Below are 52,683 nucleotides of genomic sequence, written 5' to 3'. Positions count from 1 at the left end.
GTCCAAGCTTGTGCGCTCTGAAGACGGCTGCGGCGCCAACTGTTTCATGAAGGGCCTCTTCTCATCGCCATGGATGAGTAGAGGATACCTCAAGAGCCTTGATTTATGTTAGCGCTAATGGGCCTGCGCCGGGATGACGGGCCTTTCTGTCACCAATCGGCGCCTCGCGGCGTCTATGCCTGCAACCGATCCCGGTTGCAGCAAGGACCCCACGATGCGCCCACGTCATCCGCGGCGACGCCTGTCGCGCGCGCTCACCCCGCTCGTCCTCGGCCTCGGTGGCCTGCTCCTTTCCGCCTGCGGCGGCTCGGACGGCACCACCGCACCCACGCTCGACCCCGCGCTCGTCGCGCAGGGGCGGGAGATCTTCCGGCAGGACACCTTCGGCGACGAAGTGCAGTGGACCGACACGCTGCGCATGCACGAAGTCATCGAGCAGAACGTCACGCCCAAGGTCGCGCTGGCGGTCGGCCTGAAGGTCGACTCGGAGGCCTTGCCGGCGGCCGTGGTCGAGGGCATCCAGAAGGGCACCATCTCCCTCGACGACACCAAGACCACCCTCGCGCTGATCCAGCTGGGCGCGGTGGTCGGCGTCAAGGGCACGGTCGAAACCGTGGCCGGCGTCGAGCGCCTGACCCGCGTCGGCATCACCTGCGCGCTGTGCCATTCCACGGTGGACGACTCGTTCGCACCCGGCATCGGCAAGCGCCTGGACGGCTGGGCCAACCGCGACCTCGATCCCGGCGCCATCATCTCGCTGTCGCCGGCGCTGACTGCGGCCCAGAAGGCGGTCTACGCCTCCTGGGGCAAGGGCAAGTTCGACCCGCGCTTCAATGTCGACGGCAAGAGCAAGCCGGTGGTGATCCCGCCCGCCTTCGGGCTGCTGGGCGTGACCAAGGTCACCTACACCGGCGACGGCGACGAGATCGCCTACTGGAACCGCTACGTGTCGGTGGTGGAGATGGGCGGGCAGGGTTCCTTCTCCGAGCCGCGCCTGAACCTGGATGTGGTGCACGGCACGCAGGACCTGGTCTCCGCCAAGCTGCCCGCGCTGCAGGCCTACCAGCTGTCGCTGGCAGCCCCGGCCGCCCCGGCGGGCTCTTTCGACGCGGCGGCCGCCGAGCGCGGGCGCGTGCTGTTCTTCGGCACGGCCCAGTGCTTCACCTGCCACTCCGGCACGACCTTCACCGACTCGCGGCTGCATCCGCCCTCGGCTTCGATGGCCGAACCCGAAACGCCCAGCTACGCCAGCCGCTCGGCGACCGGGATGTACCGGGCCACCCCGCTGCGCGGCAACTGGCAGCACCCGCCGTACTTCCACGACGGCTCGGCGGCCGACCAGGAAGCGGTGGTCGACACCTACAACCGCCGCCTGGGCCTGGGCTTGTCGGCGCAGGAGGTGCAGGACGTGGCGCAGTACCTGCGGTCGCTGTAGGCGGATCGCGGCCCGCGGCTGCCGCGGATGCAAGGGCGGGTGGATCCCGCTTCGCTGCGAGCCCCGGCACCCGGGCCGGGGCACGGTCGAGCGCCGCACAAGCGCTCCTGCAGCATCGACGTATTGCCGTTTCAGCAATAAAGCCTGGATCGCGCGCCAGTAGAGTTTGCCGGTCTCCCTCAACTGGAAAGCGAATCCATCCATGGCAAAGGTTCTTGTCCTGTATCACAGTTTCTATGGGCACATCGAGGCGATGGCCCACGCCGTCGCCGAAGGCGCGCGCGCCGTGCCCGGCGTGACCGTCGATCTCAAGCGGGTTCCGGAAACCGTTCCCGCCGACGTGTTCAAGTCCGCCGGCGGCAAGTCCGACCAGGCGGCTGCCGTCGCGCAGCCGGCCGAACTCGCCGACTACGACGCGATCATCTTCGGCTCGCCGACGCGGTTCGGCAACGTGACGGCGCAGATGCGCAACTTCATCGACCAGACCGGCGGCCTCTGGGCCCAGGGCAAGCTGGTCGGCAAGGTGGGCTCGGTGTTCACCTCCTCGGCCACCCAGCACGGCGGCCAGGAGAGCACCATCCTCAGCTTCATTCCGACGCTGCTGCACCACGGCATGGTCGTCGTCGGCCTGCCCTATGCCGAGCAGCGCCAGATGGGCCTGGACGAGATCAAGGGCGGCAGCCCCTACGGCGCGTCCACCATCGCCGGCGGCCAGGGCGAGCGCATGCCCAGCGGCCAGGAACTCGGCATGGCCCAGTACCAGGGCCGGCACGTGGCCACGATCGCCGCCCGGCTGTTCGGCTGATCCTCAATCGACCAGCTGCGTCCGCACCTCGAAGCTGCCGGCCAGCGCCTTGTGCACCGGACAGGCGTTGGCCACGCGCAGGAGGTCCTTGCGCTGGTCGGCCGTCAGCGGCCCGGCCAGTTCCAGCCGGCGATGCAGGCGGTACACCGTTCCGCTCTGCTCCCGGGTGACCTGGGCCTGCACGCCTTCCAGCGGGACGTTCTTTCGTTTCGCGTACATCTTCACCGTGAGGACGGTACAGGAGGCGAGGGCGGAATCCAGCAGGTCGTGCGGCGTCGGGTGCAGGCCGCTGCCGCCATCCGGCGGCGAGAGGTCGGCCCACCAGCGGGCCGCGCCCGAGGCGATTTCAACGAGCGACGAGTTGCTGCAGGTGCGTGCGGCGATGGCCATGTCTTGTCCTTCGAGGGTCTGCCGCCGACTGTAGGCGCCCGCGCCTGCGGGCGAAACCGCATCGGTGGCATCTGTCCGTTGCCGATCCCGCAACAAAACGACGCTGCGATGCAGGACTACGGCAGGTCGACGCCGAGGTCCTGGATCTCCTTGCGGCAGTGCTCGATCAGGTGGTCCATAAAGGCGCGGGTGCGTGCCGGCATGTACTGGCGGCTGGGCAGGGCCGCCACCAGGCTCAGGCGGGCCGTGATCCAGGGGGCCAGGACGCGCTGGACGCGGCCCGCCTTCAGCAGGGGCGCCAGCAGGTCGATGGGCTGGCTGCTGATGCCGCCACCGTCGACCGTGGCGCGCAGCAGGGTGTCGGTGTGGTTGGCGGTCATCGCCGCCGGCAGGTCCAGTTCCAGCATCCGGTCCTGGTGGGTCGGATCCAGCAGCCGCATCGGACCGAGCCGCACGCTGGGCGTGCGCAGCCGCAGGCAGCGGTGCCGCAGCAGGTCCTGCGGCTGGCTGGGCACCCCGTACCGCTTCAGGTAATCGGGCGAGGCGCAGAACACGGCGTGGCTGAGGATGATGGGGCGGGCGATCACGTTCGAATCGAGGTTCGCCGTGCCGTTCAAAACGGCCAGGTCGTACTCGTGCACGGCCGGGTCGGGGGAGTCCTCCACGTGGATGTCGACCCGCACGCCCGGATGCGCCCGCTGGAAGCCGACCAGCGCCGGTGCCAGCATGTGGGTCGCCGCGACGGGAGGGGCCAGGATGCGGACCGTGCCGCTCATCTCCCTGGTCTGCGACTGCACCATCGCATCGGCTTCATCGATTTCCGCCAGGATGGCCCGCAGGCGTTCGAGGTACGCCTCGCCCGCCTGCGTCAGCGACAGGCGGCGGGTCGTGCGCTGCATCAGCCGCACCCCGAGGTGCTTTTCCAGGTCGCCCACCAGCCGCGTGACCACGGCCGGCGCGAGATCCAGCTTGCGCGCCGCGGCCGCGAAGCCGCCTTCCTCGACCACCTGCTGGAACACGCGCATGGACTGAAGTCGATCCATTCTTCCTCCGCGGTGAAGCGGCCGGATTATCGCTGTCGATGCGTCGCCGGCCGGTCCGCAGGTCCATGCGTCAGCCGCGCGGTCGCGCCGGCTTCAATCCCGCCACGCGATCCAGCACGGCGTCGGCCTGCGTGCCATCCTGCCCGCGCCATGCGACGATCTGGTCGGGCCGGACCAGGACCAGCGGCGCTTCATACAGCCCGCGCAGGGACGGCGATGCATGGCGGACCACCTGCAGGTCCATGCCGCGCCTGGACGCGGCCCGCTCGAATCCGGCGGTGTCCGGCACGTCGGTGCCCAGCACCAGCAGCGTCCATTCGAAATGGAAGGTGTCGTACAGCGAGCGGCCGTCCTCCAGCCAGGCGTGCGGCGCGCGTCCGCCGGGACACGCCGTCGGCGTGTAGCTGTTCGGCTCGTCCGGCGGCGGCGAACTGCCGTCCCGCACGATGGCGGGGGAGCCGTCGTAGCGGGTGCCGAACGTCACGCCCGGGATGTTGAACTCCAGCCGGGCATGGGCGTCCAGGTGCACGGCCGCCGCGGCCCGCGCCGCATCGCCGCGCGGGCCCGGGTCCTCCAGCTCGGGCGAGGCGGCGAACAGGCCGACCGAATCGGCGAATCGCCGGGCATAGCCGGTGTTGCGAACGGCCGCGGGCCGGCGTTCGGGTTCATAGCTGTCGAGCAGGCCCTCGCCGGCCCGGCCCTGCAGCACGTGCGCCAGCTTCCAGCCCAGGTTCACCGCGTCCTCGACCGCCGTGTTGTAGCCCAGGCCGCCGGTGGGCGTGAACAGGTGCGCCGCGTCGCCGCCGATGAACACGCGGCCCTGGCGGAATCGCCCGGCCACCAGCGAGTGCCCGGCGACCCAGGTGCCGACCGACAGCACCTCGATCGGGATCTCCCGGCCGAACGCCTGCGCGAACACGCGCCTCGCGTCGGCTTCGGTCCAGTCGTCGGCGTCCTCACCCGGGTGCACGGCGGCATGGAAGGCGTACTCGGACACGCCGTCGACCGCCGCCATGAAGGCGCGCCGCTCGTGGTTCACCGTCACGTGCATCCACGCCGGCGGGTGCGGCATGTGCTGCTGCAGGCCGGGCGCGCGCAGGTACACGGCAAACATCTTGCCGCCCATGAAGTCGCGCTGCACGCCGGTGACGCCGGTCCATCCGATGCCGAGCTGGCGGCGGACGGCGCTGCGCGCGCCATCGGCGCCCACCAGGTAGCGGGCGCGCACCGCCACGCTGCCGCCGTCGCCTTCCACCGGGCGGATCGTGGCCTGCACGCGGTCGCCGGCTTCGCCGAACGCCTCCAGCCGCCACCGGTAGCGGATGTCGCACGAGGGCAGGGCCCGGGCGTGGCGCAGCAGCACGGCCTCGACGTATTTCTGCGAGATGCGGTGCGGCAGTTCGGCCGCGCTCCAGGAGCCCGCCATCGAGCGGATCCGGCTGACCGCCTCGCGCGCCGTGGGCAGGGCGAGGCGCGCCAGTTCGTAGCCGGCGTACCGCGTGAAGTAGGCGATGTCGGTCGGGTGGTCCGGCGGCAGGCCGAGGAAGCGGATCTCGTGCGCGAAGCCCAGCCGGCGGAAGTGCTCCATGGTGCGCGCCTGCGTCGCGTTGGCCTGCGGGTTGAAGGCGGTGCCGGGCTTGGGGTCCACCAGCAGGCAGCGCACGCCGCGGCGCCCCAGCTCGTTGGCCAGCATCAGGCCGCAGGGGCCGCCGCCGGCGACCAGGACATCGGTGGTGATTTCGTGCGGCATCGGGGGCGGGGAATACACTGGGCCGGGCCAGTTTATCGCCCGCGTCCCATGCGAAACATCGACGAGCACACCATCACTCCCGCCGTCCTCGCCGCCATGGCCGGCTGCCCCGACCCGCGCCTGAAGGCAATCATGGATTCGCTGGTGCGCCACCTGCACGACTTCGCGCGCGAGGTGAAACTGACCGAGGCCGAGTGGGAGGCCGGCATCCGCTTCCTCACCGAAGCCGGCCACATCACCGACGACAGCCGCCAGGAGTTCATCCTGCTGTCCGACGTGCTGGGGCTGTCGATGCTGGTCACCGCCCAGAACAACGCCAAGCCGGCCGGCTGCACCGAAGCCACGGTGTTCGGGCCCTTCTTCGTCGAGGGCGCGCCGCGCGTGGACTGCGGCGCCGACATCGCCAACGGCGCGCGGGGCACGCCCTGCTACGTGAGCGGCCAGGTGCGCGGCATCGGCGGCGAGCCCGTGCCCGGTGCGGCGATCGACGTCTGGCAGTCGGACGAGGAGGGCTTCTACGACGTGCAGCAGCCGGACGCGGCGGGCGGCCACGCGCACCGCGCCCGCGCGCAACTGCGCAGCGACGCGCAGGGCCGCTTCCATTTCCGCTCGATCCTGGCGCACTGCTACCCGATCCCGCACGACGGGCCGGTCGGCCGGATGCTGCAGGCACTGGGCCGCCATCCCTGGCGGCCGGCGCACCTGCACTTCATGATCGCGGCGCCCGGCTACGAGCGGCTCATCACGCACGTGTTCCGCGCCGGCGATCGCTACCTCGATTCCGACGCCGTGTTCGGCGTGCGCCAGAGCCTGGTGGCCGACTGGCAGCGGCACGAGCCCGATGCCCGGCACCCGCACGAGGGCGGCTACTACACGCTGGCCTACGACTTCGTGCTCAACCCCGCACCGGGCGCCGCGTGATGCGCGACGAGCTTGCCTTCACCTGGGAGGGCCGGCCCGGCCGGGTCGTGTTCGGCGCGGGCAGCCTGCAGCACCTGGAGCGCGAAGTGCAGGCGCTGGGCGCCCGGCGGGCGCTGGTGCTGTGCGGGCCCCGGCAGCGCACGGCCGCCGCCGCCATCGCGGCGCGCCTGGGCTCGCGCGCCGTCGGCGTGTTCGACCGGGCGGCAATGCACGTCCCGATCGAAGTGGCGCGCCAGGCACGCGCGCTGGCGGCGCAGTCCGGCGCGGATTGTGCGGTCGCCCTCGGCGGCGGCTCCACCATCGGCCTGGGCAAGGCGATCGCGCTGGAGTCGGGGCTCCCGATCCTGGCCATCCCGACCACCTGCGCCGGCAGCGAGATGACGCCGATCCACGGCATCACCGAAGCCGGGCGCAAGACCACCGGTCGCGATGCACGGGTGCTGCCGCGCTGCGTGATCTACGACCCCGACCTGCTCGAGTCCCTGCCGGCGCCGCTGGCCGTCACCAGCGGCATGAACGCGATCGCGCACGCGGCGGAAGGGCTGTATGCCGAAGACGGCAATCCGGTGCTGGACCTGATGGCCGAGGAGGGCATCCGCGCGGTGGCGGCGGCCCTGCCGCAACTGGCCAGGGGCACCGGACCCGGGCAGGCCGGTGCCCGTGCCGGCGCGCTGTACGGTGCCTGGCTGTGCGGCACGGTGCTCGGTTCGGCCGCGATGGGCCTGCACCACAAGCTGTGCCACACGCTGGGCGGCAGCTTCGACCTGCCGCATGCCGGGACGCACACCGTCATGCTGCCGCACACGCTGGCGTACAACGCCTCGCACGCGCCGCGCGCCATGGCGCGCATCGCACGCGCGCTGGGCGCGCCAGCCGCGCCGCAAGCCCTCTTCGAACTCCAGCGCGCGACCGGCGCCCCCACCGCGCTGCGCGACCTCGGCATGCCCGAACCCGGGCTCGACCGGGTGGCCGAGCTGGCCGTGCAGGCGCCCTATCCCAATCCGCGGCCGCTGGACCGCGCGGCGCTGCGGGCGCTGCTGCAGCGGGCGTACGAAGGCGCGCCGCCGCAGCCGGACGCTTGAGCCGGGCCAGGCCGGCGAGGCTGGTGCGCCTGCGCAGCCCGGTCAGCAGCCGCAGTCCGCCTGCCGGGCGATCGCCCGCCGCAGCCGTTCGAAGCGCTGGTCGACCACGCCCGCGGACAGGGGATCCGAAGCGGGCGCGTGGATGGCCGCGATCGCCTGCCAGTCGTCCTCGTCCAGGTACTTGTCGGCCTTCGGGAACAGCACGAGTTCCTCGAGCGCGATGTTGTGGCGCAGGCGCTCGGCGTACAGCCGGCTGTTCAGGGCGACCAGTTCGAGCGGCACCGTCTCCCTGCGCATGGCGCCTTCCATGTCGCGCAGCAGGGCGGGCCCTTGCTGCTCCAGCCGGGGATGCTGCGCCTGCAGCTCCCGGCAGAGGTCGGCATCCAGCGCGCCCCGCGCCAGCAGGCGATCGGCCAGGCGGTCCTCGAGCGGGTGGTGCGACACGTCCGGGAAATGGGTCAGGTACACCATCACGTCGACGAGCAGCCCCACGTGGGGCGCATCGGGGTCGGGTTCCAGCGAGGGCTGGCGCTCGAGCAGCCCGATGAGCCGGGCCATGTCGCCGTGCTGGGCCAGCAGGGAGTCCAGGAGCGGATGCATTGGGACCAATCTATCAGCGATCCGCGCCCGCGCGGCGATGTCCCCACCGGCCCGATGCGCATCCGGCGCCCGTCGTCCGGATCGCATGCCCAGCTCGACGGGCGTTCGCGGGACAGCGCCTCGCCCTGCGTTATGCTGCCTGCGCGCGCGGCGCCCTGCGCGCTGCCGTGATCCTGCGGCCTCCGGGACCGGACTGGAAGTGCTGAACCCGAGCCCCGACGAATTGCAGTGGCGTATCCGCGAGGCCGAGGAGGCGATACGCGCCCGCGACGACTTCCTCGCGATCGCCGCCCACGAACTGCGGTCGCCCCTGAACGCGCTGGCGCTGCGGCTGGCCGCGCTCGAGCGCATGGCCGAGCGGCAGGCCGAGCCGGCGCTGCGCGCGGAGCTGCAGCGCACCCGCCGCAGCGTCGACCGGTACGTGCGCCGCGCGGTGTTCCTGCTGGACGTGAGCCGGCTCCAGTCGGGCAAGCTGCGGCCCGTCCCCGAGTGGGTCGGCAATGCCGAGATCGTCGGCGAAGTGCTGGACGCCCACCGCGACGAGGCCGCCTTCCACAAGACCACGCTGGAGGGCCACGTCGAAGAGGAAGTCCGCGGCTTCTGGGACCGCCACATGATCGAGCAGGTCCTGACCAATCTCGTGAGCAACGCGTTCAAGTACGGGGGCGGCACCCCGGTGCGCATCGAGGCCGGGCTGGCCGCCCCCGGCATCGCCGCCTTCGAGGTCTCCGACGAAGGACCCGGGATCGACGAGGTGCACCGCCGCAGGATCTTCGAGAAGTTCGAGCGCGTGGTCACTCCGGGGCGCGAGAGCGCCGGCTTCGGGCTGGGGCTGTGGATCGTCGGGCGGATGGTCGCGGCTCACCATGGCACGATCGAAGCCTGCGACCGCCCGGGCGGGGGTGCGCTGTTCCGCGTGCGCCTGCCCCTGAACCATCCCACGAACCAAGCCCAGGAAGCCCATGACTGACGCAGCCGACCTGCCGCCGCCCCTTGCCCGGATAGGCACCGGGATACCCGGCCTCGACGAGGTGACCGGCGGCGGCTTCCTGAAGTCCGGCGTGTACATCCTGCAGGGCGCCCCCGGTGCCGGCAAGACCATCCTGGCCAACCAGATCGTCCACCGGCATGCGGCCGCGGGCGGCAACGTGGTCTACGTGACGATGCTGGCCGAGTCGCACGCGCGCCTGTTGCAGCACATGGAGGCGTTCTCCTTCTTCAGCCCCTCGGTGCTGGCGGACAAGGTCTACTACATCAGTGGCTTCAACGCGCTGCGCGACCACGGGCTCAAGGGGGTGGTCGACCTGCTGCGCACCGAGATGCGGGCGCACCGGGCCGGCATCCTCGTGCTCGACGGCCTCGTGATGGCGGCGAGCGCCGCCAGCTCGGACGAGGCGCTCAAGCTCTTCGTCAGCGACATCCAGGCGCACTCCACGCTGACCGGGTGCACCACGCTGCTGCTGACGAGCGAGCATGCCGACCGCCCGGTGTCCGCGGAGCAGACGATGGTGGACGGCATCCTGCTGCTGCGCGAGCGGGCCTTCGGTCCGCGCCGCGAGCGCAGCCTGGAGATCGTGAAGTTCCGCGGCAGCAGCACCTTGCGCGGCAACCATGCCTTCGTCATCGGCAACGAGGGCATCACCGTGTACCCGCGGCTGGAAGCGGCGCGCCGCTGGGGCGCAGGCGCGACCGTCCTGCCGGTCGGCGTGGGCACCGGCATTGCCGGCCTGGACCGCATGTTCGACATCGGCGGCTACGGCAAGGGCACCGTCACGGCGATCAGCGGCGTGTCCGGCAGCGGCAAGACGACGCTGGCGCTGCAATACGCCGCCATGGCGACCGCGCAGGAGAAGACGCTGTTCTACGGTTTCTACGAGTCGCCCCAGCTGCTGGCCCGGATGATCGAGGTCGCCGGCATCCCCTTGCGCGCGCCGCTGCAGGCCGGGCACCTGCAGTTCGTCTGGAACTCCTTCGGCGAGAACGTGCTGGACGTGCTGGCTTCGCAACTGCTGGAGCGGGTGCGCCAGTCGGGGGCCACGCGGGTCGTCATCGACGGAGCGGGCGGCTTCACGGCGGCCAGCTCGTATGGCGAGCGCGGCGGCAGCTTCCTGGCCTGCCTGCTGGGCGAGTTGCGCGCGCTGGGCGCCACCACGCTGATCACGGTCGAGGAGGACGAGGGCGGCGGGGGCCGCCTGCTCGACACCCCCTCCATGTCCGCGACGGCCGACACCCTGGTGCAGCTGGAACTGCGCAGGGGCGAGAGCATCCGTCGGTTCCTGTCGATCCGCAAGAGCCGGGCCAGCCGCCACGACCTGCGCGTGCGCGAGTGCCTGCTGACGCCGCACGGAGTCGACCTGGCCGTGCAGGAGGATACCGGTGAGCGGCCCTGAGGCACCCGCGCAGGAGCCCTTGCGCGGCCCGAGCGTCCTGCTCGTGGACGACGAACTGTCCACGACCGAGGTCCTGGGCCTGATCCTGGCGGGCGAAGGCTATCGCGTGACCGTCGCCGCCGATGGCCGGCAGGCCCTGGCCCAGCTCGACGAGGCCGCGCCCGACGTCCTCGTCACCGATTTCATGATGCCGGGCATGAACGGCGCCGAGCTGGTGAAGGCCTTGCGGGCCGGCGAACGCTTTGCCGACATCCCGGTGCTGCTGATCAGCGGCGCGCCCGAGTCGGCGCTGCGCGCCTACGAGGTGCGCCACGACGCGTTCCTGCGCAAGCCCTTCAGCCTGGACGAATTCCTGCAGGCCCTGCAGCGGATCCGGGCGCGCTGAGCGCCGCGCGTGCGGTCGCTGCCGACCGCACGCGCCGGCACGGCGCACTAGCCCACGCGCACTTCGATGCGGCGCGGGCGGGCCTCCTCCGACTTCGGGATCACCAGCCGCAGCACGCCGTCCTTGAGCTGGGCCTCGATGCGGGAAGAGTCCAGTTCCCGGCTCAGTGTGAACTCGCGCCGGTAGGCCGCCAGCCGTGCCTCGCCGTAGACCATCTCGATCGCGGCGGGCGCCGGCACCTCGGCCGTGCCCTCGATGACCAGGTTGTCCCCGTCGACGCGCACGCCGAGGCGCTCGTGATTGACGCCGGGCAGGTCGGCCAGCAGCGTGATGCTGCCCTCGTCCTCGAACACGTCCACCGGCGGAACGGCGTAATGCAGGGCGGCGCGGTCGCCCGTGGCGGGGGCCTCCGGCTCGCGGGCCGGGGTGGTCTGCATGTCGTTGCTCATCGCAGTCTCCTTCAATGAACTTCGATGCGGCGCGGCCGCGACGATTCGCGCTTGGCCACGGTGATGCGCAGGATGCCTTCCCGGTACGTGGCCTCGATCTTTCCGGGGTCGGCATCCTGCGGCAGGCTGACCACGCGGCGGAAACGGCCGGCAAACCGCTCGCGTGCATGGACGCTGAGGCCTTCCTGGCCCTGCGGCAGGGCGCTCTGGCGCTCGCCCGCCAGCGTCAGCAGGCCCCGATCGACCGTGACCTGCAGCGTCCCGGGGTCCAGCCCGGGCGCGATCGCCATGACCTCCACCGTCTCGGGCGTGGTGCCCACGTTGATGACCGGGAAGGTGGCGCCTGCCGGGCCCCGGATGCTGGACCGGTCGAGCGGACGGAAAACCTGGTCGAGGAGGCCCTGTAAGCGGTTGAGCTCCCCGAAGACGTCCGCGGCAGGGCTGAATGATGCTTGCAACATCGCTGCTCTCCTTTGAAGTCTCGTCAGGTGAACGCGCGACACCAGGCCGCGCGGTGGCGAGATGGCGGTGGCCCCGCGGCTTTTCAAGGGCCGTCCGGAATGCCGGCAGGCCGGCCCGTGCGTCGCCTTCGCCGAGAATCCGGTCCTGATGCTCTCCCCCCGTGCCGGCACCGTCGCCGCCCTCGGCAGCGCCCAGACGCTGGCCTGGGCCTCCAGCTACTACCTGCCGGCGATCCTGGCGGCGCCGATGGCGCGCGACCTCGGCCTGCCGGTGCCGACCGTGTTCGCGGCGTTCTCGCTGGCGCTGGTCGTGTCGGCTTTCCTCGGGCCGCACGCGGGCCGCGCCATCGACCGCTGGGGCGGCCGGCCGGTGCTGGTGGCCACCAGCGTGGTGTTTGCGCTCGGCCTGGCGCTGCTCGGTGCCGCGCGCACGCCCTTCATGCTGTTCCTCGCCTGGGCGGTGCTGGGCGTGGGCATGGGCAGCGGCCTGTACGAGGCGGGCTTCGCCGCGCTGGTGCGGCTGTACGGCGCCTCCTCGCGCGGCGCGATCACCGGCATCACACTGGTGGCGGGCTTCGCCAGCACGGTGGGGTGGCCCCTGAGCGCGTGGCTGGAGGCGCAGCTGGGCTGGCGCGGCGCCTGCTACGCGTGGGCGGCGCTGCACCTGCTGCTCGGGCTGCCGCTCAACGCCTGCCTGCCGAAGGCGCCGCCAGCCGCGCCGAATCCGCCACCGGCAGACGCACCGGCGGCGCCGCCGCCCCTGCGTGCGATGGTGCTGCTGTCGTTCGTGTTCGCGGCCACCTGGTTCATCAGCACGGCCATGGCGGCGCACCTGCCGCGGCTGCTGGTGGCGAGCGGCACGACGCTGGCCGCGGCGGTGGCGGTCGGCGCGCTGATCGGGCCGGCGCAGGTGGCCGCGCGGCTGCTGGAGTTCGGCCTGCTGCGGCGGGTGCATCCGCTGCTGTCGGCGCGGCTGGCGGCGGCCCTGCATCCGCTGGGCGTGGCCGTGCTGGCGCTCTTCGGCCCCTCCGCGGCCGCGGTGTTCGGCATCCTGCACGGTGCCGGCAACGGCATCCTGACCATCGCCAAGGGCACGCTGCCGCTGGTGCTGTTCGGGCCGCAGGGCTACGGCCAGCGGCAGGGCCTGCTGATGATGCCGGCGCGCATTGCCCAGGCGCTGGCGCCCTGGCTGTTCGGGATCGCGCTGGACCACTGGGGCGCACGGGCGCTGGCCCTGTCGGCCGGGCTGTCGCTGCTGGCGCTGGGGGCGTTGATGGGGGTGCGTGGCGCCGCCCCGGCCGCGGCCCAGCCGGTGCGTGGCGCCGCCTGAAGGCCGACCCGATCCGTCCTACGCCGGGCTGCGGCCTGGCCTGATCCTGCCGTCGCGGCGCGACGGCCAGACTGGATGCGCCGGCGTCCGGCGCCGCCACCCCTTGTGTTGCCTGCGATGGATCGTGTCCCCGCCCTGCTGATGTCGATCGGCCTGTTGCTCGCCGCCGGGCCGCTGCACGCCGACGATGCCGACGCCAGCGAGCGCGGCGCACGCAAGCCGGCGCTCGACCGCTCCGGTCGCGCTCAGGTCGGCGAGGCTTCGTTCTACGCGCGCAAGTTCGCCGGCCGCCCCATGGCCGACGGCACGCCGATGGACCCGCACGGCGACAACGCCGCCAGCAAGACGCTGCCGCTGGGCACCACCGCCACCGTCACCAACCTGGACACCGGGCTCAGCGCCGTGGTCACCATCCAGGACCGCGGGCCGTTCGTGGAAGGCCGCATCGTCGACCTCTCGCCGGCGACGGCGCGCCGGATCGGCCTCGAGCCCGAGGAAGGCGTCACCCAGGTGGAGGTCGCGCCGATCGCGGTGCCGCAGCCCGACGGCAGCATCCGGCGTGGCGCGGGCGCGCGCCGCTGAGGGCGATGCGAACCCAGCCAGGGCCTGCGGCCGCACGCAGCTTTGTCCTACAGCCGTGACGCTCGGCCGTCCCTAGCATGGGTCGCATGCGATACAGCCGTGCCGAATACGCCAAGATGCTGGCAGCCCAGCACGAGGTCGCGCGTGCCGAGGAAGACTACGACCGCCTGCGCGCCGCCTACGTGGAAGTCGCGCACAACGAACCGGGGCACGAGGTGGCGCTGGCCATGATCGGCGCCGACATGGATCGCGCCCATGCGCACCTGCAGGCGCTGGTGGGCCTGTCGCAGATGCCCTTCACGCACGACCCCAGCAAGACACTGGCTCCCGAGGTCACCCGCGAGCCGGCCGAGAAGGAAAAGGAAAGCGCCTGATGGGTCGGCGACCGCGTGGGGCGCCCACAACCAGACTGACCCCTGCCGGATGGCATGAAGCTGCCGGCCGTCGAAACCCCTCATGAAGTCCCTCCCGGAACCCACCCGCGAGCCCAGGCCCGAGCCGCCGCCCCCGCTCGGCGACGGCTTCTCGCCGCCCCCGGGCGAGCCGCATGGGCAGCCGGGACGATCACTGGCCGACCCTGTCGAGCCCCCGCAGCCGGCCCCCTGGTCGCAGAGCGATTTCTGAAGGTGCAGGCCGTGTCCACCCACCCGGTCGAGCCGGAAGAATCGGACGAGCCCGGCCCCGGCCAGGGCACGCCCAACCCCAGCCGCCTGCCGGTGGAACCCGAATTCGGGCCGCAGGAGCCGCCGCCGGAGCCGGGCGAACCCGGCCAGCCCGGCCAGTTGCCCAAACCCTGATTCGACAGACACCCGCAAGGATTTCGCGATGAGCACCGCCAACCCCACCGGCATCCCGCGCCTGGAATGCGAGGAGCCGGAGTTCGCCACCGAAGAGGACATCCCGACGCCTTCGAACGAGGACCCGGAAGAGGCCGCGCGCAACACCGAAGTGCATCCCGAGCGCCCATGAGCGCCAGCACGCCTCCCGACCCGGGCCCGCCCGCGCCGGCCAACCCGGAGCCGCCCAAGCCGACCAACCCCGAGCCGGTGCTCCCGCCGCCCCAGGACCCGGAAAAGCAGCACCCGCCCGAGCCCGGCGACGGGCAGTCGGAGCACCCCCGGCAGTAGGCGGGGTCAGGCGAGCAGGCCTTGCGCCTCCTCGTCCAGGCCGCTGGCGGGCGTGGCCTTGGCCAGGGCCATCCACACCCCGAACGGCAGCGCGCGGCGCCGCGCCCGCGGCGCCGCGCGGGCCACCGCCAGCCGCTCGCCCTGCGCCACCAGCACGCCGCAGGTGGCGGGGATTTCGTCGGGTGCCGCGATGCAGCGCCCGTGCGCATCGCACCCCAGCACGTACCAGCACTCGCCCAGGTCCAGGTAGGCCGCGCGCTTGTCCTGCTGGCGCAGGTCGGACAGCAGGTCGGCGCGCCGCACCTTCACTTCGTGCACCACGGGCTCCACGTAGTCGGCCACCGAGGTGTTGCGGATGGAAAACACGTCGGGCCGGGCCAGGCACCAGCGCGCCGGCCCGGCATCGCCATCCGGCGCGGCCAGCTGCGCGCGCAGCGACAGACCGCGCCAGGCGATGCGGCCGGCGCGGCCCATCTCGCGTGCCACCCGTTCCACCAGCGCTTCGTGGGCCGAGAGCCGCGCCCGGTTGCCGGCCAGCGTGTCGGCCAGCACCCGCAGGCCGGCGGCCGTCACGCGCAGCGACTCGTGCCCGGTGGGCGCCAGCACCCGGTGCAGCAGGCCGGCCGCGAGCAGCTCGATCTCCAGCGTGTCCTGGCAGGGCCAGCCAGCGGAGCGGTAGACGTCGCGCAGCCGGCGCGCATGGGCTCGGCTCAACGGCAGCGATCGGAGGTCGGGCATGCGCCGATGTTAGGGGGAGCAGCCGGCGCCGTAGGCAGCTTCCGACGGCGGCTGTCGCCCTGCGCCGATGAACTGCGCCCCGGCCGTTCACAGAATGGCGCCATGGCAGAGAAAGCCACCTACGGCATCACGGCGCTTCGCTATGCGGGCACGCAGGTCGTCGAGGCCATGATGGGCCTGATCGACGCGGCCAGCGCGCGCTGGGACCTGCGTCCTTCGCCCACGCGCGTGAGCGAGGTGGTGGACCGGCTGGTCGAGGGCGACACCGTGATCAGCCTGTTCCCCGACGACGAAGGCGGGCTGCAGCCCGGCCCCGAGGTCAAGGTGGATGTGCTGCCGGGCGGCACCGAAACCCTGGTCCTGGCCGAAGAGCGCCCCGGCCGCCGGCTGGACGACCTGCCGCGGTTCTGAGGGGCCGCCGGGCGGGTACCGGGGCGATCGCGAAGTCCCGCGCCCCGCCGTCCCGCCCTGCGCGGCATGGACGAGCCTGCGCGGGGATGACCCGTACGGCAGCGATGCCGAACACTTGCTGACCCCGCGCAGCACCTGGCAGCGCCGCGCAAGGCGCCGTTACGTGCCGGTTGTGTCGAACTTCGCCGACAAGGCGATGCGCTGCTGACGACAGCAAGCGGCGTGCGGTGCCTACCCGTGGCGTATGTCCATTTTTCACACCATCACGCATCACCGGGACACGATGCGAGAGCCACCTGTGCAACACCCCCTTTCCACGCCGGATCTCCGCTGTCAAGCGGTCCGTGGCGCGGGGGCAACGGGACTCACACATGGTTTCGCGCCGCAATGCGCCGACACGCGCATTGACCTGCGCTGGCCGGCAAAAGTGTTTCGGCTCATGTCGGCCGCCGGCGGCCGCACCAACGACGGGAGACCCAGATGATCACCACGCAAGCCATTCCGGACGTCGATCCGGTCCAGTTCCTCAAGATCGCCGGGCAGGGCGCCCAGCTGCGCTCCCACGCGGACCTCTGGCGGTGGCTGCAGGGCGACGTGCAGAGCTGGCTGCCGCACGACATCCTGCTGGTGGGCTGGGGCGACTTCCGCGCCGGCGACCTGCAGTACGACATCATCTCCAGCCTGCCGGGCCTGCGCACCCACCTGTGCCCGGCCTCGCGCATCGCGCCGCTGGTCAGCTATTTCCGCGACTGCTGGGTGGCCGCGCAGTCGCAGCCCTGCGAACTCGACATCGCCGGCTGTGGCCGGCTGCTCGGCGAGGCCGGGCAGGGCTGGGCGCCGGCGCCCGGCACGCCGGGCATGCACTCGGCGCTGGTGCACGGCGTGGGCGACGCCCGGCTGGGCGGCGAGCGCATCTTCGCGGCCCTCAGCAGCGAGGCCGCGCCGGCCAGCGGCGCCGCCGCCCTGAAGCTGCTGGTGCCCTTCGTCGATTCCTCGCTGCGCCGCATGCCGCCCATGCCGATGCGCCAGCCCGGCGCCGAGCGCATCCAGGTCGAGCACCTGGTGGTGCGCCTGGGCCAGCTGTCCGAGCGCGAGCGGCAGATCATGGTCTGGGTCGCGATGGGCAAGACCAACCCCGAGATCGGCTGCATCCTGCGCATCAGCGAGTTCACGGTGAAGAACCACATGAAGAGCATCTTCAGCAAGCTGGACGTGACCAACCGCGCCCAGGCCGTGGCCCGCCTCACCCGGATGGCCGCCTATGCCTGAAGCCGAGCGCGTCCTGGGGGCCGCCACGGCTTCCGGGGCCCCGCCCGCCGCCGCGCCGCCGCCGTCGGCTCCGGCGCTGCCCGGCCCCGCCGTCTTCAGCCACAGCCGGCTGCTGAGCGCGTTCGAGGCCTTCGTCGAGCCGTTGGCCACCGTGCTGTCGCTGTGGGCGCTGGTGCTGCTGTTCGAGGGCGCGCTGGCGCCGCGCTGGCTGGGGCTGTCGATCGTGTCCTTCGCGCTGGTCTACCCGGGGCGGCCGCAGCTGCGCGCCTCGGCGACCCGCGTGGTGGCCGACACCGTGCTGGCCTGGGCCTGGACCTGCGGGCTGCTGCTGGCCACCGGCTATGCGATCGATGCGCTGGGGAACTTCTCGCGCGAGGTGGTGCTGCACTGGCTGTGGGTGGCCCCGGCCTCGCAGCTGGCCGCCCACTGGGCCCTGCGCGCGGCCGCGCCGACCCTGATCCGCCTGCAGGGGCCGCCCCTGCGCGCGGTGGTGGTGGGCATGAACGAGCAGGGCGGCTCGCTGGCCGACCGCTTGTCGATGGCGCACTACACCGGCGTCGAGCTGCTCGGCTTCTTCGACGACCGCGCGCCGGGCCGCATCCGCGGGCGCGGTCGCCACCGCATGCTCGGGCGCATCGAGGAGATCGCCGGCTACGTCAAGCAGCACAACGTGCAGCTGGTCTACCTGTCGCTGCCGATGGCCTCGCAACCGCGCATCAAGCTGCTGCTGGACGCCCTGAAGGACACCACCGCCTCGGTGTACTTCGTGCCCGACATGTTCGTGACCGACCTGGTGCAGGGCCGCACCGACTCGATCTGCGGCATGCCGGTGATCTCGGTGTGCGAGACCCCCTTCCGCGGGCCCAACGCACTGGTCAAGCGGGCCAGCGACGTGGTGCTGGCTGTTGCTATCCTGCTACTGATCTCGCCGCTGATGCTGGCGATCGCGGCGGCCATCAAGCTGACCTCGCCGGGTCCGGTGATCTTCCGCCAGCGCCGCTACGGGCTGTGGGGCCAGCAGATCATCGTCTACAAGTTCCGCTCCATGACGGTGACCGAGGACGGCGCCCGCGTCCCCCAGGCGCGCCGCGACGACGAGCGCGTCACCCCGCTGGGCCGCCTGCTGCGCCGCACTTCCATGGACGAGCTGCCCCAGTTCGTCAACGTGCTGCAGGGCCGCATGAGCATCGTCGGGCCGCGCCCGCACGCGGTGGCGCACAACGAGTTCTACCGCCCGCTGATCAAGAGCTACATGATCCGCCATAAGGTCAAACCCGGAATCACGGGCTGGGCCCAGGTCAATGGTTGCCGCGGGGAGACGGATTCACTGGAAAAGATGGAAGCGCGCATTCGCTGCGACCTCGACTATCTGCGAAACTGGTCACTGCGGCTGGACCTCTACATCATCTGGAGGACCATCCGCCTGGTGTTCAAGGATGGCGCGGCTTATTGAGCACTAGCACCAATGAGCCATTGTCCGCCCGTGAGCCTGTGCGTGACCATGCAGAGCATGAGCAAGTGTGTGCGTGCGCCGGGCGTTCTTCGTGAGAGAACACCAATGAAGAAACCTTCCATCCGGCCCGTGATGACCGCCGCCGCCGCAGCCGCCTGCCTGCTGCCGATGGCGCTGCAAGCGCAGACCACCCTGCAGGCACCGGCCTGGCGCCTGGGTGAATCCACCGCCCAGCCGGCGGGACAGTCCATGGCAGTGCCCATGGGCCAGTCCATGGCGGTGCCCATGGTCGTTCCCATGTCGCCCGCCCAGTCGATCTCGCAGCCCTACTCGCCGGTCTCGTCCAGCCCCGACCAGCGCGAGGGCCTGCAGTTCCGCGCCATGGCGGGCATCGAGCACGACGACAACATCCTGCGCACCAATGGCGGCGAGATCTCCGACACCATCACCGGTCTCGGCCTGGGCCTGCGCTACCAGAAGCGCGTGAGCCGCCAGCAGTTCGTCGTCGACGCGGAGCTCAACAACTACAACTTCGACGACATCGGCACCGACTACAACACGCTCAACTACTCGGCGGCGTGGCTGTGGCAGGCCGGCGAGCGCCTCGAGGGCATCGCCAGCGCCGATCGCCGCCAGTTCCGCGACGTCACCTCCAACGGCGCGATCGCCGGCGTCAACCGCCGCACCGAGCGCAACGAGCTGTTCGAGGCCGGCTACAAGCTGGGCGCCTCCTGGCGCGTGCTGGGCGGCCTGCAGCACAGCGCCACCCGCAGCGGCGATCCCAACTCGTGGGACGGCAGCCTGAGCCAGAACAGCGTGCGCTTCGGCGCGGCCTACGAGCCGGCCACCGGCTCCAGCGTGGCGCTGCGTTTCCGCCGCGGCGAGGGCGAGTTCGACAACGCGCCGGTTGCCAGCGACTTCGACGACAACGAGATCGAGGCCACGGTGCGCTGGATCGTCTCGCCCAAGACGCGGGTCGATGCCCGCCTGGCCCACCTCGACCGCGAGCACAGCGCCGCCCCGGCGCGCGACTTCAGCGGCGTGGTCGGCTCGCTGGGCGTCAACTGGGACATCACCGCCAAGACCTCGCTCACCGGCGGCTACGTGCGCGACCTGGGCAGCTACGTGTTCGGCACCGGCGGCCACCTGTCCAGCGACCGCTGGTACGTCGGGCCGGTGTGGCGCGCAACCGAGCTGATCACGGTCAACCTGCGCTACGAGCACGAGACCCGCCGCTGGGAGGACGTCACCGGCACCACCGATGCCGGGCGGCGCGACAAGTTCGACGTCGGCGCGCTGGGCGTCGACTGGGCGATCCGCCGTTCCATCACCCTGGGTGCGCAGTACCGCCACGAGCGCCGCTCGTCGTCGCTGCCCGCCTTCAACTACCGCGCCAACGTGATCGGATTGACGGCCAAGCTGACGATCTGACGCGGGCCGCGCGGGCGACCGCAGGCTTTTGTGAAAGGGAGAGAAAGATGAAGAGCGTGTTGCTAAACCTGGGCGGGCTGCTGCTGGCAGCCGGGATGGCGCTGGCGGCCCAGGCCGCCGGCCCGTCCGCCCGCGGGGCGGCCGCGCCGGCCGGCGCGGCCGCCGGCGGAAGCGAGGCGGGCGCCAGCAACAAGGGGGCCCCGAGCGCCGACTACCGGCTCGGCGCGGGCGACCAGATCCGGGTGCAGGTCTACCAGAACCCGGACCTGTCGATCGAGGCCCGCGTGTCCGAGCAGGGCACCATCAACTATCCGCTGGTGGGGTCCGTCAACCTGGGCGGCTCCACCATCGCCGAGGCCGAGAACAAGATCGCCTCGGCCCTTCGCAACGGCCAGTTCCTCAAGCGGCCGCAGGTCAACATCGTGCTGCTGGAGGTGCGGGGCAACCAGGTGGCGGTGCTCGGGCAGGTGCAAAAGCCCGGGCGCTTCCCGCTGGAGACCACCAACACCCGGGTGAGCGACCTGCTCGCCGCCGCCGGCGGCATCACCCCGATGGGCGACGACACGCTGATCGTCACCGGCTCCCGGGCCGGCAAGCCTTTCCGCAAGGTGATCGACATCCCGGCGCTGTTCCTCAACCAGCGCGGCCAGGACGACATCCTGGTGCACGGCGGCGACACCCTGTACGTGGCCAAGGCGCCGGTCTACTACATCTACGGCGAGGCCCAGCGGCCCGGCCCCTACCGCATCGAGCGCGGCATGACCGTGCAGCAGGCCGTGGCCCAGGGCGGCGGCCCGACCCCGCGCGGCAGCTTGAGCCGGCTGCGCCTGACCCGCACCGGCCCGGACGGCAAGCAGGTCGAGAGCGACGCCCGGCTCAGCGACCCGGTGCTGCCCAACGACGTGATCTACGTGCGCGAGAGCCTGTTCTGAAGCCGCAGCGAACGAAAAGGCCCGCCGCATGAACCTGCATCAATTCCTGTCCATCCTGCGTGCCCGCCGCACGATGGCTTTCGTGATCTTCCTGTCCACCGTCGCCCTGGCCCTGGCCTGGGTGATGCTGCGGCCGAAGAACTACACCGCGCACGCGCCCATCCTGGTCGACCTGCGCGCCAACGACCCGCTCGCGCAGCCCAACTACCAGAGCATCGTGCCGCAGGCCTACATGGCCACCCAGATGGACATCGTGCGCAGCTCGCGCGTGGCCGAGCAGGTGGTGGAGGCGCTCGGCCTCGAGAAGGACCCCAAGGCCGCCCAGGAGTGGAAGGAGGCCGGCGGGGCCGGCACGCTCAAGGCCTGGCTGGCCAGCGAACTGAAGGCCAACCTGGAGGTCAAGCCGGCGCGCGAGAGCAACATCATCAACATCTCCTACACGGCGCCCAGTTCGGCCGACGCCGCGAAGATCGCCAACGCGTTCTCGCAGGCCTACCTGGACACCGCGCTGGACATCAAGACCGACCCGGCCAAGAAGTACTCCACCTGGTTCGAGGAGCAGCTGAAGTTCGCGCGCGACCGGCTCGAGGCCGCGCAGGGCGCGCTCACCGCGTACCAGCAGCGCACCGGCGTGATCAGCGCCGACGGCGTGGACATGGAGACCCAGCGCCTGAACGAGTTGTCGTCGCAGTTGACGCTGGTGCAGGGGCAGCTGACCGACGTCGCCAACAAGCGCGCCGCCTCGGCCGCCAGCATCTCCGAGGCCATGAACAGCCCGCTGATCAACACGCTCAAGGCCGACATCGCCCGGCAGGAGGCCCGCGTCCAGGAAGCCAGCGCCAACCTGGGCGCGCGGCACCCGCAGATGATCCGCATGCAGGACGAGCTGAATGCCATGCGCGCCCGCCTGCGCTCCGAAACCGCCAGCATCGGCAGCGCCGTGGACACCGCCTACCAGGTCGGTCGCGCGCGCGAGCGCGAGCTGAAGGAGGCCGTGAACGCCCAGCGCGCCCGGGTGATGCAGTTCAACCGCCACCGCGACGAGCTCAACGTGCTGCGGCGCGACCTCGACGCCGCCCAGCGCGCCTACGAGCAGGTCAGCGAGCGCGCCTCGCAGTCCAAGCTGCAGGCGCTGACCAACCAGACCAACATCCAGCGGCTGGCCACCGCGGTGGAGCCGCTCAAGCCCACCGGGCCGGGCACGCGCCTGGCCCTGGCGCTGGCCGCCTTCGCCGGCGCGCTGCTGGCGATCGCCGGCGCGGTGCTGGTCGAACTGCTCAACCGCCGCGTGCGCTCCGTCGACGACCTGTCGATCGCCACCAACCTGCCGATCCTGGCCACGGTGCCGGCCCATGCCGGGCGCGAGTCGCTGCGTCGGCTGGCCAATGCGCCCGCCCGACCGGCACTCGGCTACAACGGGAGCCTCGCATGAACAGCCAGATCCTGCCCCTGCACCGCGAGCTCGACCTCGTCGGCCCGGCCGGGCGCGAACCGGCGCTGCCCATCGGCCACCTGCTGGTGGATGCCGGCCGGCTGACGCACGACGAGGCCGAGCGCATCCACGACTACCAGCAGAAGGTCGGCCTGCCGTTCGGCGAGGCGGGCATCTCCATGGGCCTGCTGACCGACGAGGACGTGCGCCACGCGCTCGCGCTGCAGTTCGGCCACGCCACCATCTCGCCCGATGCCGGCCTGGGCAAGGACCTGGTCGCCGCCTACGAGCCCGACAGCCCGGCGGTGGAGCACCTGCGCAGCCTGCGCGCCCAGCTCACGCTGCGCTGGTTCGACAACGAGATCCAGCACCAGTCGGCGCTGGCCATCGTCAGCCCCGGCCACGGCGAGGGCCGCAGCTACATCACGGCCAACCTGGCGGTGCTGTTCGCCCAGATGGGCAAGCGCACGCTGGTGATCGACGCCGACCTGCGCAAGCCGCGCCAGCACCGCATCTTCGGCCTGCCCGGCAAGATCGGCCTGTCCGCGCTGCTGGCCGGGCGCGCCGGCGCCGAGGTGATGTGCGACATCAAGCCGTTGCCCGGGCTGACGGTGCTGCCGTCCGGCGTGCTGCCGCCCAACCCGCAGGAACTGCTCTCGCGCCCGCAGTTCCAGCGGCTGATCCAGTCGCTCAACAGCCTGTACGAGGTCATCCTGATCGACACGCCGGCGGCCTCGTCCTGGGCCGACGCCAGCACCGTGGCCGCGCGCGCGGGTGCGGCGCTGATGGTCACCTGCCGCGATCGCAGTTCCATGCCGCGCGTGATCAAGCTGTCGGAGGACCTGCACGAGTTCGGCGTCACGGTGGTCGGCGCCGTCCTCAACGGCGCGGGAAGCGTCTGATGGCCCGCCGCCGAAGCGCTGCCGCCCCCGCGCCGCGCGCCTGAGGATCCGCGGGGCCGCCGGATGGCACCTCAACCGGCTACGCGCGACTGGCAGGTGCGCTGGTACCAGCTGGTGCGCTCGATGGCGCGGGTCCGCAGCCCGGGCGGGGAGGAGCAACTGCTCGACTGGCTGCTGCGGCCCGGCGAGGCGCGCGTGCTGGCCTTCGTCAACGCGCACGCGATGAACCTGGTGGCCGAGTCCGAGCGCTTCTACGAGTCGCTGATGTCGGCCGACGTGGTGGTGCGCGACGGCATCGGCGTGTCGCTGCTGATGGAGCTGCTCAACCAGCCGCCCGGCCAGAACCTCAATGGCACCGACCTGATCCCGCGCCTGCTGGCGCGCGCCAACGGGCTGGGCATCGCGCTGTTCGGCACGCGCGAACCCTGGCTCATGCAGGCGCAGCAGGTCGTGCGCGGGCAGCTCGCGCCCGACAGCGCCTGCGTGGCCCTGCATGGCTTCCTGCCGCTGGACGACTACATCCGGCTGGCGGCGCAGTGCCGCCCGCGCGTGATCGTGCTGGGCATGGGCATGCCGCGGCAGGAGGAAGTGGCGATGGCGCTGCGGGCGGCGCTGGGCGGGCCCTGCCTGATCGTGTGCGGCGGCGCGATCCTCGACTTCCTGGGCGGCAAGGTCACGCGCGCGCCGCGCTGGATGCGCCGTGCCGGGCTGGAGTGGGCGTACCGGCTGGCGCGCGAGCCGCGCCGCCTGTGGCAACGCTACCTGCGCGGCAACCCGCTGTTCCTGCGCCGCGCCTTCGCCATGGCCCGCCGCGGGCTGCGCCGCGGCTGGCCGGCGGCGGCCTAGCTTGTCTTTTCCTCCCCCTCTGGGGGAGGGCAGGGTGGGGGCGCTCCGCGGCCCACGCACGCGCCACCCCATCAAGCCCGGCTGACGCAAGCCGTCGCTGCTGAGGCAGCACGCCGGGGCAACGCATGGTTACGCTGGCCGCATGTGCCAGCTCGAGGGGCCTCTTTCGCCACGCAGCGCCGCGGAGGCCACGGCGTGAGCGCCGACGTGCTGGTGGTCGGCGCCGGCGTGGCCGGCCTGCGCTGCGCGCTGGGGCTGGCCGACGCAGGCCTGAAGGTGGTGGTGCTGGAAGCGGCGCCGCTGGCCGGCGGCCGGGCGGCGAGCTGGGCCGACGAGACCACCGGCGTGCAGGTGGACACCGGGCCGCACGCGCTCGGCTCGGAGGACCGCAACTTCATCGCCATGCTGCAGCGCCTGGGCACTGCCGCCCAGGTGCTGTGGCAGCCCAGTCCGCTGGTCACGCTGGTCGACGCGCGCGGCGTGCTGCGCGTGCCCAATCCGCACCTGCCGCCGCCGCTGCACGGGCTGTCGCTGCTGCCGCGCGCGCTCACCCGCCTGTCGCTGCGCGACGGCCTGTCGCATCGCGCGATCGCGTGGCGCGCCGCGCGGCTGGACGAGCGCAGCCTGCGCGAGCTGGACGCGGACGACGCCCACGCCTTCCTGCGCGAGATGGGCGTGCGGCCGGCCGCGATCGAGTGGTTCTGGCGCTCGGCCATGCTGGCGCTGCTGAACGTGTCGCTGGAGCAGTGCTCGGCCGCTTCCATGATGCGGGTGTTCCGGCTGCTGCTCGGGCGCAGCGGCTGGCATTTCGGTTTTCCGCGGCTGGCGCTCGCACAGCTGTTCGTGCCCGGCTGCTGCCGCGCCGTGGTGCGCTCGGGCGGCCAGGTGCTGTTCGGCGCGCAGGTGCGCCGGTTGCACCTGGACGGCGGCCGCTTCGCGCGCGCCGAGCTGGAAGGCGGCCATTCGGTCGCCGCCCGCCAATGCGTGCTGGCGCTGCCACCGCAGGCGGTGGCGGCCTTGGCGGGTGCCAGCGACGAGGCCGCCCTGGCGCCCGTCGCCGCGGTGGCGCGCTACTTCCGCGCCAGCCCCTGCATCAGCACCTACCTGTGGTTCGACCGGCCGGTCACGCGCGAACGCTTCTGGGCCCGGGTGTGGACGCGCCAGGGGCTGAACACCGACTTCTACGACCTGTCCAACATCCGGCCCTCGCTGGCCGGGCGCGGCGCGCTGGTCGCGGCCAACGCGATCGGGCCGATGGCGCGCGAGGACTGGGACGATGCCCGCATTGCCGAGCAGACCGCGCAGGAAGTGAGGGAGTTCGCGCCCGCGGCACGCGAGGCGCGGGTGATGCATGCGCGCGTGCATCGCACGCCCATGGCCGTCCCGCAGCCGCGCCCCGGCACCGAGGCGCTGCGGCCGGCCGCCGCGACCGGGGTGCCCGGTCTGTGGCTGGCGGGCGACTGGACCGACACGGCGCTGCCATGCTCGCTGGAAAGCGCGACGCGCTCCGGCGCCCTGGCGGCCGAAGCGCTGCTGGCGGCCATGGGCCGCCCGGTGAAGCTGTCGCTGGAGGCGCCCGACACCCGCGGCATGGTGCGCTGGTGCCGGGCGGCGTGAGCGGCGGTCAGCCGGTGCCGCCGCTGCCCACGCCTGGAGATGCCGTTACGGGTTCCACCAGTTGCCCGAGGCCACGATCATGGGGATCAGCTGCAGCTCGGAGTCGTAGTAGTCGGTGGTGAAGTTGCCGGCGTTCCAGTTCCACAGGTTGTCCAGGAAGGCCTGGAAGCGCGGGTCCACCATCGCGCCGCACAGCATCGGGCCGATCATCCCTTCCGGCGAGTAGCTGCGGTCCATCGCGTAGCCGTCCAGGTGGTAGCCGGCCGAGATGCGCGAGGCCTCGCCGCCGGTGTCGCCCTGCACGAAGCCCACCAGCTTGTTGCACACGTCGCGCCAGCGGGTGTCGCCCGAGGTCACGTAGTCGGTGCCCCAGCGCCACGGGTTGCGCTGCGCGTTGGCGTAGTAGTAGCCCTCGGTGTCCACGAAGTCGCCGTAGCCGCCCGGCGAGGGGATCGGGTTGTCGGTGTCGGTGTGGATGATGAAGTCCGGCATCAGGCCGCAATTGGGCGAGAACACGGTCTGCATGCGATCGATCAGCTCGTAGGAGCGGTCGATCGCGCGGTCCCACAGGGCGTCGCCGGTCGCGCGCTTGAACGCGCGGAAGTGCCCGGTCATGTAGTCGGAGGTGCGGCTCACGTGCGGCGTGGCCATGCCCTTGGTGGTGCCGTTCTCCTTCATGTTCCACGCCTTCATGGCGTTGATGGTCTCGATCGCCTCCTGCTTGTAGTTCCAGGCGCCGGTGGAGCCCCACTGGCGGTCGGCCATCAGCAGCGCCATGGCGATGTCGAGGTCGCCGTCCATGGCGTTCCAGCCGCCGCCGGCGGCATCGGTGGACGAGCCGTCGATGGTCAGGCGCCAGTCCAGCAGCCAGCGGCCGACGTCCGGGATGCTGTAGGCCGGACGCGCGCGCACGGTGGCCAGCAGGCCGTCGAAGATCGCGCGGGCCTCGGCGTCGTGGCCGGCCATCAGCACCGTGATCAGCATGCCGTAGCCCATGCCCTCGGACACGGTGAGGTAGGTGCCGGAATTGCCGAACTTCACGGCCTTGCCGCCCGGGACGGTGGGCACGTCGACGATGGCGCGCGCCTTCCAGGCGTCGTAGGAGCTGCGGATCACCGAGTCCATCTGCCCGGCGGCGGCCGACGGCAGGATGCCGGCCACGTAGGGATCGAGGCGCGAGCCGAACGGATAGGAGTTGGGACCGTCGACGGAGCGGCGTGCCGTCGAGGCACCCACGATGCCGGTGCTGGCGTTGTCCACGCCGGTGGCGAGGTCGCTGGCCGCGGAGCCGCCGCCACCACCGCCGCACGCGGCGAGGGCCAGCGCGACGGCCGAAGCGGAACCGGAACGAAGGAAGAGTCGTCTTTGCATTTTCAACTTGTTGAGTAGGGCGGCCTGGGCCGACAGCGGTACTGCCGCGCTCCTGTTGACCAGGTTGAAAGATGTGCCTCGGCGCTGGCCCTGCCCATCCGGCGCTGCGCCCATGGCGGCGCGGTCCGGTGCGGCTGGGCTGGTGAATGCCTCAGCGAGGAGCCCGGACTGTAGTAGGAGACGTCCCACAAACCGGCAGGCAGCCGGCCTACAAGCGTAACGAATGGGAGCTGCTGTCGAGCTGGCCCTGGCGGGGCCGTAACAGCATCTTCGGCCGGGGTTGCGGCCCCTGTTCAGGCAGTCAGCGAAACCGCCGAGGATGGGGCCCTGGCAGGCTCTGCGGCGGGTGCCGCCTCAGGGTTTGCCCGCAGTCCTGGCTCAGCCGTGGGGCGGCGATCCGGCAAGCTCGTCAAATCGGGTTACGACAAATCGAGCCGCGAAAGTTACGTTTGCTAGCGGCACGGAAGAGGAGGAAAGCCGGGCGGAAGAGCGGGACGGACGAGACGGCGGGGCCGGCGGGGAGAGCCGATACGCTGAACACGCGGGCGCGAGCGTCAGGCCGCGGGTGATGGATTGCGGCTCGAGGCCGCAATGACACCGGCTTTGCTCGAGGCTGCTGACACCGCTTTGCTCGAGGCCGCAATGACAAACACATGTCATCCCGGCGAACGCCGGGATCCATCTCCCGCCCTTGGCAACCGAACTGCCGTTGTTCGCTGATGCCGCGCTCAATGCGCAGCAGCCACCTTGCCGGCCTGCGCGCGCGAGCGGCGCTGCCGATCCAGGAACCAGGCCGCGGAATCCTGCAGCGCGGCCGGATAAGGCGTCCAGTCCATGCGCAGCTCGTGCGTGGCCGCCTCCACGTCCAGCTGCAGGTGGCGCTGCCACAACGCCACCAGCCCGGGCGTGATCGGCTCGGGCAGTCCGTCGACCGCGCGGCCCAGCCGTTGCGCGCCCTTGCGCGCCAGGTGCAGCACCGGCCCGGCCAGCAGCGCGTCCAGCCGCACGCGGCGCCCCGCCAGGCGCCGCACCGGCGTGGCCCCGATCGCCAGCGCCAGGTCGATGAAGTACTCGTTCCAGCGCGGGCTGTCCGGCGCCGCCAGGTTGAAGGTGCGGCGCTCGCCGCGCGCCAGCGGCAGCTCCAGCGAGCGCAGCGCGGCGGCGCAGACGTCGTCCACGTGCACGAGGTTGGACCAGCCGTCGCCCGCCACGCCCAGGTCGCCCAGCCGGCCGGCCTGCAGCCAGCGCCCGGTGCGCCCGACCCACAGCTCGCTGCCCGGCCCCCACACGCAGCCCGGCCGCAGCACGACGGCCTGGCCGCCGCCGCGGGCGAACGCCGCCACGTGCTGCTCGGCCTGGCGCTTGGCCTTGTCGTACCAGCCCAGCAGCGGGCCGGGTGCGGCGGACTCCGCGACCCGGCCTTCCAGCGCGCCGTACACCGACATGCTGCTCAGGTGCACCAGCCGGCGGCAGCGCGGCGAGGCGCCGGCGGCTTCGGCCAGCACGCGCGCGCCCTCGGCGATGGCCGCGCCGTCGCCGGCCACGCAATTGACCACGGCATCCAGGCCGCGCAGCGCCTCCTGCACGGCCGCGCGGTCGCGCGTGTCCACGCGCAGCTGCCCGTCCGCCGGCGTGGCCCGCGACGAAGCCGCAATCGCCTCCGCGCCGGCCGCGCGCAGCATCGCCACCAGCCGCGAGCCGATGTAGCCGCGCCCGCCCAGTACCAGCACCTTCATGCGGACCCCAAGGCGAGCGACGGACGACCTCGCGCCGTCCGGGCGCAATGGCCGCTCATGCGAACACCTCCCCGGCCGCCGCCCGGCGCGGCTGCAGCCGCTGCGCCAGCCGGTCGGCCAGCCGCAGCGACAGCGCCACGATGGTCAGCGTCGGATTGGCCTGGCTGGACGTCGGGAACACCGCGCTGCCGGCCACGTACAGGTTGTCCACCGAGTGCAGCTTGCAGTCGGCATCGACCACGCTGGTGCGCGGATCGGCGCCCATGCGGGCGGTGCCCACGTGGTGCCCGCCGTAGGCGCCGTAGCGCAGCAGGTCCTGCTCCAGCGTGGCCGGGTCGTACTCGAAGCGGCCGACGCCGGTGCGGGCCAGCTCGGCGGCCAGCAGGTCCAGCGTGCGCGCGATCGATTCGATGTCGCCGCGGCAGTAGCGCCAGTCCACCTTCAGCTTGCGCATCCCCAATGCATCCGCCGCGGCGGTGAGCTGCACGCGGCTGGACGCCAGCGGCTGCTGTTCGCCCTGCACCTCCAGGCTGAAGCGGTTGCTGCGGTTGCGCAGGATCACTGAGGGGAACTTGCGCTGGGCGAAGGTCCGCCGGCGCAGCCAGTGCGCCAGGAACGCCGCGGTGTCGCCCGGATCGCGCACCACGTTCAGCGCGTGGCGCGCCCAGTCGGCGCCGGTCAGCGGCTGTGCATCGCGCAGCCGCTTGCCGTATTCGTAGCTGATCAGCGCCTTGGCCAGCACCAGGCCCGACAGCACGCCGCTGCGGTGCGCCGGGTCGGTGATGCGCGGGAAGTGCAGCCGCGCCACGGCATTGAGCAGCCCGTGCCGGCGCTGCTGTTCCGCGACGATCGCCAGGCGGCGGCGGCAGTACACGCCGTCGGGCGCGACCTCGTAGCCATGGCGCACGCCGTCCGGGCTGCCGGAAACCGTGAGCGTGCCCACGTTGCCGGCGATGTGGCACTGGTAGTAGCGGCCGACCACGTCGTGCGCGTTGCCCACGCCCTGCGGCGCCACGTCGCTGGAGTGCAGCAGCAGGCGCGCGGTCTCCAGCCCGCCGGTGGCCAGCACCGCGGCGCGGGCGGCGACCTGGAAGCGGTTGCCCGCCAGCGTGGCGACCTCGAGCGCGCGCACGCGGGCGCCGTCCGGCTCCAGCCGGATCGCGGTGCAGTGCGCGCCGGCCAGCACGCGCAGGTCGGGCGCCAGCTCCAGCCGCTTGCGGTAGCGCACGCCGAAGTCGGTCGGGCAGGAAAAGCGTTCCAGCCCATGGGTGCTCACGATCTCGCTGTCGAATCCGGCGAGCAGCGGCGGCGCCGAGGGCAGGGCGGTGCGCGCGTCATAGGCGAAGCGGCCCGCCTCGGCCCAGGCGTTGGCCTGCGCGTACCACGGCAGCAGGCCCTCGTAGGAGATCGGCCAGCCGCTGTGCGCCACCCAGGGCCGCGCCTCCAGGTCGATCGGGTCCAGCGGCATGCAGCGACCGCCCCACAGGCTGGTGGAGCCGCCCAGCCCGCGCAGGCGGTAGCGGTGCAGCGGGCTGTGCAGGCGCTCGTCGGCCACCTCGCCCTCGTAGTGCGCCTGCGCCCGGCCGTCGCGCGTGCGCTCGCCGGCCTCCAGCAGCAGCACCGACAGGCCGCGGCCGGACAGCGACAGCGCCAGCGGAATGCCGGCGGCGCCGGCGCCGACCACGCAGACGTCGGCGGCCAGCACGCTGCCGCGCGGCACGGCGTTGGCGTGCTCGATCACGGACGCGCCCCGTCCTGCGGCTGCGCGCTCAGGCCGAACTGGCGCTGGTGGATGCGCGCCACGCCGGCGGCGAAGCGCGCGAGCGAGAACTGCGCCTCGTGCAGCGCGCGGCCGTTGCGCTCCAGCCGCTCGCGCAGCTCGTGCGCGGTCAGCACCTGGGCCAGCCCGCGCGCGATGCTGGCCGGATCGCCCGGCTCCACGAAGCAGGCGTCGCGCAGGTGCGCCAGCACGTGCGGGATCTCGCCCACCGGCGTGCACACCACCGCCACCCCGTGCGCCAGCGCTTCCAGGATCGCCAGCGGCAGGCCCTCGTCGTAGGACGGCAGCACCAGCACGTCGGCCTCGGCCAGCAACCGGCCCAGCTGGGCCTGGTCGGCCCAGCCGAAGAAGCGCACCCTGTGCGCGACGCGCAGGCGCTCGGCCTGGGCCGCATAGCCGGCGATGTCGCCGCCGCCGGCCAGCGTCAGCTGCAGCGGCACGCCGGCCAGCGCCGGCTGCACCAGCGCCTGCAGCAGGTCGGACACGCCCTTGCGCTCGGACAGGTTGCCCACGAACAGCACCTGCGGCGCCTGCCGGTGCCCGGCGCGCCGCCGCGGGGCGACCGGCTCCGGCACGCCGTTGATCACCACCTCGACCCGCTCGGCCGGCACGCGCAGCTCGCGCGTGACGAAGGCCGCCGACACCCGGCCCAACACCACGCAGGCCTGCGGCAGCGAGAAGATCCAGCGCACCAGCGCCTGCAGCGGGCGCGGCAGGCGCGCGTAGCTGTGGTGCAGCTGCGCGGCGTGCAGGTGCAGCACGGTGGGGATGCCCAGTGCGCGGCAGGCGGCCAGTACGATGGACTCGCGCACGAAGTCCAGCCGCTCGGCCATGTTGACGTGCACGCCGGCCAGCCGGCCGCCCATGCGCGCGCGCGCCAGCCGGCCGACCGCCCGCACCACCTGCCACAGGGACGCGGCGGCGCTGCCGCTGCCGCGCGTGTCCAGCGGCCGCAGCACCGGCCCGCCTTCGACCGCCGCCTGCGACTGGATCAGGTAGTCGGCCACCTTGTACATGCCGCCGCCCACCGGCGTCCACGGCACCGCGATGTAGATGAAGCGGCCTTCCCGCGCGGCAGCCGCGGCCGTGTCGTGCGCCGGAAGACCGAGGGTGGAAGAACTGTCCATCCGCCGGGTCATGAGCACATTTCCTGGCCGTGGCGGGCCGCGGTGTAGGGGTCCTGGATCACCAGGCTGGGAATGAGCGCCTGGGGCGGCTGCCGGCGCGCCAGCAGGCCGCGCAGCACGCCGGCCGCATGCACGTTCCACGACACGACCGAATAGATCGCGCGCGACAGCGAGCGCTTGCGCCAGGCCATCACGGCAACGGGCGCCAGCAGCAGCGCGCCGAAGGCCAGGGCCGCGTCGCGCGCCGCCAGCGGCCACAGCGGCGCACTGGCCAGCACGGCCCACCAGCCGATCACCGCCAGGTACAGCCGCAGTTCGCGCAGGCCCCGCAGCACGCCCCGGGCCCGGCCCTGGGCCAGGGCGGCGCGCAGCACCTCGCCGGCGCCGCAGGCGTAGCGCGAGCGCCAGCGGCGCAGCAGCAGCCGGTAGGGCGGCGAATCGTGGCCATGGTGGGTGACCGCATCGACCGGCAGCCGCCACAGCTTCCAGCCGCGCGCGCGCAGCCGCAGGGCGAGGTCGAACTCCTCGTAGCTGTGCAGGTTGCGATCGGAGAACCAGCCGGCTTCCTCGATCGCGCGGCGCCGGTACAGGCCGCCGCCGTCCAGCCGGTCGACCGCGCCCGGCCGGCGGTGCGCCTCGGCGCGCTGGCTGCGCTCGCCGCGCTCGCGGTATTCCACGCTGGCGGTGTTGAGCTCCACCACGCGCCCGGCCACGCCCGCGATCTCCGGGTGCTGCGCGAGGAAGGACAGGGCCTGCTCCAGGAAGCCCGGCACCATCTTCATGTCGCCGTCCACGATCTGCACGTACTCGCCCTGGCAGTGCTGCCAGCCCAGCTGCGGGCCGGCGCCGCAGCTGCGCTCCTGCGGGCGCGCCAGCTGCACGATGCGGATCGGGTAGCGGCGCGCCACCTGCACGGTGCCGTCGGTGGAAGCCGAGTCGGCCAGCACCACTTCGCCGTCCATGCCGGAGAGCGCCGCCAGGCAGCTCTCGATGGCCGCGGCGACGTTGGCTTCCTCGTTGAGCGCCTTGATGACGATCGAGACGCGGCAGGCCGGGCTGCGCTTCATTGCACCGGGCCCTCCGGCGAGAACACCTCCGCGCTGCGCAGCCGCCAGCGCTGCCAGCTGTCGGCCACGCGCGAGGGCATGAACAGGATCATCAGCAGCGTCAGCTGCCAGCGCCGGGTGAATGCCACGCAGCGCGCGTCGAGCAGGAAGCGCAGCGCCGTGCGGCGGTCGCCGGCGCCCAGCGCCTCGCGCGCCAGCGTCACTTCCTGCTGGCCCACGAACCACAGCGCCGACTTGCGGTGCCGCGCCGGGATGCGGCCGCTCAGCGCCTGCTCGCGCATGCGCTTGAGGAAGCCGGGCAGGGTGTCGCGCGGCTGGCGCGCCGACAGGCTGTCGGGCAGCACCCGGGTGGCGGCGAACGGCGCGTTGACGATCGCCACCGGCGAGGTGTCGGCCACCCGGAACCACAGGTCCAGGTCCTCGCCGTGGTGGTCGCCCTCGGCGAAGCAGGGCTGCATGGACTTCAGGCGGGCGGCACGGATCGCCACGCTGCTGGAGCAGAACGGCGACAGCCGCATCCAGCGCTGGCGCAGGTCCTCCACCACCTCGACCTCGTAGAAGCCCTCGGTCACCGGCCACGGGTCGGGATCGGCGCCCAGCAGGTGCGGCACCTTGCGAAAGCCCGCGCCCAGCATGTCGGCCTCGCGGCAGGCGCCGTGCGCCTGCGCCAGCGCGGCCAGCATCTCCGGGTGGTACCAGTCGTCGGCATCGAGGAAGGCGATCCAGTCGCCGGTGGCCTCGTCGATGCCGCGGTTGCGCGCCGCCGAGACGCCGGCGTTGCGCTGCCGGACCAGCCGCACGCGCGGATCGGGGATGCTCTCCACGGCGGCGGCGCTGCCGTCGGTGGAACCGTCGTCCACCACGATCACCTCGTGCGGGGGCAGCGTTTGCGCCAGCACCGACCGCAGGGCGCTGTGCACGTAGCGCGCCTTGTTGTACAGGGGCATGACGACGGAAAACTTCATGGAGCGGTCCTGAGGGTCGGTTCGATCGGCTGGGCGGGGACCACCCGCGTCGGGATGCGCGCGGCGGCGCCCGAGGCCACGGCGACGATGAGGAGGAAGTGCGTCATCACGTGGCTGCCGTAGTCGATCAGGATCAGCGGCACCTCGCTGATGGACAGCAGCGCGTGGCTCACGTACAGCGCCAGGCTCAGGCCGCCGGTGGCGCGCGCGTAGCGGAACGCCATCACCGTCAGCACCAGCGCGTACAGCACCAGCCCGACCGCGCCGACGGTGCCGGACCGGGCCAGCGTGTCGATCATCTGGTTGTGGCCGTGGGTCGCGTTGGCCATGCCGATCGATTCGCGGAAGTCGGCGTCCCACAGCGTCAGGCCGTAGCCGAACACCGGCTGGCGCGCCCACTCCTCCAGCGCCACCACCCAGATCCGGTCGCGGCCGGTCAGCGTGGCCAGCTGCGCGCCCTCGCGCGTGTCGAAGAAGTCGCTGACCAGCGTCGGCAGGTCGAACACCAGCACCGCCACCAGCAGCGCCAGCACGGCGGCGATCACGGCCAGGCACAGCCCCACGCCGAAGGAGTTGCGGCGCGGATCGCCGGCGCGCTGGACGGCCTCGGGGGCGCGGCGCACCAGCAGCAGGCAGGCGCCGCTGAGCAGGAAGCACAGCCAGGCCGTCTTGGACTGCGCCAGGAACAGCGCGCCCAGCCCCAGCGCCCAGCAGGCGACATTGAGCCAGCGGCTCCGGCAGGGCCGCGCCCACAGGATCACCAGCGCGGTCTGCGCCAGCATGCCCAGCAGGACCGGGTGGGTGGCCAGCCCGCCGAAGCGCGGCACGCCCGGCAGCAGGCCCTGGGTGTAGGAGGTGTCCAGCACCAGCGAAGGCCAGACCGGGATCAGCGCCGCGCTGGCCAGCAGGTAGACGAAGAGCGCGTCGCGCGTCACGGCGAAGATGCGTTCGCGGTCGCGCGGGCCGGCCAGCGTGCAGGCCAGCCCCAGCAGCAGCGGGTAGAGGTACTCGTGCGACAGGCTGGGATGCGAGCCGAACACGGCGGGCGCCGCCACCGTGGTCAGCCAGAAGAACAGGAAGGTCCAGGTCAGCATCGGCGCCGGCACCGGCTTGCGCCGCAGGAAGTGGCTCACGATGCGCTCCAGCGTCACCGCCAGCAGCATCAGCGAGACCCAGCGCTGCACCCACACCAGCAGCGGGTGGCGGGCGGTCTCGACGATCGCCTGCACTTCCCTTTCCAGCACCAGGAAGGACTGGGTGAGGTCGCGGCCGGACAGCAGCACCTCCATCGCCATCAGCACCAGCATGGCCGGGAACACCAGCCACAGCAGGCCGTCGCGGTTGAAGTCGAAGGGCTCGCTGCGGCGCTCGCGCGTCTTCACGATGGTCGCGTCGTCGACGCCGGCCGCGGGCTTGCGGCGCACCGGTTGGCGCTTCATGGCCGCACCCCCGGTCCGGCGGCCGCCCAGCGCGGCCCTGGCAGCAGGCGGGCGAGCACGCTGCGCGCCTCCGCGCCCAGCACCTGCGGGCGGGCGAAGACCAGGGCCACCAGCGCCCCCGTTCCGGCGATGCCGCCGGCCAGCAGCGAGACCACCGGCTGGCCGAGCGGCGCGGCGACCTCGCGCCCGGCCAGCACCGCGGCACCGGCGAGCGCGGCCAGCGCAACGCCCCGCAGAACGAAGGGCAGCAGGTCGCGCCAGCGCATGTCCAGCGCGCCCAGGCCGGTCGAGACCACCACCGCGGCGCGACCGAAGATCAGCACCACCGAGGCGAACACCACCGCGTGCAGCCCGACGTGCCGCGCCAGCAGCCACCAGGCCGGCAGCGCCAGCAGCAGCAGCGGCAGCTGCAGCGCGGCCTCCAGGTGCTTGCGGCGGGTGTTCCACAGCACCGGCGTGGACAGCCCCAGGCAGGCCCAGGCCGGCACGCACAGGAACATGACGGCCATCAGCCAGCCGGCGTCCAGCCACTCGTTGCCGTACAGCACCCGCACCAGGTCGCCGGCCAGCAGCGACATCATCACCGCGGCCGGCGTGAGGAACACCAGCGCGCAGGCCAGCAGGGTCAGCCAGGCCCTCGCCAGCTGCCGCGGCTTGTCCTGCAGGCGCGCGCCGGTGGCCAGGAAGGTCGGCTGGATGGCGTTGACCAGCAGCACGTTGGGGATGGAGGCGATGTTGTAGGCCACGCCGTACAGGCCCACGGCATGGGTGTTCAGCACGCGCCCGATCACGATGCGATCCATGTTCGACAGCAGCCAGTTGACGATGTTGGTCAGGAACACGGTGCGCCCGGTGGCCATCGTGTCGCCCCCCAGCGGGTGGCGCAGCAGCGGCCGCAGCGAGTGCGGGCGCGCCGCGAAGCTGCCGGCCAGCGCCACCGCCGCCTGCACCACGCAGGCCGCCGCCAGCGCCTGGGCGCCGTGGCCCTGCAGCGCCATCGGCACCCCGACCGCGAGGTAGCCGGCCGCGTAGCTGGCCATCTGCACCAGTCCCAGCACGCGGAAGTTCAGGTCGCGCTGCAGCAGGCAGGTGGACGGGCCGGCCAGCGCCATCAGCAGGCAGGCCGCCGCCAGCCAGTGCACCATGCGCTCGATGCGCGGGTCGCCGAAGAAGCCGGCGATCCCGCCGGCGCCGGCGTACATCGCAGCGGCGCATGCCACGCCGGCGATGGCCTGCCAGGTGAAGGCGAAACGCACGTCATCCGCGTCCACGTCCTTCTGCAGCATCAGGATGTAGCTGAACGCGTTGCCGGACAGGAAGGCGGCGAAGGTGAGCACGACCATGCCGATGCCGTACACGCCGTAGTTGCCCGGGCCCAGCAGGCGCGCCAGGATGACCTGCGCCACGAACTGGAGCAAGAAGCGGCCGCCGGTGGTCAGCGCGCTCCACTTGAACGCGCGCTCGGCGAGCGATCGGAGGGCGCCGTGGGTCATCGCCGGCCCGAGCCCCAGCGCCGCAGCACGATGCCGGCCATCAGGGCCAACGCTGCAAGCAGCACGCCCCGGTCGGTTCTGCGCTCGGGCTCGGACCCGGTCTGGGCGTCACGAGGGGCGGTGTCGTCCCCCAGTGCCGCCACGACCAGCGGTGCCGGCTGCGAGTCGGCCTTGGCGGCGGCGCCCGGGCCTGTCGCCGAGAGCCTGGCCTGCACCATCGCCGGCGGCGCATCGCGGCCTGTCATCGAAACGCCTCCGCCGGGCCCGCCGCCCCAGGCCGGCAGCAAGGCCATGCAGAGCGTGATCGCGGGGAAGAACTTGTACATCCGTTGTCCTGACCGTCCGTCGTTGCAAACGATTCTGGGACAACCCCCCTCGCCAATGGGGCGATGCAGCCATGGGGGTCATGGCTCTTTCAGGCTATTTCCCGATGGGGTTGGCGGATGGGTCGCGCGCGCATGTCATACGGGGGGTGCCGGAACACGGCAGTGCGGTCGCCAAGCGCGGGAAGGTGTCATTGCGGGCTTGACCCGCAATCCATCACCCGATGCCGGAACACGGCAGTGCGGTCGCCAGGCGCGGGAAGGTGTCATTGCGGGCTTGACCCGTAATCCATAACCCGATGCCGAAACACGGCAGTGCGGTTGCCAAGCGCGCGAGATGGATCCCGGCGTTCGCCGGGATGACATGGCAAGGGGAATGACATGGCAAGGGAGCCGTCATTACCGGCTTGCCCCCGCAATCCATCACCCGCGGCCCGAACGCGGCAGTGCGGTTGCCATGGGCGCCAGCCGTCGGGTCCGCGGTTCAGCCTTCCGCTTGCGCAGCCCGCGACCTCGGCCAGCGCAAAAGACCGGTGGACAACGCAGTGCCCAGCACGATCACCGCCGCGCAGGCAAGCATCCAGGCGGTGACGGTCTCGGACAGGAACAGCACGCCGTAGAGCACGGCGAACACCGGCACCACGAAGGTGACGGCCAGCGCACGCGCCGGTCCGGCTTCCTCGATCAGCCGGAAGTAGAGGATGTACGCCAGCCCCGTGCACACCACGCCCAGCGCGACCAGCGCCAGCCAGGCCCGCACGCCGGGCATCTGCTGCGGCCAGTACCAGATCGCCGGCAGCACGAGCGCGGCGGTGGCACCCAGCTGGCTGCCGGTGGCGGTCATCAGGGCCGGCAGGCCCGACAGGTACTTCTTGGTCGCGCTGGCCGCGATGCCGTAGCAGAGCGTCGCCAGCAGGCACGCCGCGACGGCCCAGCCGGGCGCCGCCATCGCCGAGTCGACCTGGAAGCTGCCCTTGTCGGCGGCCAGCAACGCGACACCGGCGAAGCCCACCACCAGGCCGAGCGCGCGCATGGGCGCGGGCCTGTCCTTCAGCCACACCCACGCGACTACGGCGCCGAACAGCGGCACCGTGGCGTTGAGGATGGCCGAGAGGCCGGTCGTGATCGTCGTCACCGCGAACGTGTAGAGCGCGAACGGGATGCCCGAGTTGACCAGCCCGACCGCGCACACCTTGGCCCAGTGCCGCCGCAGCAGCCGGCCTTGGCCGCGCCAGATCACCAGCGGCAGCAGGAAGGCCGCCGCGATCGTCACGCGCAGCGCAGCGGTGGGCATGGGGCCGAACTCGACCACCGCCAGCCGCATGAACAGGAAGGAGCCGCCCCAGATGGCCGCCAGCAGCGCGAAGTCGATGACCCAGGCGCGTGGCCCGCGCCCGCTCGAGGTCACCGTGCCCCCGAGTTGGCCGCCGCGACCGCTGCACGGCGTTCGGTCGGCCGTGCGGCGAGCACCAGGGCCCCCACGGTTGGCACTGGCGTGCCAGCACTGCCCCCCGAGGGGGCCTTCGCGCCTTCGGGCGGCCGTGCGGCGAGCACCAGGGCCCCCACGTTTGGCACTGGCGTGCCTGCACTGCCCCCCAGGGGGGCCTTCGCGCCTTCGGGCGGCCGTGCGGCGCTCAAGCTTGCCCCTCGAGCCGCAGCAGCGCGGTCTTGCGATCCAGCCCGCCCGCATAGCCGGTGAGCGAGCCGTCGGCGCCCAGCACGCGGTGGCAGGGCACGACGATGCTGACCGGGTTGCGGCCGACGGCCGCGCCCACCGCGCGCGCCGCCGCCGGCGCGCCCAGGCCGGCGCTCAACTGCCCGTAGGTGCGGCGCTCGCCGCGCGGGATGGCCAGCAGCGCCTGCCACACCGATTGCTGGAACGGCGTGCCGCCCTGCAGATCCAGCGGCAGGTCGAAGTTCGCGCGGCGCCCGGCGAAGTACTCGTCGAGCTGCTGCTTGGCCTGCACCAGCACGGGATGCGCAGGATCCATGCGCCAGCCGCTGCTGTCCGGGTGGTGGCGCTGGCCGTCGAACCAGACGCCGGCCAGGCCGCGATCGGTGGCCGCCAGCAGCATGCCGCCGAGCGGGCTCGGGTGGCGCGCGGCAACGAGGGATGGGTGGAACTTCATGTGGGGTCCTTCGCGATTCGATCGTTGCCGACCAGGGAGCGGGCCGGAATGACGGGGCGGGCCGGGATGACGGGGCGGGCCGGGATGACAGGCGAGGCCGGCCTGGCGGCGGCGGCGGCGCCGACGGCCAGCCCCGCCCATGCCCGGATCACCGCATAGCTGCGCCAGGGTTTCCACGCCTGCGACGCCGCTTCCGCCGCGCGCGCCGGCTGGCGCTGCTGCTGCACGCCCAGCGCCTTGTGCAGCGCCACGTCGCCGGCCGGGAAGGCATCGGGCCAGCGCAGCGCGCGCATGGCGATGTACTGCGCGGTCCAGTCGCCGATGCCGGGCAGCGCCTTCAGGGCCTGGATCGTGGCCTGCACGTCGGCGCCGCCGTGCAGCGGCAGGGTGCCGGCTTGCACCGCCCGGGCCAGCGCGACGATGGCGGCCTGCCGCTGTCGCACGATGCCCAGCACGCCGAGCGCATCGCCTTCGGCGCCAGCCAGCGCCTGCGGCGTCGGGAACAGTCGCGCCAGGCCCGGCTGGCCGGTTTCGATCGGCTGGCCGAAGCGCTCGACCATGCGATGGGCCAGCGTGCGCGCGGCGGCCACCGTGATCTGCTGTCCCAGCACGGCGCGCACCGCCAGTTCCCAGCCGCAGAAGGCACCCGGCACGCGCAGCCCGTCGCCGCCGGGGAAAGCGTCCTGCAGCACGGCGTTGACGGCCAGCGGGTCGCAGTCCAGGTCGAAGGCCGCGCGGGCCCGCCGGATCACCTGCGGCAGGGCCTCGTGCAGCGACTCGCTCACGCGCAGGACCAGCTGGTGGCGCGGCTCGTCGAATCCGGCCTCGATCCAGCCGGCATGCTCGCGCCCGGCCACCGATACCTGCAGCGTGCGCAGCAGGTGGCCATCGGCCGTGACCTGCTCCATCCCGGCGATGGCCCGCTGGCCGAAGAAGGACAGCATCGCCGCCGCGTCATAGGGTGGCCGCCAGCCCAGCCGCACCCGCAGACCTTCGCTGCCCTGCTGCGCACCCGCGCGCCGCAGCTGGGTCGGCGACAGGCCGTAGTGCTGCACGAAGGCGGCATTGAAGCGGCGCAGGCTGCCGAAGCCGCTGACCAGCGCCACCTGGGTGATCGGCAACCGGGTGTCGGCCAGCAGTTGCTTGGCGGTGAGCAGCCGCCGCGTCTGCAGGTACTGCAGCGGCGAGACGCCGAATTGCGCCTCGAAGATGCGGCGCACGTGGCGCTCGCTCACGCCCAGCCGCGCGGCCAGCTGCTCGACCGTGGGGACCGAGCCGTTCCAGGCGTCGGGCTCGTCGAGCAGGCGCGCCGCCTGCTGCGCCAGGATGCTGCCGGCGTCCTGCATCGACCAGGCCAGCGCGTGCGGCGCCAGCTCGGGCCGGCAGCGCAGGCAGGGACGGAAGCCGGCCCGCTCGGCCTGCGCCGCATGCGGGAAGAAGCGGCAGTTCTCGCGCTTGGGCGTGCGCACCCGGCAGACCGGCCGGCAATAGATGCCGGTCGAGGTGACCCCGGTGAAGAAGCTGCCGTCGAAGCGCGGGTCGCGCGCCTTCAGCGCCAGGTAGCAGGCGTCCGGCTGCAGGGTGTCGTCGGGGGGCATGGCGCTCATCATAGGTTTTCGCCGGCACCCGACTCGCCGTTTCCGGACATGTGCCTGCGGCCCGCGTGCCTAGAATTGCCGGTTCACCTTCACGCCGTTCCACACCCCAGCCATGCAAGTCGACGCATCCATCTTCAAGGCCTACGACGTCCGGGGCATCGTGCCCTCGACCCTGAACGAAGAGGTCGCCGAAGGGTTGGGCCGTGCGTTCGGCACGCTGGCGAAGCAGGAAGGCGAGGCCACCGTCGCCGTCGGCCGCGACGGGCGCCTGTCCGGCCCCGCGCTGTCGGCGGCGCTGGTTCGCGGCCTGCTGTCGGCCGGCGTCGACGTGATCGACGTCGGCAGGGTCACCACGCCGATGCTGTACTTCGCCGCCAGCACGCTGTGCAGCAGCGGCATCCAGGTCACCGGCAGCCACAACCCCAAGGACTACAACGGCTTCAAGATGGTGCTGGCCGGCCGCGCCATCTACGGCGAGGAGATCCAGGCCCTGCGCCGCGTGATGGAGAGGCAAGAGTGGGCCGGCGGCGGCGCCGGCAAGGTGCGCAACATCAACGTGTTCGGCCCGTACCGCGACCGCATCGCCGGCGACGTGAAGCTGGCCCGCCGGATGAAGATCGTGGTCGACTCCGGCAACGGCGTGGCCGGCGCGTCGGCCCCGGCCATCTTCCGTGCGCTCGGCTGCGAGGTGGTCGAGCTGTTCAGCGAGGTCGACGGCAACTTCCCCAACCACCACCCCGACCCCAGCAAGCCCGAGAACCTGAAGGACCTGGTCGCCGCGCTGCAGTCCACCGGCGCCGAGCTGGGGCTGGCCTTCGACGGCGACGGCGACCGGCTGGGCATCATCACCCGCAACGGCCACAACATCTACCCCGACCGCCAGATGATGCTGTTCGCTCGCGACGTGCTCTCGCGCGTGCCGGGCGGCACCATCCTGTTCGACGTCAAGTGCACGCAGCGGCTGGCCCCGGCCATCCGCCAGGCGGGCGGCACGCCGCTGATGTACAAGACCGGCCACTCGCTGATCAAGGCCAAGATGAAGGAAGTCGGCTCGCCGCTGGGCGGCGAGATGAGCGGCCACGTGTTCTTCAAGGAGCGCTGGTTCGGCTTCGACGACGGCACCTATGCCGGTGCGCGGCTGCTGGAGATCCTGTCGCGCGAGCAGGACCCGAGCGCGGTGCTGGAGGCGCTGCCCACCAGCTTCTCGACGCCGGAGCTGAACGTGAAGTGCGCCGAGGGCGAGCCGCACCGCATCGTCGCCGAGCTGATGGCCAAGGCCCGCTTCGCGCCGCCGGCGGAGGTGTCCACCATCGACGGCGTGCGCGTCGACTGGCCCGACGGCTTCGGCCTGGTGCGCGCGTCCAACACCACGCCGGTGCTGGTGCTGCGCTTCGAGGGGCAGACGCAGGAAGCGCTGCACCGCATCGAAGGCGAGATGCTGGCGCTGCTGCGCAGCGTCAAGCCCGACGCGCAGGTCGCGGCGGCGGCGCACTGACGGGTCACGGCGGCTTCGAAGGTGTCGTTGCGGCCCCGAATGGTGTCATTGCGGCCTTGAGCCGCAATCCATCACCCGCGGCCCGAATGCGCGCCCGTGTGTTCAGCGCGCGGGAGATGGATCCCGGCGTTCGCCGGGATGACATGCATTGGTCATCGCGGCCTCAAGGGCGTCATCGCGACCTCAGCGTTGCCCTTGCGGCCCAAAGTGGTGTCATTGCGGCCTCGAGCCGCAATCCATCACCCGCGGCCTGAATGTCGCCCTTGCGTGTTCAGCCCGCAGCCGTCGGACCGCCCCGCCGCCGGACGACATGCGGCATGAAGTGACAATCCCCCGGTGGACATCCTGATCGTCAAGCTCTCCTCCCTGGGTGACGTGGTGCATGCCATGCCCGCGGTGCAGGACCTGCGCGCGGCGCGGCCGGGTGCGCGCATCGACTGGGTGGTGGAGCGCGCCTTCGCGCCGCTGGTGCGGCGCTGCGAAGGAGTGGACCGGGTGATCCCGCTGGAGCTGCGCCGCTGGCGGCGCGCGCCGCTGGCGCCGGCCACGCGGCAGGAGTGGCGCGCATTCCGGCAGGAACTGCAGGCGCAGGCCTACGACGCCGTGATCGACCTGCAGGGGCTGACCAAGTCCGCACTCGTCGCGCGCACGGCGCGGCTGGCCGAAGGCGGCCGGCGCTACGCACTGGCCAACCGCACCGAGGGCTCCAGCTACGAGGCCCCGACGCGCTGGATCGCCGACGTCGCCGTGCGCGTGCCCGCGCGCAGCCACGCCGTGCAGCGCTCGCGCGAGCTGTGCGCGGCCGCACTGGGCTACGAACTGCCGGCGCAGCTGCGCTACGGCCTGCACGCCGAGCCTCACCACAACCAGGACGTGCCGCATCGCGACCAGGGCGTGCCGGACTACGAACAGCGCCTGCCTCCCCACGACCAGCGCGAGCCGCACCACCACCCCGGCGAACCCCGCCCCTGCATCGCCTTCGTGCACGGCAGCTCGCGCGAGGACAAGTGCTGGCCGCAGCCCCACTGGATCGAGCTGGGGAAGAAACTGGTCGCCGAGGGCTTCGCCATCGGCCTGCCGCACGGCAGCGACGCCGAGCGCCGGCGCAGCGAAGGCCTGGCCGCCGCCATCGGCCCGCACGCGCAGGTGTGGCCGCGGCTGGACCTGGGCGTGCTGGCCGACCGGCTGGCCGGCTGCGCCGGCGTGATCGGCGTGGACAGCGGCCTGAGCCACATCGCGGTGGCGCTCGACCTGCCGCACGTGCAGATCTACAACTTCGACACCGCCTGGCGCACCGGCCCCGAAGTGCCCGGGGTGCCGCAAGGGCGCCAGCGCAGCGTGTATGGTTCGCCCTGCCCGTCGCTGCCGGCCGTGTGGGAGGCCTGGCGCGCGCTCGGCTGAACGGACCCGCTCGTTGCTGCCACCCCCCTGGCGATCGGCACCGCACGTCCACAGGACACAAGACCCCCATGATCCGACGCTTCTATTCGCTGGTGATGCGCGGCGCGCAGCCGCTGCTGCGCCGCAAGCTGCGCCGCCGCGGCGAGGCCGAGCCCGGCTACCTGGAAGCGGTCGACGAACGCTTCGGCTACTACGAGCAGCCCGCCGTGCCCGGTGCGCTCTGGGTGCACGCCGTGTCGCTGGGCGAGACGCGCGCGGCCGCCATCCTGGTGGACGCCCTGCGCCGGCTGGACCCGTCGCTGCGCCTGCTGCTCACGCACGGCACTGCAACCGGCCGCGCCGAAGGGGCCAGGCTGCTGCGCGACGGCGACGTGCAGGCCTGGCTGCCCTGGGACACGCCGCAGGCGGTGCAGCGCTTCCTGGCGCACTTCCGCCCGAGCGCCGGCGTGCTGATGGAAACCGAGGTCTGGCCCAACCTGGCCGAAGCCTGCCGCGGCGCCCGCGTGCCGCTGGTGCTGGCCAACGCGCGCCTGTCGGACAAGTCGCTGCGGCAGGCGCTGCGGATGAAGCGGCTGGCCCGGCCGGCCTATGCGTCGCTGGCTGCCGTGTGGGCGCAGACCGAGGCCGACGCGCAGCGGCTGGCGCGCGCGGGCGCCACTGTGTCCGGCGTATTCGGCAACCTGAAGTTCGACGCCGAACCGGACTCGCGGCTGCTGGCGCAGGGCCGCGCCTGGCGCCAGGCTGCGACGCAGCCGGTGGTCATGTTCGCCAGCTCGCGCGAGGGCGAGGAGGCCGAGTTCCTGCGCGTGCTCGCGGCGCGGCGCGAGGCTTCGCGGGCCACGCCCACGAGCACGCCCACCGCCCCAACCGCGGACCCGGCCTGGCTCCTGGTGCCGCGCCACCCGCAGCGCTTCGACGAGGTGGCGGCGCTGGTGCAGGGCGCCGGCCTGTCGGTCGTGCGGCGCAGCGGCTGGGGTGACCAGGGACCCGGTCCGGCGCAGGTGTGGATCGGCGACTCGCTGGGCGAGATGCCGCTCTACTACGGCCTGGCCGACGTGGCGCTGCTCGGCGGCAGCTTCCTGCCGCTGGGCGGCCAGAACCTGATCGAGGCCGCCGCGTGCGGCTGCCCGGTTGTGATGGGGCCGCACACCTTCAATTTCGCCGAGGCGGCCGACAACGCGCAGGCCGCCGGGGCGGCGGTGCGGGTGCGCACGCTGGAGGAGGGCGTGCGCCAGGCGGTGGCCATCGCCTCCGACCCGCGGCGCCGGGGGCAGCACGCCGAGGCCGCGCTGCGCTTTGCCGACGCGCACCGCGGCGCCGCCGCGCGGACGGCGCAGGCGCTGCTGCAACTGCTCGGCCGGCCGCAGGCCACTGAGCGCACCGGCATCCAGAGGGCAGGAGATGGATCCCGGCGTTCGCCGGGATGACACGACGCGGCGTGCGACGGGATGACACGGCAACAGAGGTGTCATGGCGGGCTTGACTCGCCATCCATCACCCGGTGCCGAAACACGGCCGTGCGATAGCCCAGGGCGGGAGATGGATCCCGGCGTTCGCCGGGATGACACGACGCGGCGTGCGACGGGATGGCACGGCAACAGAGGTGTCATGGCGGGCTTGACCCGCCATCCATCACCCGGTGCCGAAACACGGCCGTGCGATAGCCCAGGGCGGGAGATGGATCCCGGCGTTCGCCGGGATGACACGGCTGGTGTTCGCCGGGGATGACACGGCTGGCGTTCGCCGGGCTGACACGACGCGGCGTCCGCCGGGATGGCACGGCGGGTGCCATGGCGGGCCGCGGCCGCTCACCCCATCTCGAACTGCAGCCACTCGCCGTCGTGCGACAGCAGCACCCGCTCGCGGGTCGTCTTGCAGGTCCAGGTCTGCTGCAGGCCGGGATCGGGGATCGCCAGGGTCCGGACGTCGAAGACCACCTCGCACAGGCCGTGCTCGCGCCGGGCGCTCTCGTAGCGGATCGCCTGCACCGGTGGATCCAGGCTGCGCACGTGGGCGGCGAGCGCGTGGCAGTGCGAGTGATCGTCCGGGTGCCGCCAGTCGGCCCGGCGTTCGGACCAGGGCGGCTGCGTGAGGTCCAGCTCCGAACCGGCGAAGCGGGCCTGGAAGAAGGTCAGCTCGGTGATCACCTGCTGCTCGCGCAGCCCGTCCGAGTCCATGAAGAAGCGCCAGCGCCAGTGCGCGAGCTCCGCGGCCACCGTCGCCGGTTCGTCGGCGCCGTACCAGGCGCCCGGCTCGCCGGGACGGCGGAAGCGCGAAGGCCAGGGCGAGGCGTAGCGAAAGGGCGTGAACAGCAGGTAGTGCGCGCCGGCAGCGCCCGGTGGCAGACGGGGCTTGCTGCCCTCGAGCAGCTGCTCCAGCAGTTCCTGGCCGGCCAGGTCGTCGACCAGGCGCATGGTGGCGACCCGGTGCTGGGCCTCCACCCCGCGCCAGAGGGCGCGCTCGCGCGGCTGCACCTGCGCCAGCCCCTCGGCGGGCCAGGGCATCAGACCAGCGCGCGCGCGCCGTCGAGGTAGCTCACGACGCGCACCAGCCCGTCGACCTTCTGGATGGCGTCCTTCGGCGCTTCGTTGAAGGCGCGGTTGAAGCTGGACATCCAGATCCGGCGGTGGCGGTCGTCGTTGCCCACCAGGGCGTCCAGCGAGCGGTACACCCGCACCAGCAGGGTGGCCAGTTCGGCCGGCTTGCTGCCGATGTCGAGGCGGGCCTTGCCGGCGGCCATGCGCGACATGTGCGACTCGCTCACGCCGACCACCCGCGCGATGGCGGCGTTCGACAGCCCCAGGAGGCCGCCTGCGCGCACCAGCGCCTGGGTCAGCACGGCGCCGGCGGCCCCGGGGGCCGGCTGGCGGGTGAAGTGGCGGGGTTCGGTCATGGGGCTTGGAATGCTTTCTGTGGCAATTATGGGCTGCAGATGTTGCTTTGGCAAGCCGCCGCGGCCGAAAGTTCCCCGGCTGGCCGCCCGCCTGCCGGCCGAGCCGCGTTGCCGCGTTCCACGGTCGAGCTGCCCTCGGCCACGCTTCGCGGCCTCGGCGGTACAGTAGCCCCCTCCCTGCAACTTCCCACCCGCTGCAGACCGGCACCGGGTCCCGGGCACGGCGGCGCGCTCCGCGCCGGACCCTGCCCGACCCGGCCCCCGCGAGGTTCACCTCCCGGGGTGACTTCGCGGCCGGCACCCCTTGATGAAAGCCTTCAACCTCCAGCTCCGTTTCCTCCTGCCGTTGATCGTCGTCCTGATCGCGGCCGCCTACCTGGCGCTGCCGATCATGGACCGCCTCACGCTGCGCTGGTTCGCGCGCGACATGAACATGCGCGGCAACCTGGTGGCCAACACGCTGTCCGAATCCATCGCCGAGGCCCTGCAGGACCCCAAGGGCCGCAAGCTGCAGGCGCTGTTCAACCGGGCGGTGGAAGACGAGCGGATGGTGGCGATCGGCTGGTGCTCGCCGTTCGGCGAGCTGATGGTGCGGACCGCCAACTTTCCGCGCGACCTGCAATGCAGCGACGCCGAGCAGCTCAGCGCCGAGCCCGACCCGCAGCTGCGCCTGCCGGGCGGCCCGGTGCACGTGAGCTCGCACCCGGTGCGCGCCGAGTCGGGCCCGGTCGGCCAGCTGGTGCTGCTGCACGACATGAGCTTCATCGACCGGCGCAGCCAGGACACGCGCCAGTACCTGATCATCCTGATCGCCGGCCTCGGCGTGATCATCGCGCTGGTCACCATGGCCGTGGCGCAGCTGAGCTGGCGCGGCTGGGTCTCCGGCACGCGCGCGCTGCTGCGCGGCGAAGGCCTGATCCGCCCGCTGGGCGGCGGCGCGCCCGAACTGGCCCCGATCGCGGCCGAGCTGCGCTCGCGCCTGCGCGACCTGGAGGACGAGTACCGCCGCAGCCAGATCCAGGAAACCGGCTGGGACGCCCCGCGCCTGCAGGCCCTGCTGCGCAGCCAGCTGCGCGGCGACCAGGTGATCGTGGTGTCCAACCGCGAGCCCTACATCCACGAGAAGGGCAAGGACGGCAAGACCTTCGTGCGCCGGCCCGCCAGCGGCCTGGTGACCGCGGTCGAGCCGGTGATGCGCGCCTGCTCCGGCACCTGGATCGCGCACGGCAGCGGCAGCGCCGACCGCGCCGTGGTCGACCGGCACGACCGCGTGCAGCTGCCGCCCGGCAAGAGCGAATACCAGCTGCGCCGCATCTGGATGACCGAGCAGGAGGAGCAGGGCTACTACTACGGCTTCGCCAACGAGGGCCTGTGGCCGCTGTGCCACGTGGCGCACGTGCGGCCGGTGTTCCGCGAATCCGACTGGGAGGCCTACCGCGCGATCAACCAGCGCTTCGCCGACGCGGTGGTGGCCGAGGCGCGCAGCGAGGACCCGATCGTGCTGGTGCAGGACTACCACTTCGCGCTGCTGCCGGCCATGGTGCGGGCCAAGCTGCCGCGCGCGACCATCCTGACCTTCTGGCACATCCCCTGGCCCAACCCCGAGTCGTTCGGCATCTGCCCGTGGCGCCAGGAGATCCTGGAAGGCCTGCTGGGCAGCACCATCATGGGCTTCCACACGCCCTTCCACTGCAAGAACTTCATCGACGCGGTCGACCGCTACCTGGAGGCGCGCATCGAGCACGAGCACTCCACCGTGTCGTACCGCGGCGAGCAGACCTTCGTCGAGGCCTACCCGATCTCGATCGAGTGGCCTTCGGCGCTGCAGACCACGCAGCAGCCGTCGCCGCAGGAGTGCCGGCGCCAGGTGTGCGAGGCGCTGGACATCCCCGGCTCGCACCACATCGCGGTGGGCGTGGACCGCTTCGACTACACCAAGGGCATCCTGGAGCGCCTGCATGCGGTCGAGCGCCTGATGGAGAAGCACCCCGAGTGGCGCGACCGCTTCACCTTCGTGCAGGTGGCCGCGCCCACGCGCGCGCAGCTGGAGGAGTACCAGGCCTTCCAGCAGCGCATCACCCAGCTGACCGCGCGCATCAACGAGCGCTTCGGCAGGAACGGCCGCGAGATCGTGCGCCTGCTGGCGCAGCACCACGAACACGAGGAGGTCAACCGCCTGTACCGCGCCGCCGACGTCTGCCTGGTCACCAGCCTGCACGACGGCATGAACCTGGTGTGCAAGGAATTCGTCGCCGCGCGCGACGACGAGCAGGGCGTGCTGATCCTCAGCCGCTTCGCCGGCGCCGCGCGCGACATGCCCGAGGCGCTGGTGGTCAACCCCTACCACGTCGAGGAAGTCGCCGACGCGCTGCACCGTGCGCTGCTGATGCCGGCGGCCGAGCAGCGCGAGCGCATGTCCAACCTGCGCAACTCCGTGCGCGAGTACAACGTCTACCGCTGGGCCGGCCGCATGCTCACCGACGCCGCCCGCTGGCGCCTGCGCGAGCGCATCTCCGAGCGCGTGCAGCGGCACGGTGGCGGCGAGGGCACGAATGGCAACGGCCGCGGGCGGATGGCGGCTTAGGGGGGCTCCCTCATGTCGTGCCGACGACCTTCATTCATCCCGGCGCCCCTCATGTGATCGCGGCCCCTCATGTCGTCCCGGCGCCCCTCATGTCATCCCGGCGCAAGCCGGGATCCATCTCCCGACGCCCAATGCGCAGCCGCGCGTATTCATGCGCCAGGTGATGGATTGCGGCTCAAGGCCGCAATGACAAGGTATGTGTCATCCCGGCCCCCTCGTGTCATCCCAACCCCCTCGTGTCATCCCGGCCCCCTCGTGTCATCCCGGCGAAAGCCGGGATCCATCTCCCGACGCCCAATGCGCAGCCGTGCGTATTCAGGCGCCGGGTGATGGATTGCGGCTCAAGGCCGCAATGACACGTCCTGGCATGAGCCGTCCCGCCGCTGTCGAATCCGCGTTCCCCGATTCGTCGTAGCCTAGACGGGAGCCTCCGCTCCCGCCCTTGCGAAAGGAGATCCCGATGCGATTCATGGTGATGGTCAAGGCCACGGCCGACAGCGAGGCGGGCGTGATGCCCTCGGAAGAGCTGCTCGCCGCGATGGGCCGCTTCAACGAAGAGCTGGTCAAGGCCGGCGTGATGCTCTCGGGCGAGGGGTTGCACCCCAGCTCCAAAGGCGTGCGGGTGCGCTTTGCCGGGCGCGACCGCACGGTCGTCGACGGCCCGTTCGCCGAAACCAAGGAGCTGGTCGCCGGCTTCTGGATCTGGCAATGCGCCTCGATGCAGGACGCCATCGACTGGGTCAAGCGCTGCCCCAACCCCATGCCCGGCCCCTCGGAGATCGAGATCCGCCCCATCTTCGAAGCCGACGACTTCGGCGAAGCCTTTACGCCCGAGCTGCGCGAGCAGGAAGACCGGCTGCGGGAGGAGCTCGCACGGAAGGCCGCCCGACCGTGACGGCGCTTGCATCCATGCGAAAGCCGCTGAGCGCACATGGGAGCCACTGACCGGCCATGATCTTCGCGCTGTCCGCCACTGGCGGGACGCTGCTCGTCTTCGGCTCCGATGCCGAGGCGCTGGCGCACGCGGAGGAGGTGGCCGGCGGCTGGCAGTTCTTCGACGATGCCGGTGCGCCCCTGCAGCTGGTGACCGCCGGCGAGCATCCGCGCTGCTTCTTCGTTGCACCGGACACCTTGTACCTGCGCCCCGGCGGTAGCGAGGCCACGTTGGGAGAGCGGCTGGGGGAGGTGAAGGGCGTGCAAGGGACGGCCGCGCTGGACGACGTGGAGGCCGTGCGCGCGCACCTGGCAGGGCGGTGAAGGCGCTTCCTTGTCATCCCGGCCCCCTTCATGTCATCCCGGCCCCCTTCACGTCATCCCGGCCTCCCCTCATGTCATCCCAGGATCCCCTCATGTCATCCCGGCGAAAGCCGGGATCCATCTCCCGACGCCAAATAGGCAGCCGCGCGTGTTCAGTCGGCAGGTGATGGATTGCGGCTTAAGGCCGCAATGACACAACTCGCGGCCGCAATGACAAAGCTAGCGGCCGCAAGACATGCGAGTGGGTTAGGCTAGCCCCACCATGCCATCCTTGCCGCCGCTGGTCACCGCTGCGCTCGTGGTCCTCGCCACCTTCGGCATCGCCGTCGTGCTGGGCGCGCTCACGCGCAACACCTTCTTCTCGGTGGTCGCGCCGCTCGCCGTGCCGGTGCTGGTGATGACCCCGGGGCTGCGCGGGCCAACCTTGGGGCAAACCTTGCTGGTCGCGCTTCCCTACGTGATTGGCGGCGCGCTGCTGTCGATCGTGGTGTCGCTGGCGGGGGTGTACGCGGGGCGCTGGCTGCGCGGCCGGCTATCCGACAGGAAGGGGAGGGGCGCTGGCTGAGTGCTTTGCGGATCAGACGCCGAGAGGAGCAATGACAAATGCTTGTCATCCCGGCGCGAGCCGCGACCCATCTCTCGCCGCCGGCGCGACGTTGTACGTGTTCGGGCGGCCGGTGATGGATTGCGGCTCGAGGCCGCAATGACACCGGATATCGCGCGCAGCAACTCGTGTGCCTAGGCGACCGGCAATGGATCGCGGTTCGAGGCCGTAATGCCGTCGCGAGCAGGCCCATGAACAGCCTCCCGCAAGGCCTCCACCAACGCCACCCCCTCATCCGTCACGCGCTCCCCCGCATCCGCCGGCAGGTTCCCCGGCGCATAGTCGTTGGTCGGGTGCCCCAGCCGCTTGAACACGCTGGCGTGGATCTTCTCGTTCAGGGTCGCCGGCATCCCGATGGCGCGCACGTGCCGGGGCAGCAGCTGGTACAGCCCCACGAATTCATCGCGCATCTCGCCGTGCGCATTCGGGTCCACGCGCATCGCCAGGTACTGCCGGTCCAGCCGCAGCCCGGCCTGCATCGCCTTGGCCGCCATCCACATGAAAGCGTGGTCCGACAGGCCGCAATCACTGTAGCCGCCGCCCACGTTGCAGTGCACGCCAGCGAACCAGGCCTGCTCCACGCCGGGCCGCGGCTCGCCGGTCGACTTCCACAGGCTGGGCTTGAAGGCGCCGCGCCGCTCGTCGATCGACAGCGCGTGGAAGGCATGGCGCACGTGCCGCCCCAGCGTCTCGTCGTGGAAGCCGTGCGCGAGCGCGCTGCCGTCCGTCAGCAGCCGCACCGTCTTGCGCAGCAGCCCGTAGCGCGTGAGCGCCGGCACGCCCAGCGAACCGACCGTGTCCCACACGCCCATGAAGTGGATCCCGATGTCGCGCTGCTTCGCCTTGAATCCTTCGGCGCGCCGGCGGCCGGCATCGTCGCTGGCCTTGCGATACAGCTCGTAGGCCTGGTCGACCTCGGCGCGCCCGGAAGACGACAGCCCGCAGCGACCGATCATCCCGGCCAGCGACCGCACCGTGTACGCACCGCGGCTGAAGCCGAACAGGAACACCCGGTCGTCCGGCCGATGCTGCCCGGCGATCCAGGCATAGGCCTGCTTGATGTTGCCGGTGAGGCCCAGGCCCAGCAGCCCGCCGGTCCAGCGGTCCAGGCCGTGGCGAGTGCCCACGCCGGTGTCGTAGTAGACCGGCTGGTCGGCGGCGTCCTCGACGGCGCGCGCCATCTTGACCACGTTGGAGGGCACGTTGCGCCCCCGGTCCTTCTGTTGCGGCGTGTTCCAGGTGCCGTCGCAGCACACCACCAGGTTGCGTCCCATCGCGTGCCCCTCCCATCGGCCGTGCGGCCGTGGGCGCGAATTGTGGTCGGGCGGGCGCCGGCGTCAATGCCGAGTTTCGTCAAACTCACGGGGGGTGCGGTGGGAGTTCGCCCAGTCCAGGTCACCCCGGGGAAAAGCGGGGTCACCACGAGCCCGCCCAGTCCGTGTCATCCTGGCGAAAGCCAGGATCCATCACCAGGGCGTCGAACATGTGCGGCGGCTGGTTCAAGGTCCGGAGATGGATTCCGGCTTCCGCCCATTAGCGCTAACATAAATCAAGGCTCTTGAGGTATCCTCTACTCATCCATGGCGATGAGAAGAGGCCCTTCATGAAACAGTTGGCGCCGCAGCCGTCTTCAGAGCGCA

51 protein-coding genes are annotated in these 52,683 nt (G+C 72.1%); 29 read left to right on the top strand and 22 right to left on the bottom strand.

The genetic code is table 11. From position 1 onward, the window contains the following. Positions 1-214: 214 nt before the first annotated feature. Entirely contained in the window at positions 215-1,435 is a 1,221-nt protein-coding gene (locus V6M57_RS09460) for a hypothetical protein (protein ID WP_332814738.1), read from the top strand. A gap of 202 nt (positions 1,436-1,637) precedes the next feature. Beyond that, positions 1,638-2,240: an NAD(P)H:quinone oxidoreductase gene (wrbA, locus tag V6M57_RS09455; protein ID WP_332814737.1), complete on the top strand. Its 603-nt coding sequence runs from the start codon at positions 1,638-1,640 to the stop codon at positions 2,238-2,240. 3 nt (positions 2,241-2,243) lie between these two features. Here wrbA and V6M57_RS09450 read toward each other — a convergent pair whose 3' ends face one another. The 3 genes from V6M57_RS09450 to V6M57_RS09440 all read right to left on the bottom strand — a co-directional run bounded on the left by V6M57_RS09450 (position 2,244) and on the right by V6M57_RS09440 (position 5,423). Further along, positions 2,244-2,630, bottom strand: a complete 387-nt coding sequence (locus V6M57_RS09450) for an OsmC family protein (protein WP_332814736.1) — start codon at positions 2,628-2,630, stop codon at positions 2,244-2,246. Positions 2,631-2,746: 116 nt separating this feature from the next. After that, the gene (locus V6M57_RS09445; RefSeq protein WP_332814735.1) at positions 2,747-3,673 is read right to left on the bottom strand and encodes a LysR family transcriptional regulator; all 927 of its coding nucleotides are present in this window, start codon (positions 3,671-3,673) and stop codon (positions 2,747-2,749) included. A 70-nt stretch (positions 3,674-3,743) separates the two neighbouring features. Further along, positions 3,744-5,423, bottom strand: a complete 1,680-nt coding sequence (locus tag V6M57_RS09440) for an FAD-dependent oxidoreductase (RefSeq protein WP_332814734.1) — start codon at positions 5,421-5,423, stop codon at positions 3,744-3,746. Between the two features lie 48 nt (positions 5,424-5,471). Between V6M57_RS09440 and V6M57_RS09435 the strand changes: the two genes are divergently transcribed. Both V6M57_RS09435 and V6M57_RS09430 read left to right on the top strand, forming a co-directional pair. After that, the gene (locus V6M57_RS09435; protein ID WP_332814733.1) at positions 5,472-6,344 is read left to right on the top strand and encodes an intradiol ring-cleavage dioxygenase; all 873 of its coding nucleotides are present in this window, start codon (positions 5,472-5,474) and stop codon (positions 6,342-6,344) included. Further along, entirely contained in the window at positions 6,344-7,426 is a 1,083-nt protein-coding gene (locus tag V6M57_RS09430; RefSeq protein ID WP_332814732.1) for a maleylacetate reductase, read from the top strand. The genes V6M57_RS09435 and V6M57_RS09430 overlap by 1 nt, the downstream gene beginning before the upstream one ends. Before the next feature lie 42 nt (positions 7,427-7,468). Here the strand turns inward: V6M57_RS09430 and V6M57_RS09425 are convergent, their stop codons facing one another. Further along, positions 7,469-8,026, bottom strand: a complete 558-nt coding sequence (locus V6M57_RS09425) for a hemerythrin domain-containing protein (protein WP_332814731.1) — start codon at positions 8,024-8,026, stop codon at positions 7,469-7,471. Positions 8,027-8,249: 223 nt separating this feature from the next. On the opposite strand from V6M57_RS09425, the gene V6M57_RS09420 reads away from it, so the two are divergent. From V6M57_RS09420 to V6M57_RS09410, 3 genes are read left to right on the top strand one after another with little or no spacing between them, the layout of a single operon-like run. After that, the gene (locus tag V6M57_RS09420) at positions 8,250-8,996 is read left to right on the top strand and encodes a sensor histidine kinase (RefSeq protein WP_332814730.1); all 747 of its coding nucleotides are present in this window, start codon (positions 8,250-8,252) and stop codon (positions 8,994-8,996) included. Then, complete coding sequence (locus V6M57_RS09415; protein WP_332814729.1) at positions 8,989-10,416, top strand: ATPase domain-containing protein; 1,428 nt, start codon at positions 8,989-8,991, stop codon at positions 10,414-10,416. Before V6M57_RS09420 ends, V6M57_RS09415 begins: the two co-directional genes overlap by 8 nt. Then, complete coding sequence (locus tag V6M57_RS09410) at positions 10,403-10,801, top strand: response regulator (protein ID WP_332814728.1); 399 nt, start codon at positions 10,403-10,405, stop codon at positions 10,799-10,801. The genes V6M57_RS09415 and V6M57_RS09410 overlap by 14 nt, the downstream gene beginning before the upstream one ends. Before the next feature lie 47 nt (positions 10,802-10,848). Here V6M57_RS09410 and V6M57_RS09405 read toward each other — a convergent pair whose 3' ends face one another. Together V6M57_RS09405 and V6M57_RS09400 are read right to left on the bottom strand one after the other, a co-directional pair. Continuing rightward, on the bottom strand, positions 10,849-11,250 hold the full coding sequence (locus tag V6M57_RS09405; RefSeq protein ID WP_332814727.1) for an Hsp20/alpha crystallin family protein: 402 nt from the start codon (positions 11,248-11,250) through the stop codon (positions 10,849-10,851). 11 nt (positions 11,251-11,261) lie between these two features. Then, complete coding sequence (locus tag V6M57_RS09400; RefSeq protein ID WP_332814726.1) at positions 11,262-11,711, bottom strand: Hsp20/alpha crystallin family protein; 450 nt, start codon at positions 11,709-11,711, stop codon at positions 11,262-11,264. A gap of 148 nt (positions 11,712-11,859) precedes the next feature. Here V6M57_RS09400 and V6M57_RS09395 point away from each other — a divergent pair, with 148 nt between their 5' ends. From V6M57_RS09395 to V6M57_RS09370, 6 genes are all read left to right on the top strand, one after another. Continuing rightward, entirely contained in the window at positions 11,860-13,041 is a 1,182-nt protein-coding gene (locus V6M57_RS09395) for an MFS transporter (protein WP_332814725.1), read from the top strand. 117 nt (positions 13,042-13,158) lie between these two features. Next, entirely contained in the window at positions 13,159-13,623 is a 465-nt protein-coding gene (locus tag V6M57_RS09390) for a septal ring lytic transglycosylase RlpA family protein (RefSeq protein WP_332814724.1), read from the top strand. Positions 13,624-13,709: 86 nt separating this feature from the next. Beyond that, complete coding sequence (locus tag V6M57_RS09385) at positions 13,710-13,997, top strand: hypothetical protein (RefSeq protein WP_332814723.1); 288 nt, start codon at positions 13,710-13,712, stop codon at positions 13,995-13,997. A 261-nt stretch (positions 13,998-14,258) separates the two neighbouring features. Next, entirely contained in the window at positions 14,259-14,420 is a 162-nt protein-coding gene (locus V6M57_RS09380) for a hypothetical protein (RefSeq protein ID WP_332814722.1), read from the top strand. 28 nt (positions 14,421-14,448) lie between these two features. Next, positions 14,449-14,592 carry a hypothetical protein gene (locus tag V6M57_RS09375; RefSeq protein WP_332814721.1) on the top strand — a complete coding sequence of 48 codons (144 nt, stop codon included), beginning with the start codon at positions 14,449-14,451 and terminating at the stop codon, positions 14,590-14,592. Next, positions 14,589-14,750, top strand: coding sequence for a hypothetical protein (locus V6M57_RS09370; protein ID WP_332814720.1), 162 nt, complete (start codon positions 14,589-14,591; stop codon positions 14,748-14,750). The genes V6M57_RS09375 and V6M57_RS09370 overlap by 4 nt, the downstream gene beginning before the upstream one ends. A gap of 6 nt (positions 14,751-14,756) precedes the next feature. Here the strand turns inward: V6M57_RS09370 and V6M57_RS09365 are convergent, their stop codons facing one another. Next, a complete protein-coding gene (locus V6M57_RS09365; protein WP_332814719.1) occupies positions 14,757-15,488 on the bottom strand; it encodes a hypothetical protein in 732 nt (243 codons plus the stop codon). A gap of 102 nt (positions 15,489-15,590) precedes the next feature. On the opposite strand from V6M57_RS09365, the gene V6M57_RS09360 reads away from it, so the two are divergent. From V6M57_RS09360 to V6M57_RS09320, 9 genes are all read left to right on the top strand, one after another. Beyond that, on the top strand, positions 15,591-15,899 hold the full coding sequence (locus V6M57_RS09360; protein WP_332814718.1) for a hypothetical protein: 309 nt from the start codon (positions 15,591-15,593) through the stop codon (positions 15,897-15,899). 480 nt (positions 15,900-16,379) lie between these two features. Continuing rightward, positions 16,380-17,168, top strand: coding sequence for an XrtB/PEP-CTERM-associated transcriptional regulator EpsA (gene epsA / locus V6M57_RS09355; protein ID WP_332814717.1), 789 nt, complete (start codon positions 16,380-16,382; stop codon positions 17,166-17,168). Then, positions 17,161-18,621 (top strand): undecaprenyl-phosphate glucose phosphotransferase, encoded by a 1,461-nt coding sequence (locus V6M57_RS09350; protein WP_332814716.1) that lies wholly within the window; start codon positions 17,161-17,163, stop codon positions 18,619-18,621. Before epsA ends, V6M57_RS09350 begins: the two co-directional genes overlap by 8 nt. Before the next feature lie 105 nt (positions 18,622-18,726). Further along, a complete protein-coding gene (locus tag V6M57_RS09345) occupies positions 18,727-20,052 on the top strand; it encodes an outer membrane beta-barrel protein (RefSeq protein ID WP_332814715.1) in 1,326 nt (441 codons plus the stop codon). A 47-nt stretch (positions 20,053-20,099) separates the two neighbouring features. Next, positions 20,100-20,984, top strand: coding sequence for a polysaccharide export protein EpsE (epsE, locus tag V6M57_RS09340; RefSeq protein ID WP_332814714.1), 885 nt, complete (start codon positions 20,100-20,102; stop codon positions 20,982-20,984). Positions 20,985-21,012: 28 nt separating this feature from the next. Beyond that, positions 21,013-22,416 carry a chain length determinant protein EpsF gene (gene epsF, locus V6M57_RS09335; RefSeq protein WP_332814713.1) on the top strand — a complete coding sequence of 468 codons (1,404 nt, stop codon included), beginning with the start codon at positions 21,013-21,015 and terminating at the stop codon, positions 22,414-22,416. Then, on the top strand, positions 22,413-23,318 hold the full coding sequence (gene epsG, locus V6M57_RS09330) for a chain length determinant protein tyrosine kinase EpsG (protein ID WP_332814712.1): 906 nt from the start codon (positions 22,413-22,415) through the stop codon (positions 23,316-23,318). Before epsF ends, epsG begins: the two co-directional genes overlap by 4 nt. Before the next feature lie 63 nt (positions 23,319-23,381). Continuing rightward, entirely contained in the window at positions 23,382-24,164 is a 783-nt protein-coding gene (locus tag V6M57_RS09325; protein ID WP_332814711.1) for a WecB/TagA/CpsF family glycosyltransferase, read from the top strand. Between the two features lie 195 nt (positions 24,165-24,359). Beyond that, positions 24,360-25,781 (top strand): hydroxysqualene dehydroxylase, encoded by a 1,422-nt coding sequence (locus V6M57_RS09320; RefSeq protein WP_332814710.1) that lies wholly within the window; start codon positions 24,360-24,362, stop codon positions 25,779-25,781. Positions 25,782-25,826: 45 nt separating this feature from the next. Here V6M57_RS09320 and V6M57_RS09315 read toward each other — a convergent pair whose 3' ends face one another. The 12 genes from V6M57_RS09315 to V6M57_RS09260 all read right to left on the bottom strand — a co-directional run bounded on the left by V6M57_RS09315 (position 25,827) and on the right by V6M57_RS09260 (position 40,821). Beyond that, the gene (locus tag V6M57_RS09315) at positions 25,827-27,152 is read right to left on the bottom strand and encodes a glycosyl hydrolase family 8 (RefSeq protein WP_332814709.1); all 1,326 of its coding nucleotides are present in this window, start codon (positions 27,150-27,152) and stop codon (positions 25,827-25,829) included. Positions 27,153-27,880: 728 nt separating this feature from the next. Next, positions 27,881-28,888, bottom strand: coding sequence for an NAD-dependent epimerase/dehydratase family protein (locus V6M57_RS09310; protein WP_332814708.1), 1,008 nt, complete (start codon positions 28,886-28,888; stop codon positions 27,881-27,883). A 55-nt stretch (positions 28,889-28,943) separates the two neighbouring features. After that, entirely contained in the window at positions 28,944-30,629 is a 1,686-nt protein-coding gene (locus tag V6M57_RS09305) for a GMC family oxidoreductase (protein ID WP_332814707.1), read from the bottom strand. Continuing rightward, entirely contained in the window at positions 30,626-31,795 is a 1,170-nt protein-coding gene (locus tag V6M57_RS09300) for a glycosyltransferase family 4 protein (protein ID WP_332814706.1), read from the bottom strand. The genes V6M57_RS09305 and V6M57_RS09300 overlap by 4 nt, the downstream gene beginning before the upstream one ends. An 8-nt stretch (positions 31,796-31,803) precedes the next feature. Continuing rightward, a complete protein-coding gene (locus V6M57_RS09295; protein ID WP_332814705.1) occupies positions 31,804-32,862 on the bottom strand; it encodes a glycosyltransferase family 2 protein in 1,059 nt (352 codons plus the stop codon). Beyond that, positions 32,859-33,827 carry a glycosyltransferase family 2 protein gene (locus V6M57_RS09290; RefSeq protein ID WP_332814704.1) on the bottom strand — a complete coding sequence of 323 codons (969 nt, stop codon included), beginning with the start codon at positions 33,825-33,827 and terminating at the stop codon, positions 32,859-32,861. The genes V6M57_RS09295 and V6M57_RS09290 overlap by 4 nt, the downstream gene beginning before the upstream one ends. Then, the gene (locus V6M57_RS09285) at positions 33,824-35,266 is read right to left on the bottom strand and encodes an O-antigen ligase family protein (RefSeq protein ID WP_332814703.1); all 1,443 of its coding nucleotides are present in this window, start codon (positions 35,264-35,266) and stop codon (positions 33,824-33,826) included. The genes V6M57_RS09290 and V6M57_RS09285 overlap by 4 nt, the downstream gene beginning before the upstream one ends. Continuing rightward, positions 35,263-36,759, bottom strand: coding sequence for an oligosaccharide flippase family protein (locus V6M57_RS09280; RefSeq protein WP_332814702.1), 1,497 nt, complete (start codon positions 36,757-36,759; stop codon positions 35,263-35,265). The genes V6M57_RS09285 and V6M57_RS09280 overlap by 4 nt, the downstream gene beginning before the upstream one ends. Beyond that, positions 36,756-37,085 carry a hypothetical protein gene (locus V6M57_RS09275; RefSeq protein WP_332814701.1) on the bottom strand — a complete coding sequence of 110 codons (330 nt, stop codon included), beginning with the start codon at positions 37,083-37,085 and terminating at the stop codon, positions 36,756-36,758. Before V6M57_RS09275 ends, V6M57_RS09280 begins: the two co-directional genes overlap by 4 nt. A gap of 481 nt (positions 37,086-37,566) precedes the next feature. Further along, positions 37,567-38,490: a DMT family transporter gene (locus tag V6M57_RS09270; protein ID WP_332814700.1), complete on the bottom strand. Its 924-nt coding sequence runs from the start codon at positions 38,488-38,490 to the stop codon at positions 37,567-37,569. Between the two features lie 226 nt (positions 38,491-38,716). Then, complete coding sequence (locus V6M57_RS09265; protein ID WP_332814699.1) at positions 38,717-39,211, bottom strand: methylated-DNA--[protein]-cysteine S-methyltransferase; 495 nt, start codon at positions 39,209-39,211, stop codon at positions 38,717-38,719. After that, complete coding sequence (locus V6M57_RS09260) at positions 39,208-40,821, bottom strand: DNA-3-methyladenine glycosylase 2 family protein (protein ID WP_442968801.1); 1,614 nt, start codon at positions 40,819-40,821, stop codon at positions 39,208-39,210. Before V6M57_RS09260 ends, V6M57_RS09265 begins: the two co-directional genes overlap by 4 nt. A gap of 100 nt (positions 40,822-40,921) precedes the next feature. On the opposite strand from V6M57_RS09260, the gene V6M57_RS09255 reads away from it, so the two are divergent. The 3 genes from V6M57_RS09255 to V6M57_RS09245 all read left to right on the top strand — a co-directional run bounded on the left by V6M57_RS09255 (position 40,922) and on the right by V6M57_RS09245 (position 45,132). After that, positions 40,922-42,304 (top strand): phosphomannomutase/phosphoglucomutase, encoded by a 1,383-nt coding sequence (locus V6M57_RS09255; RefSeq protein WP_332814697.1) that lies wholly within the window; start codon positions 40,922-40,924, stop codon positions 42,302-42,304. A gap of 336 nt (positions 42,305-42,640) precedes the next feature. Further along, positions 42,641-43,705, top strand: coding sequence for a lipopolysaccharide heptosyltransferase I (waaC, locus tag V6M57_RS09250; RefSeq protein ID WP_332814696.1), 1,065 nt, complete (start codon positions 42,641-42,643; stop codon positions 43,703-43,705). A 68-nt stretch (positions 43,706-43,773) separates the two neighbouring features. Further along, positions 43,774-45,132, top strand: coding sequence for a 3-deoxy-D-manno-octulosonic acid transferase (locus V6M57_RS09245; RefSeq protein ID WP_332814695.1), 1,359 nt, complete (start codon positions 43,774-43,776; stop codon positions 45,130-45,132). Positions 45,133-45,513: 381 nt separating this feature from the next. Here V6M57_RS09245 and V6M57_RS09240 read toward each other — a convergent pair whose 3' ends face one another. Further along, complete coding sequence (locus V6M57_RS09240; protein ID WP_332814694.1) at positions 45,514-46,209, bottom strand: RES family NAD+ phosphorylase; 696 nt, start codon at positions 46,207-46,209, stop codon at positions 45,514-45,516. Next, entirely contained in the window at positions 46,209-46,598 is a 390-nt protein-coding gene (locus V6M57_RS09235) for an MbcA/ParS/Xre antitoxin family protein (protein ID WP_332814693.1), read from the bottom strand. The genes V6M57_RS09240 and V6M57_RS09235 overlap by 1 nt, the downstream gene beginning before the upstream one ends. A 307-nt stretch (positions 46,599-46,905) precedes the next feature. On the opposite strand from V6M57_RS09235, the gene V6M57_RS09230 reads away from it, so the two are divergent. The 4 genes from V6M57_RS09230 (at position 46,906) to V6M57_RS09215 (ending at position 51,004) form a co-directional block, all read left to right on the top strand. Then, positions 46,906-49,182 (top strand): alpha,alpha-trehalose-phosphate synthase (UDP-forming), encoded by a 2,277-nt coding sequence (locus V6M57_RS09230; RefSeq protein WP_332814692.1) that lies wholly within the window; start codon positions 46,906-46,908, stop codon positions 49,180-49,182. A 460-nt stretch (positions 49,183-49,642) separates the two neighbouring features. Further along, positions 49,643-50,077, top strand: a complete 435-nt coding sequence (locus V6M57_RS09225; protein ID WP_332814691.1) for a YciI family protein — start codon at positions 49,643-49,645, stop codon at positions 50,075-50,077. A gap of 56 nt (positions 50,078-50,133) precedes the next feature. Beyond that, complete coding sequence (locus V6M57_RS09220) at positions 50,134-50,439, top strand: hypothetical protein (RefSeq protein ID WP_332814690.1); 306 nt, start codon at positions 50,134-50,136, stop codon at positions 50,437-50,439. Between the two features lie 271 nt (positions 50,440-50,710). After that, on the top strand, positions 50,711-51,004 hold the full coding sequence (locus tag V6M57_RS09215) for a hypothetical protein (protein ID WP_332814689.1): 294 nt from the start codon (positions 50,711-50,713) through the stop codon (positions 51,002-51,004). A 173-nt stretch (positions 51,005-51,177) separates the two neighbouring features. Here the strand turns inward: V6M57_RS09215 and V6M57_RS09210 are convergent, their stop codons facing one another. After that, on the bottom strand, positions 51,178-52,317 hold the full coding sequence (locus V6M57_RS09210; RefSeq protein WP_332814688.1) for a DUF2235 domain-containing protein: 1,140 nt from the start codon (positions 52,315-52,317) through the stop codon (positions 51,178-51,180). Positions 52,318-52,683 lie beyond the last annotated feature (366 nt).

It is taken from the genome of Ramlibacter sp., assembly GCF_036676645.1.
In the GTDB taxonomy this organism is placed as follows: domain Bacteria; phylum Pseudomonadota; class Gammaproteobacteria; order Burkholderiales; family Burkholderiaceae_C; genus Ramlibacter.
This window is presented reverse-complemented; position numbering and strand designations above follow the sequence as displayed.

Bases quoted from the DNA above. Each gene is read 5' to 3' on its own strand.
- wrbA (WP_332814737.1), top strand. From the start codon at position 1,638: ATGGCAAAGGTTCTTGTCCTGTATCACAGTTTCTATGGGCACATCGAG.
- V6M57_RS09360 (WP_332814718.1), top strand. From the start codon at position 15,591: ATGGCAGAGAAAGCCACCTACGGCATCACGGCGCTTCGCTATGCGGGC.
- V6M57_RS09290 (WP_332814704.1), bottom strand. From the start codon at position 33,827: ATGAAGTTTTCCGTCGTCATGCCCCTGTACAACAAGGCGCGCTACGTG.
- V6M57_RS09370 (WP_332814720.1), top strand. From the start codon at position 14,589: ATGAGCGCCAGCACGCCTCCCGACCCGGGCCCGCCCGCGCCGGCCAAC.
- V6M57_RS09375 (WP_332814721.1), top strand. From the start codon at position 14,449: ATGAGCACCGCCAACCCCACCGGCATCCCGCGCCTGGAATGCGAGGAG.
- V6M57_RS09265 (WP_332814699.1), bottom strand. From the start codon at position 39,211: ATGAAGTTCCACCCATCCCTCGTTGCCGCGCGCCACCCGAGCCCGCTC.
- epsA (WP_332814717.1), top strand. From the start codon at position 16,380: ATGATCACCACGCAAGCCATTCCGGACGTCGATCCGGTCCAGTTCCTC.
- epsF (WP_332814713.1), top strand. From the start codon at position 21,013: ATGAACCTGCATCAATTCCTGTCCATCCTGCGTGCCCGCCGCACGATG.
- V6M57_RS09240 (WP_332814694.1), bottom strand. From the start codon at position 46,209: ATGCCCTGGCCCGCCGAGGGGCTGGCGCAGGTGCAGCCGCGCGAGCGC.
- V6M57_RS09435 (WP_332814733.1), top strand. From the start codon at position 5,472: ATGCGAAACATCGACGAGCACACCATCACTCCCGCCGTCCTCGCCGCC.
- V6M57_RS09310 (WP_332814708.1), bottom strand. From the start codon at position 28,888: ATGAAGGTGCTGGTACTGGGCGGGCGCGGCTACATCGGCTCGCGGCTG.
- V6M57_RS09225 (WP_332814691.1), top strand. From the start codon at position 49,643: ATGCGATTCATGGTGATGGTCAAGGCCACGGCCGACAGCGAGGCGGGC.
- V6M57_RS09300 (WP_332814706.1), bottom strand. From the start codon at position 31,795: ATGGACAGTTCTTCCACCCTCGGTCTTCCGGCGCACGACACGGCCGCG.
- V6M57_RS09395 (WP_332814725.1), top strand. From the start codon at position 11,860: ATGCTCTCCCCCCGTGCCGGCACCGTCGCCGCCCTCGGCAGCGCCCAG.
- epsE (WP_332814714.1), top strand. From the start codon at position 20,100: ATGAAGAGCGTGTTGCTAAACCTGGGCGGGCTGCTGCTGGCAGCCGGG.
- V6M57_RS09415 (WP_332814729.1), top strand. From the start codon at position 8,989: ATGACTGACGCAGCCGACCTGCCGCCGCCCCTTGCCCGGATAGGCACC.
- V6M57_RS09260 (WP_442968801.1), bottom strand. From the start codon at position 40,821: ATGATGAGCGCCATGCCCCCCGACGACACCCTGCAGCCGGACGCCTGC.
- V6M57_RS09230 (WP_332814692.1), top strand. From the start codon at position 46,906: ATGAAAGCCTTCAACCTCCAGCTCCGTTTCCTCCTGCCGTTGATCGTC.
- V6M57_RS09345 (WP_332814715.1), top strand. From the start codon at position 18,727: ATGAAGAAACCTTCCATCCGGCCCGTGATGACCGCCGCCGCCGCAGCC.
- V6M57_RS09365 (WP_332814719.1), bottom strand. From the start codon at position 15,488: ATGCCCGACCTCCGATCGCTGCCGTTGAGCCGAGCCCATGCGCGCCGG.
- V6M57_RS09400 (WP_332814726.1), bottom strand. From the start codon at position 11,711: ATGTTGCAAGCATCATTCAGCCCTGCCGCGGACGTCTTCGGGGAGCTC.
- V6M57_RS09430 (WP_332814732.1), top strand. From the start codon at position 6,344: ATGCGCGACGAGCTTGCCTTCACCTGGGAGGGCCGGCCCGGCCGGGTC.
- V6M57_RS09385 (WP_332814723.1), top strand. From the start codon at position 13,710: ATGCGATACAGCCGTGCCGAATACGCCAAGATGCTGGCAGCCCAGCAC.
- V6M57_RS09460 (WP_332814738.1), top strand. From the start codon at position 215: ATGCGCCCACGTCATCCGCGGCGACGCCTGTCGCGCGCGCTCACCCCG.
- V6M57_RS09295 (WP_332814705.1), bottom strand. From the start codon at position 32,862: ATGAAGCGCAGCCCGGCCTGCCGCGTCTCGATCGTCATCAAGGCGCTC.
- V6M57_RS09315 (WP_332814709.1), bottom strand. From the start codon at position 27,152: ATGCAAAGACGACTCTTCCTTCGTTCCGGTTCCGCTTCGGCCGTCGCG.
- V6M57_RS09255 (WP_332814697.1), top strand. From the start codon at position 40,922: ATGCAAGTCGACGCATCCATCTTCAAGGCCTACGACGTCCGGGGCATC.
- V6M57_RS09450 (WP_332814736.1), bottom strand. From the start codon at position 2,630: ATGGCCATCGCCGCACGCACCTGCAGCAACTCGTCGCTCGTTGAAATC.
- V6M57_RS09350 (WP_332814716.1), top strand. From the start codon at position 17,161: ATGCCTGAAGCCGAGCGCGTCCTGGGGGCCGCCACGGCTTCCGGGGCC.
- V6M57_RS09405 (WP_332814727.1), bottom strand. From the start codon at position 11,250: ATGAGCAACGACATGCAGACCACCCCGGCCCGCGAGCCGGAGGCCCCC.
- V6M57_RS09280 (WP_332814702.1), bottom strand. From the start codon at position 36,759: ATGACCCACGGCGCCCTCCGATCGCTCGCCGAGCGCGCGTTCAAGTGG.
- V6M57_RS09245 (WP_332814695.1), top strand. From the start codon at position 43,774: ATGATCCGACGCTTCTATTCGCTGGTGATGCGCGGCGCGCAGCCGCTG.
- V6M57_RS09445 (WP_332814735.1), bottom strand. From the start codon at position 3,673: ATGGATCGACTTCAGTCCATGCGCGTGTTCCAGCAGGTGGTCGAGGAA.
- V6M57_RS09210 (WP_332814688.1), bottom strand. From the start codon at position 52,317: ATGGGACGCAACCTGGTGGTGTGCTGCGACGGCACCTGGAACACGCCG.
- V6M57_RS09220 (WP_332814690.1), top strand. From the start codon at position 50,134: ATGATCTTCGCGCTGTCCGCCACTGGCGGGACGCTGCTCGTCTTCGGC.
- epsG (WP_332814712.1), top strand. From the start codon at position 22,413: ATGAACAGCCAGATCCTGCCCCTGCACCGCGAGCTCGACCTCGTCGGC.
- V6M57_RS09235 (WP_332814693.1), bottom strand. From the start codon at position 46,598: ATGACCGAACCCCGCCACTTCACCCGCCAGCCGGCCCCCGGGGCCGCC.
- V6M57_RS09275 (WP_332814701.1), bottom strand. From the start codon at position 37,085: ATGTACAAGTTCTTCCCCGCGATCACGCTCTGCATGGCCTTGCTGCCG.
- V6M57_RS09425 (WP_332814731.1), bottom strand. From the start codon at position 8,026: ATGCATCCGCTCCTGGACTCCCTGCTGGCCCAGCACGGCGACATGGCC.
- V6M57_RS09440 (WP_332814734.1), bottom strand. From the start codon at position 5,423: ATGCCGCACGAAATCACCACCGATGTCCTGGTCGCCGGCGGCGGCCCC.
- V6M57_RS09285 (WP_332814703.1), bottom strand. From the start codon at position 35,266: ATGAAGCGCCAACCGGTGCGCCGCAAGCCCGCGGCCGGCGTCGACGAC.
- V6M57_RS09390 (WP_332814724.1), top strand. From the start codon at position 13,159: ATGGATCGTGTCCCCGCCCTGCTGATGTCGATCGGCCTGTTGCTCGCC.
- V6M57_RS09325 (WP_332814711.1), top strand. From the start codon at position 23,382: ATGGCACCTCAACCGGCTACGCGCGACTGGCAGGTGCGCTGGTACCAG.